Here is a 57,671-nt window from a genome sequence, read left to right as displayed (position 1 = left end):
GTTCCAGTCTTCGCTGTACAAGAATGAAATCGAGCCAAACATCAAAAAAGGCGCCACCCTGGCCTTCTCCCACGGCTTCGCGATTCACTACAACCAGGTTGTGCCGCGCGCCGACCTCGACGTGATCATGATCGCGCCGAAAGCACCGGGCCACACCGTGCGTTCCGAGTTCGTCAAAGGTGGCGGTATCCCTGACCTGATCGCGATCTACCAGGACGCATCGGGCAACGCCAAGAACGTAGCATTGTCCTACGCCGCAGGCGTTGGTGGCGGTCGTACCGGCATCATCGAAACCACCTTCAAGGACGAGACTGAAACCGACCTGTTCGGCGAACAAGCCGTTCTGTGCGGCGGTACCGTTGAGTTGGTAAAAGCCGGTTTCGAAACCCTGGTTGAAGCTGGCTACGCGCCGGAAATGGCCTACTTCGAATGCCTGCACGAACTGAAGCTGATCGTTGACCTCATGTACGAAGGCGGTATCGCCAACATGAACTACTCGATCTCCAACAACGCCGAGTACGGCGAGTACGTGACTGGCCCGGAAGTCATCAACGCCGAGTCCCGTCAGGCCATGCGCAACGCCCTGAAACGTATTCAGGACGGCGAATACGCCAAAATGTTCATCAGCGAAGGCGCTACCGGCTACCCTTCGATGACCGCCAAGCGTCGTAACAACGCCGCTCACGGTATCGAAGTCATCGGCGAGCAACTGCGCTCCATGATGCCGTGGATCGGTGCCAACAAGATCGTCGACAAAGCCAAGAACTAAGTCGTACGCATCAAGGGAAAACGCGGCTTAGGCCGCGTTTTTTCGTTTGGGGGGCGTGTTCTGGTATAAAGCTGCATCGTTTGCTGGCGAACACTCGCCGCAAGTATCTGTCGAATTTTTTCACACAGTTGCAAGGTAAAGTCCATGAGCGAACGTCCCGAAGAGCCAAGCCCGGCTCCTGACGCCGAAAGCCTGCTGCCGATCGATGAACATGTCGAAGAAGGGCATGACGCGGAAGGCCGCAAGGTCCGGCATCGTGGCATCTATCTTTTGCCCAACCTTTTCACCACGGCGAACCTGTTTGCCGGGTTCTACTCCATCATCAACTCCATGAGCGCCCAAAGCGCGTTGGCAGCAGGTGATGCGGCGAATGCCAGCAAGTATTTCGGTTTTGCTGCTATCGCCATCTTTGTCGCCATGGTGCTCGATGGCCTGGATGGTCGCGTCGCGCGCATGACCAATACGCAAAGTGCCTTTGGTGCCGAGTACGACTCATTGTCGGACATGGTTGCGTTCGGTGTGGCGCCTGCATTACTGGCCTTCGCCTGGGCGTTGGGTGACATGGGCAAGGTCGGTTGGATGGTTGCCTTCATCTATGTCGCAGGTGCAGCTTTGCGTCTGGCGCGCTTCAATACCCAGGTGGGGACCGCCGACAAGCGCTACTTCATCGGTCTGGCCAGCCCTGCGGCGGCAGGTGTGGTGGCAGGTATTGTCTGGGCATTCAGCGATTACGGCATTCAGGGGTCGAAGATGTCGTTCCTGGTGGCCTTGATGGTGGCAGCGGCCGGCATGCTGATGGTCAGCAACATCAAGTACAACAGCTTCAAGGAGCTGGACCTGAAGGGGCGTGTACCTTTTGTGGCTATCCTGGCAGTGGTTCTGGTGTTCGCCGTAGTGTTCAGCGATCCGCCTCGCATTCTGTTGCTGGCGTTCTTGGTTTACGCTGCTTCGGGGCCGGTTCAATACTTGTTGCATCTGCGCCGCGACAAAACATTGCCTTAATGTAATTTCCCCCATACTCCGCAGTCTATTGGTGCATCAGTTCTCCAATGCTGCGGAGTTGCCATGTTAATCAAATTGCCTAAAGCGTCCGATTGCCACGAATCGGATGTCACCCCTGAATCCTTCTATCTCTCTCGCCGTAGCTTGCTCGGTGGTGCGCTTGCCGGTATTGCAGCCAGCAGCTTGCCGCGTTGGGCGAGTGCTGACGAAGCCTCGCGTTATGCCGATGTCGAAGCGGGCAGGGCGCCGGGCTGGTTTACCGAGAAGCTGTCAGGCACCAAATGGCAGGCGGTCACGGTGAAGGACGAAGCGATCACGCCGTTCAAGGATGCGACCCACTACAACAACTTCTATGAGTTCGGTACAGGCAAGGGCGACCCGGCGACGAATGCGGGCTCCCTCAAAACCGAGCCTTGGAGCGTTGTGATTGATGGCGAGGTCGCCAAGCCAGGCCGTTATGCCCTGGAAGACTTCATGAAGCCTTATCAATTGGAAGAGCGGATCTACCGTCTGCGCTGTGTCGAGGCGTGGTCGATGGTTATTCCGTGGATCGGTTTTCCGATCTCGGCGTTGCTCAAACAGGTTGAGCCGACTTCCAAGGCCAAATACATCCGTTTTGAAACGCTTCAGGATCCAAAGAGCATGCCGGGGCAGCGTTCAAGTTTTGGCTTGATCGATTGGCCTTATGTAGAGGGGCTGCGTCTGGATGAAGCGATGAACCCTTTGGCGATCCTGGCGGTGGGGATGTACGGGCGCGAATTGCCTAACCAGAATGGTGCGCCGCTGCGGTTGGTCGTGCCGTGGAAGTATGGCTTCAAGAGTGTGAAGTCCATTGTCCGTATCAGCCTTGTAAGCGAGCAGCCGAAAACCACCTGGCAGAGCATTGCAGCGGACGAGTATGGTTTTTACGCGAATGTGAACCCTACGGTCGACCACCCGCGTTGGACTCAGGCGCGGGAGCGTCGTCTACCGAGTGGGCTGTTCAGTCCCAATGTGCGTGAGACGCAGATGTTCAATGGCTATTCGGATGAGGTGGCGTCTCTTTATACCGATCTCGATCTGCGGAAGAACTACTGATGCGCTTCCCGATCTGGCGCATTGGCGTCTTTATAGCGGCGGCGGTATGGCCGTTGTTCTGGCTATATGAAGCTTGGAGTTCTGTCCTGGGGCCGGATCCGGGCAAGGTGTTGGTTGATCGACTGGGTCTTGGCACGCTGATTCTATTGTTGATCACCCTGACAATGACGCCGTTGCAGAAGCTCAGTGGCTGGGCGGGGTGGATAGCGGTACGCCGTCAACTCGGGTTGTGGTGCTTTGCTTATGTTGTGCTGCATCTGGCTGCTTATTGTGTGTTTGTGCTGGGGCTGGATTGGTCGCAGTTGGGTGTTGAGTTGCGCAAGCGGCCTTACATTATTGTCGGGGCGTTGGGTTTCCTGTCGCTGTTGGTGCTGGCGGTGACGTCGAATCGTTACAGTCAGCGCCGGTTGGGCAGCCGTTGGAAGAAACTGCACCGGCTGGTGTATGGGGTTCTGGGGCTTGGGTTGCTGCATATGCTGTGGATCGTGCGGGCGGATCTGAAGGAGTGGGCTATCTATGCTTTTATAGGTGCGTTTCTCTTGGTGCTGCGGATACCGCCGGTCATGCGGCGAATCCCTCGTCTTATTGCGAAAAAACCAGTTTCTGCAACAAAAGCGTAATTAAGGGTTGACGACGGATCCCAGACGTCTATAATTCGCCCCACTTCCGGCGCAGTCGAAACGGAAAACTCCTTGGTAAACAATGAGTTATGTAAGTTTCGGCAGCAGGTTGCTTCAGTTTATCGAAGCCAAAAGGGAGTTGAAAAAGAGGTGTTGACAGCAGCGTGTAACGCTGTAGAATTCGCCTCCCGCTAACGAGAGATCGAAGGCGCAAGTGGTTGAAGTTGTTGAAGAATTCTTCGAAAACTTCTGAAAATAATCACTTGACAGCAAATGAGGCTGCTGTAGAATGCGCGCCTCGGTTGAGACGAAAGATCTTAACCAACCGCTCTTTAACAACTGAATCAAGCAATTCGTGTGGGTGCTTGTGGAGTCAGACTGATAGTCAACAAGATTATCAGCATCACAAGTTACTCCGCGAGAAATCAAAGATGTAACCAACGATTGCTGAGCCAAGTTTAGGGTTTCTTAAAAACCCAAAGATGTTTGAACTGAAGAGTTTGATCATGGCTCAGATTGAACGCTGGCGGCAGGCCTAACACATGCAAGTCGAGCGGTAGAGAGAAGCTTGCTTCTCTTGAGAGCGGCGGACGGGTGAGTAATGCCTAGGAATCTGCCTGGTAGTGGGGGATAACGTTCGGAAACGAACGCTAATACCGCATACGTCCTACGGGAGAAAGCAGGGGACCTTCGGGCCTTGCGCTATCAGATGAGCCTAGGTCGGATTAGCTAGTTGGTGAGGTAATGGCTCACCAAGGCGACGATCCGTAACTGGTCTGAGAGGATGATCAGTCACACTGGAACTGAGACACGGTCCAGACTCCTACGGGAGGCAGCAGTGGGGAATATTGGACAATGGGCGAAAGCCTGATCCAGCCATGCCGCGTGTGTGAAGAAGGTCTTCGGATTGTAAAGCACTTTAAGTTGGGAGGAAGGGCAGTTACCTAATACGTGATTGTTTTGACGTTACCGACAGAATAAGCACCGGCTAACTCTGTGCCAGCAGCCGCGGTAATACAGAGGGTGCAAGCGTTAATCGGAATTACTGGGCGTAAAGCGCGCGTAGGTGGTTTGTTAAGTTGGATGTGAAATCCCCGGGCTCAACCTGGGAACTGCATTCAAAACTGACTGACTAGAGTATGGTAGAGGGTGGTGGAATTTCCTGTGTAGCGGTGAAATGCGTAGATATAGGAAGGAACACCAGTGGCGAAGGCGACCACCTGGACTAATACTGACACTGAGGTGCGAAAGCGTGGGGAGCAAACAGGATTAGATACCCTGGTAGTCCACGCCGTAAACGATGTCAACTAGCCGTTGGAAGCCTTGAGCTTTTAGTGGCGCAGCTAACGCATTAAGTTGACCGCCTGGGGAGTACGGCCGCAAGGTTAAAACTCAAATGAATTGACGGGGGCCCGCACAAGCGGTGGAGCATGTGGTTTAATTCGAAGCAACGCGAAGAACCTTACCAGGCCTTGACATCCAATGAACTTTCCAGAGATGGATTGGTGCCTTCGGGAACATTGAGACAGGTGCTGCATGGCTGTCGTCAGCTCGTGTCGTGAGATGTTGGGTTAAGTCCCGTAACGAGCGCAACCCTTGTCCTTAGTTACCAGCACGTAATGGTGGGCACTCTAAGGAGACTGCCGGTGACAAACCGGAGGAAGGTGGGGATGACGTCAAGTCATCATGGCCCTTACGGCCTGGGCTACACACGTGCTACAATGGTCGGTACAGAGGGTTGCCAAGCCGCGAGGTGGAGCTAATCCCATAAAACCGATCGTAGTCCGGATCGCAGTCTGCAACTCGACTGCGTGAAGTCGGAATCGCTAGTAATCGCGAATCAGAATGTCGCGGTGAATACGTTCCCGGGCCTTGTACACACCGCCCGTCACACCATGGGAGTGGGTTGCACCAGAAGTAGCTAGTCTAACCTTCGGGAGGACGGTTACCACGGTGTGATTCATGACTGGGGTGAAGTCGTAACAAGGTAGCCGTAGGGGAACCTGCGGCTGGATCACCTCCTTAATCGACGACATCAGCTGCTCCATAAGTTCCCACACGAATTGCTTGATTCATTGAAGAAGACGATAAGAAGCAGCCCGAAATTGGGTCTGTAGCTCAGTTGGTTAGAGCGCACCCCTGATAAGGGTGAGGTCGGCAGTTCGAATCTGCCCAGACCCACCAATTTTGTGTGGGAAACGCCTGTAGAAATACGGGGCCATAGCTCAGCTGGGAGAGCGCCTGCCTTGCACGCAGGAGGTCAACGGTTCGATCCCGTTTGGCTCCACCACTACTGCTTCTGACAGTTTTGAAAGCTTAGAAATGAGCATTCCATCAGGTTGATGATGAATGTTGATTTCTAGTCTTTGATTAGATCGTTCTTTAAAAATTTGGGTATGTGATAGAAAGATAGACTGAACGTTACTTTCACTGGTAACGGATCAGGCTAAGGTAAAATTTGTGAGTTCTCTTAGTTGAGAAATTCGAATTTTCGGCGAATGTTGTCTTCACAGTATAACCAGATTGCTTGGGGTTATATGGTCAAGTGAAGAAGCGCATACGGTGGATGCCTTGGCAGTCAGAGGCGATGAAAGACGTGGTAGCCTGCGAAAAGCTTCGGGGAGTCGGCAAACAGACTTTGATCCGGAGATGTCTGAATGGGGGAACCCAGCCATCATAAGATGGTTATCTTGTACTGAATACATAGGTGCAAGAGGCGAACCAGGGGAACTGAAACATCTAAGTACCCTGAGGAAAAGAAATCAACCGAGATTCCCTTAGTAGTGGCGAGCGAACGGGGACTAGCCCTTAAGTGGCTTTGAGATTAGCGGAACGCTCTGGAAAGTGCGGCCATAGTGGGTGATAGCCCTGTACGCGAAAATCTCTTAGTCATGAAATCGAGTAGGACGGAGCACGAGAAACTTTGTCTGAATATGGGGGGACCATCCTCCAAGGCTAAATACTACTGACTGACCGATAGTGAACTAGTACCGTGAGGGAAAGGCGAAAAGAACCCCGGAGAGGGGAGTGAAATAGATCCTGAAACCGTATGCGTACAAGCAGTGGGAGCCTACTTTGTTAGGTGACTGCGTACCTTTTGTATAATGGGTCAGCGACTTATTTTCAGTGGCGAGCTTAACCGAATAGGGGAGGCGTAGCGAAAGCGAGTCTTAATAGGGCGTCTAGTCGCTGGGAATAGACCCGAAACCGGGCGATCTATCCATGGGCAGGTTGAAGGTTGGGTAACACTAACTGGAGGACCGAACCGACTACCGTTGAAAAGTTAGCGGATGACCTGTGGATCGGAGTGAAAGGCTAATCAAGCTCGGAGATAGCTGGTTCTCCTCGAAAGCTATTTAGGTAGCGCCTCATGTATCACTGTAGGGGGTAGAGCACTGTTTCGGCTAGGGGGTCATCCCGACTTACCAAACCGATGCAAACTCCGAATACCTACAAGTGCCGAGCATGGGAGACACACGGCGGGTGCTAACGTCCGTCGTGAAAAGGGAAACAACCCAGACCGTCAGCTAAGGTCCCAAAGTTATGGTTAAGTGGGAAACGATGTGGGAAGGCTTAGACAGCTAGGAGGTTGGCTTAGAAGCAGCCACCCTTTAAAGAAAGCGTAATAGCTCACTAGTCGAGTCGGCCTGCGCGGAAGATGTAACGGGGCTCAAACCATACACCGAAGCTACGGGTATCACGTAAGTGATGCGGTAGAGGAGCGTTCTGTAAGCCTGTGAAGGTGAGTTGAGAAGCTTGCTGGAGGTATCAGAAGTGCGAATGCTGACATGAGTAACGACAATGGGTGTGAAAAACACCCACGCCGAAAGACCAAGGTTTCCTGCGCAACGTTAATCGACGCAGGGTTAGTCGGTCCCTAAGGCGAGGCTGAAAAGCGTAGTCGATGGAAAACAGGTTAATATTCCTGTACTTCTGGTTATTGCGATGGAGGGACGGAGAAGGCTAGGCCAGCTTGGCGTTGGTTGTCCAAGTTTAAGGTGGTAGGCTGAGATCTTAGGTAAATCCGGGATCTTAAGGCCGAGAGCTGATGACGAGCTAACTTTTAGTTAGCGAAGTGGTTGATGCCATGCTTCCAAGAAAAGCTTCTAAGCTTCAGGTAACCAGGAACCGTACCCCAAACCGACACAGGTGGTTGGGTAGAGAATACCAAGGCGCTTGAGAGAACTCGGGTGAAGGAACTAGGCAAAATGGCACCGTAACTTCGGGAGAAGGTGCGCCGGTGAGGGTGAAGGACTTGCTCCGTAAGCTCATGCCGGTCGAAGATACCAGGCCGCTGCGACTGTTTATTAAAAACACAGCACTCTGCAAACACGAAAGTGGACGTATAGGGTGTGACGCCTGCCCGGTGCCGGAAGGTTAATTGATGGGGTTAGCTAACGCGAAGCTCTTGATCGAAGCCCCGGTAAACGGCGGCCGTAACTATAACGGTCCTAAGGTAGCGAAATTCCTTGTCGGGTAAGTTCCGACCTGCACGAATGGCGTAACGATGGCGGCGCTGTCTCCACCCGAGACTCAGTGAAATTGAAATCGCTGTGAAGATGCAGTGTATCCGCGGCTAGACGGAAAGACCCCGTGAACCTTTACTATAGCTTTGCACTGGACTTTGAATTTGCTTGTGTAGGATAGGTGGGAGGCTTTGAAGCGTGGACGCCAGTTCGCGTGGAGCCATCCTTGAAATACCACCCTGGCAACTTTGAGGTTCTAACTCAGGTCCGTTATCCGGATCGAGGACAGTGTATGGTGGGTAGTTTGACTGGGGCGGTCTCCTCCTAAAGAGTAACGGAGGAGTACGAAGGTGCGCTCAGACCGGTCGGAAATCGGTCGTAGAGTATAAAGGCAAAAGCGCGCTTGACTGCGAGACAGACACGTCGAGCAGGTACGAAAGTAGGTCTTAGTGATCCGGTGGTTCTGTATGGAAGGGCCATCGCTCAACGGATAAAAGGTACTCCGGGGATAACAGGCTGATACCGCCCAAGAGTTCATATCGACGGCGGTGTTTGGCACCTCGATGTCGGCTCATCACATCCTGGGGCTGAAGCCGGTCCCAAGGGTATGGCTGTTCGCCATTTAAAGTGGTACGCGAGCTGGGTTTAGAACGTCGTGAGACAGTTCGGTCCCTATCTGCCGTGGACGTTTGAGATTTGAGAGGGGCTGCTCCTAGTACGAGAGGACCGGAGTGGACGAACCTCTGGTGTTCCGGTTGTCACGCCAGTGGCATTGCCGGGTAGCTATGTTCGGAATAGATAACCGCTGAAAGCATCTAAGCGGGAAACTAGCCTCAAGATGAGATCTCACTGGAACCTTGAGTTCCCTGAAGGGCCGTCGAAGACTACGACGTTGATAGGTTGGGTGTGTAAGCGCTGTGAGGCGTTGAGCTAACCAATACTAATTGCCCGTGAGGCTTGACCATATAACACCCAAGCAATTTGACTACTCTAACGAGCATCAGATTGCGGTGTGTGAAGATGATACGAACCGAAAGTTCGATATCTCACAAAACACCGATCTGTCACATACCCAATTTGCTGAAGCGAGGCCACCAGGTCACGACTCAGTACCCGAATTTCTTGACGACCATAGAGCATTGGAACCACCTGATCCCATCCCGAACTCAGCAGTGAAACGATGCATCGCCGATGGTAGTGTGGGGTTTCCCCATGTGAGAGTAGGTCATCGTCAAGATTAAATTCCGAAACCCCATCTGCGAAAGCAGATGGGGTTTTGTTTTGGGCGGTCGAAAAGACAGCTCACATCGCAATTCCGCCAACAACTGCCCACAGTGCTAAAGTCGCACCCTCGATTTTCGCTTTTCCCAAGGAAGCCGTTATGCCGGATGCGACGTCCCTCAGCGCTGGATTCATGGTGGTTCACGGCAATCGCCTGGACGAACTGCGCAGCCTGGTGGTCAGCTGGATGCGCCGCTACCCCCTGGCTCCCCTGGAAAACGAAATCGCCCTGGTCCAAAGCAACGGTATCGCCCAGTGGCTCAAGCTGGCCCTGGCGGAAGATCCGGAAGACGACGACATGGGGGGTTGCGGCATCGCCGCCGCCATCGATGTTCAACTACCCGGCAGCTTTATGTGGCAGCTCTACCGTATGGTCTTGGGAAAAGATGAAATTCCGCCCAAATCCCTGCTCGATAAAGCCCCGCTGACCTGGCGCCTCATGCGCCTGCTTCCGGAGCTTATCGATCAACCGCACTTCGAACCACTCCAGCGCTTTCTCACCCACGACACCGATTTACGCAAACGCTACCAACTCGCCGAGCGTCTGGCTGACCTGTTCGACCAATATCAGGTCTACCGTGCCGATTGGCTCGAAGACTGGGCTGCCGGCCGCCACCAGCTGCGCAACGGTCGAGGCGAATCCAAGCCACTCAACCCTGCCAACTGCTGGCAAGCCGAACTATGGCGAGCACTGCTGCTGGATGTTGGTGAAGAAGGCATGGCCGAAAGCCGCGCCGGCGTTCATCAGCGCTTTATCGAGCGCATCAATACACTGGAAAAAGCGCCCGGGGGCCTGCCATCCCGAGTCATCGTTTTCGGCATTTCCTCGTTGCCCGCCCAGGCACTGGAAGCCCTCGCCGGCCTCGCGCGATTCAGCCAAGTTCTGCTCTGCGTGCACAACCCTTGCCGCCACCATTGGTCCGACATCGTCGCCGACAAAGACCTCCTGCGTAACGAATACAAACGCCAGGCGCGCAAAGCCGGCATGCCGGTCACCATCGACCCACAAACCCTGCACCAGCACGCCCACCCGCTACTGGCCGCCTGGGGCAAACAAGGCCGTGACTACATCAGCCTGCTGGACAGCTACGACGACCCCAATAGCTACCGCGCTGCATTCCGCGATGGCCGCATCGACCTGTTCAGCGACAGCGAGCCCACCACACTGCTCAATCAACTCCAGGACGACATCCTGGAATTGCGTCCACTCAATGAAACACGCGAGCTATGGCCTGCTGTCGACCTGCAACGTGATACCTCGATTCGCTTCCACATCGCCCACAGCGCGCAGCGCGAAGTGGAAATTCTCCACGACCAACTGCTCCAACGCTTCAGTGCCGACCCCTCGCTGCGCCCGCGGGATGTCATCGTCATGGTCCCGGATGTCGACAGCTATGCGCCGCACATCCGCGCCGTGTTCGGCCAACTCGAACGCAATGACCCACGCTTCATCCCGTTCACCCTGACCGACCAAGGCCAACGCGGCCGTGACCCGCTGCTCATCGCCGTCGAACACCTGCTGAAACTGCCCGACAGCCGCTTCCCGGTCAGCGAGATCCTCGATCTGCTCGACGTGCCGGCCCTGCGCGAACGCTTCGCCATCAAGGAGCGCGACCTGCCCACGCTGCATCGCTGGATCGAAGGCGCCGGCATCCGCTGGGGGCTCAACGCCGAACAACGTGCCGGTCTGGGCCTGCCAAAAGAACTGGAACAAAACAGCTGGCGTTTCGGCCTGCGCCGCATGTTGCTCGGTTACGCCGTCGGCACCGGCGCCGCGTGTGATGGTATCGAGCCCTACGACGAAATCGGTGGCCTTGATGCGGCGCTCATCGGCCCTTTGGTCGCTTTGCTCGACGCACTCAGCGATGCGCATCAAGCGTTATCACTGCCGGCTTCACCGACGCAATGGGGCGAGCGCTTGCAACGCCTGATACAACTGTTCTTCCTACCCAGCAGCGAGCACGATGACTACCTGCTGGGCCAACTCGAACAACTCAGGGAAACCTGGCTGGAGACCTGCGAATCCGTCGGCCTGCAAGACGAATTACCTCTCACAGTGGTCCGCGAGGCCTGGCTTGCGGGGCTGGACCAAGGTCGCCTGTCCCAACGCTTCCTCGCCGGGGCTGTCAATTTCTGCACTCTGATGCCCATGCGTGCGATCCCGTTCAAGCTCGTTTGCCTGCTCGGCATGAACGACGGTGATTACCCGCGCGCGCAACCACCGCTGGACTTCGACCTGATGGGCAGCGACTACCGCCCAGGCGACCGTTCACGCCGTGAAGACGACCGCTACCTGCTGCTCGAAGCCCTGCTTTCAGCACGTGACCAGCTCTACGTCAGTTGGGTCGGCCGCAGCATCCGCGACAACAGTGACCGCCCAGCGTCGGTACTCATCGGCCAACTGCGTGACCATCTCGCCAGTGGCTGGCACCTGGCAAACAGTGACATACCGCTGATCGAAGCCATGACCCAAGAGCATCCGCTGCAACCGTTCAGCGCCCGCTACTTCCATGAAGGCGATGCGCTGTTCAGCTACGCGCGCGAATGGCAGTTGCTTCATGAAGCCTCCGATGCCCTCCCGACAGAACACGACCTGGCTCCCCACCAACAGGAAGAACCCCTGAGTCTCGGCCAGCTCCAAGACTTCCTGCGCAACCCGGTCAAACACTTCTTCAGCCAGCGCCTGAAAGTATTCTTCGAAGCCGCCGAAGTGCCGCTGGCCGACGAAGAGCCTTTTGTTCTCGACGCACTGCAACGCTACAGCCTGAGTGACAGCCTGCTGAACGCCGCGCTCACCCGACCCGATCAGCTCGACCAGACCCTGAACGCCCAGGCCCTGCGCCTGCAAGGCAGTGGCCTGTTGCCGATGGTTGGTTTCGGCGAATGCCTGCGCAACGAACTGATCGAGCCTTTACCCGATCTGTTGCGACGCTATCAGCAATTGCTCGCCCTCTGGCCTACCCCGCACACCGGTGCCGAACCGGTCAGTTTTGAGCATCACGGCGTGCAGTTGGAAGGCTGGATCAGCGGTCTGCATCGACGCAGTGATGGCGGGTTGCTAAGCGTTACCACCATTCCCAACAGCATCGGCTCGATCAAGACCCGCAAGTGGCATCGCTTGATTCGCCCTTGGGTCAATCACGTGGTTGCCTGTGCGTGCGGTCTACCGCTGAGCACCGGCTTGGTGGCCAGCGATGACACCCTGCTGCTGCCGCCTCTGGATAAAGCCAATGCCCAGGAAGTCCTCGGCCACTTGCTGCTGGCCTGGCATGCCGGAATGAGCAAACCGTTGCCCGTCGCCGTCAAAACCGCTTTCGCGTGGCTCAGCCAGACCGACCCCGTCAAGGCCGAAGCAGCCGCAGTTAAAACCTACGAAGGTGATGGGCTCAACAACGAAGGCGAACGCCGCGAAACGCCGGCGCTCACCCGGCAATTCCCCGATTACGCCACACTCATCGCCAGTGAAGAATTCGAAGGTTGGTGCGAAACCCTGTATCGCCCGCTGCTCAACGCCCCGTGGCGATCACTCACCGGCGAGGAGGCCAGCGCATGACCAGCAAACCCTTGGCCCTGGCCTTTCCGCTCAAAGGCAGCCAGCTGATTGAAGCCAGCGCCGGTACCGGAAAGACCTTCACCATCTCCGCCCTCTACCTGCGCCTGGTCCTCGGCCACGGTGGCGATGAATCAAGCTTTGGCCGCGAACTGCTGCCGCCGCAGATCCTGGTGGTGACCTTCACCGATGCCGCCACCAAAGAACTGCGCGAACGCATCCGCATCCGCCTGGCCGAAGCCGCTCGTTTTTTTCGCGAAGAGATTGAACAGCCAGACGCCCTGATCGCCGATCTGCGCGCGGATTACCTACCCGAACAATGGCCTGCCTGCGCCAACCGCCTGGACATCGCCGCCCAGTGGATGGACGAAGCCGCCGTCTCGACCATCCACAGTTGGTGTCAGCGCATGCTGCGCGAACATGCGTTCGACAGCGGCAGCCTGTTCACCCAGACCCTGGAAACCGACCACAGCGACTTGCTCGGCGAAGTGTTGCGCGATTACTGGCGGCTGTTCTGCTACCCGATGCATGACGACGCACTCAACTGGGTGCGCAGTCACTGGGGTGGACCTGCTGCGTTGATGCCACGGGTACGCGCGTTGTTCGGCAGCGAGCGGCCGACGGATGAAACCCGCGAGCCCGCAGAACTGATCACGGCTTGCCTGCAAGAGCGCCGCGAAGCGCTGACAACCCTCAAGGCGCCTTGGCAACAATGGGCCACTGAGCTGCGCGACATCTGCCTGCAAGCCGTGGCCGCCAAAGCCGTCGACGGGCGCAAGATGCAGGCGCGCTACTTCGAACCCTGGTTCGAAAAAATCAGTGCCTGGGCTGCTGACGAAACCCTCGAACAACTCGACATCGGCACCGGCTTCACGCGCCTGACGCCTGACGGCATGGCCGAAGCCTGGAAAGGCGAGCCACCGCAGCATCCTGGCATCGACGCCATGGCCGGTCTCAAGGCGGCTCTCGATGCGCTGCCGACCCCCGACGCTGCCGTGTTGCAACACGCCGCCGGCTGGGTGGGCAAACGCTTTGAAGAAGAAAAACGCCGTCGCGCCGAAATGGGGTTCGACGACATGCTCATCCGCCTCAACGCCGCGCTGCAAGCCGACGGCGGCGAACGCCTGGCCAGTGTGGTCCGCGAGCAATTCCCGGTGGCCCTGATCGACGAGTTCCAGGACACCGACCCGGTGCAATACAGCATCTTCGACAGCATCTACCGCATTGAAGAAAACCACCTCGACAGTGGCCTGTTCCTGATCGGCGACCCCAAGCAAGCGATCTACGCCTTCCGTGGCGCCGATATCTACACCTACCTGCGCGCCCGTCAGTCCACCACCGGCCGCCACCACACGTTGGGCACCAACTTCCGCTCCAGCCACGCGATGGTCGAGGCAGTGAACCATGTGTTTCAGCGTGCGGAAACGGGCCGTGGTGCATTCCTGTTCCGCGAGCCCGATGGTGTAAACCCGGTGCCGTTCCACTCGGTACTGTCCCAGGGGCGCAAGGAACAATTGCAGGTCGGTGGGCAAACGCTGCCCGCGATGAACCTCTGGCATTTACCCACCGACCAGCCGGTTTCCAACGTAATTTATCGTCAGCAGCTGGCGGCCGCCTGTGCCACGCACATTGTTGAGTTGCTCAACGGCGGGCAGCAAGGCAGCGCAGGTTTCCTACAACCGGACGGCAGCTTCAAAGGTGTACGCCCGTCAGACATCGCGATCCTTGTGCGCGACGGCAAGGAAGCCCAAGCCGTACGCGGCGAATTGGCCGCCCGTGGAGTGCGCAGCGTCTACCTGTCCGACAAGGACTCCGTCTTCGCCGCACAGGAGGCCCACGACCTGCTGGCTTGGCTCAAGGCTTGCGCCGAGCCGGATGTCGAACGCCCGCTGCGCGCCGCTCTGGCCTGCGTCACGCTCAACCTGTCACTGGCAGAACTGGAGCGCCTGAACCAGGACGAGCTGGCGTGGGAAAGCCGCGTCATGCAGTTCCGTGGCTACCGCACGATCTGGCGCACCCAAGGCGTGCTGCCGATGCTGCGTCGCCTGCTGCACGACTTCAAGCTGCCGCAAACCCTGATCGCACGCAGTGACGGTGAGCGTGTGCTGACCAACCTGCTGCACCTCAGTGAACTGCTGCAACAGGCAGCTTCTGAACTTGATGGCGAGCAGGCACTGATCCGCCATTTGGCCGAGCACCTGGCACTTTCTGGCCAGGCGGGCGAAGAACAAATCCTGCGCCTGGAAAGTGATGAACAACTGGTCAAGGTCGTGACCATCCACAAATCCAAGGGCCTGGAATACGATCTGGTTTTCCTGCCCTTCATCTGCTCAGCCAAACCCGTGGACGGCAGCCGATTGCCCCTCCATTACCATGATGAAAACGGCAAATCCCACGTCAGCCTGCGCCCTACGCCTGAGCTGATCGCCCAGGCGGACAACGAACGGCTGGCCGAAGACCTGCGCCTGTTCTACGTAGCCCTGACCCGCGCCAAGCATGCGTGCTGGCTGGGTATCGCCGACCTCAAGCGCGGCAACAGCAACAGCTCCGTACTGCACCTGTCGGCGCTGGGCTATTTGCTTGGCGCAGGAGCATCACTGGGTGAGTCCGCCGGCTTGGCGCGCTGGCTCTTGGACCTTCAAGAAGGGTGCACGGCAATCCACTATGGCCAGGTGCCCGAAGCGCAAGACAACCTCTTCCACCCACCCCGCAACGAAGCCACGCTGCGAGCGCCCCTCCTGCCCAAACGCAAGGCTGCAGAAAACTGGTGGATTGCTTCCTACAGCGCCTTGCGCATCGGCGACAGCATGAGCGCCGCCACCCTCGAAGCACCGGAAAGCCCGCAGGCCCAAAAGCTGTTTGATGACGAACGCCTCGATCCCGACGCACCGCGCGAAGTGGCGGCATCCGGCGGCGACATTCACCGTTTCCCACGCGGCCCTAACCCAGGGACCTTCCTGCACGGCCTGCTGGAATGGGCAGGGGAGGACGGATTCAACGTCACGCCCGAGGCGATCGAAAAGGCCGTGGGCGCCCGCTGCAACCGGCGCAACTGGGAAGGCTGGATCATTACCCTCAGCAGCTGGCTCGGCCACCTGCTGCAAACGCCATTGCCTGTGAATGACAGCCACGTCTCCCTCAGTGGTTTGCAGCAGTACCAGATCGAGATGGAATTCTGGTTCGCCAGCCACAAGGTCGACGTACTCGCCCTCGACAAGCTGGTCTGCCAATACACCCACAACGGTGTATCCCGCGTCGCCGCAGAGCCGGTGCTGCTCAACGGTATGTTCAAGGGCTTCATCGATTTGACCTTCGAACATGATGGTCGCTATTACGTGGCCGACTACAAGTCCAACTGGTTGGGCCCCGACGATTCGGCCTACACCTTTGATGCCATGGAACAGTCGATCCTTGATCATCGGTACGACCTGCAATACGTGCTTTACCTGTTGGCCCTGCACCGGCAACTCAAGGCGCGCCTGCCGGACTACGACTACGACCGCCATGTCGGCGGTGCGTTGTACATTTTCCTGCGGGGTACGCAGTCCGCGAGCCAGGGGGCGTATTTCACCCGACCGCCGCGGGAATTGATTGAAGGCCTGGACCTGCTGTTCCAGGGCAAGCCCATCCCGCCCAAGGTTGAGCCCGCCTGGGAACAAGGAGTGTTGTTATGAGCCTGTTGCCGTTACCGCTGGAGGAACTGACGCCCCTCAGCCGCGCCGCCGACCTGGTGCAATTACTGGAACGTTGGGTCGACCGTGGCTGGTTGCGTGCCTTGGACAAAGCCTTTGTCGGTTTCCTGCACGAGCTTGATCCACAGGCGGACCCGCTGGTGCTACTGGCCGCCGCGCTGACCAGCCATCAATTGGGCCACGGCCATGTCTGCCTTGACCTGTTCGAAACCCTCAAGGCGCCGGATTTCGCCCTGTCGTTGCCGCCTGAAGGCGACCTGCAAACCGGCGCCATGCTGCTGCCGTCGCAGTTGCTCGACGGCCTGGACGGCGCCCACTGGTGCCACGCGCTGGCCGCCAGTCACTTGGTGGCGTTGGCAGTCGATGGCCGCGAATCCGCCCAAAGTCGCCCTTTGGTACTCTCCGGCAAGCGCCTGTACCTGCGCCGCTACTGGACCTACGAACGGCGCATCGACACCGCCCTGCGCCTGCGTCTCGCTACTCAGGAGAGTGTCACCGCTGATTTGCCGCAGCGCCTCAACAGCCTGTTCGACCAACCACCGCCCGACGGCGTGATCGACTGGCAAAAACTCGCCTGCGCGTTGGCCACTCGCGGAGCATTCAGCATCGTCACCGGCGGCCCCGGCACTGGCAAGACCACCACCGTGGTGCGCTTGCTCGCGCTGTTGCAGGCGCCGGCTGTGGACGTCGGCAGCCCACTGCGCATTCGCCTGGCCGCGCCCACCGGTAAGGCCGCCGCACGCCTCACCGAGTCCATCAGCCAACAAGTGCTGTCGCTGAAAGTGCCTGACAGCGTGAAGGAAAAAATCCCAACCCAGGTCACCACCGTCCACCGCCTGCTGGGCAGTCGTCCGGGCACGCGGCATTTTCGTCATCACATCGGCAACCCATTGCCGCTGGATGTGCTGGTGGTGGACGAAGCCTCAATGATCGACCTGGAAATGATGGCCAACCTGCTCGACGCCTTGCCGCCCCATGCACGCCTGGTGCTGTTGGGCGACAAGGACCAACTGGCGTCGGTAGAAGCGGGCGCCGTGCTCGGTGATTTGTGCCGCGACGCCGAAGCCGGTTTCTACAGCGCCGAGACGCGCCAATGGCTGCAGGCCGTCAGCGGTGAAGACCTCAGCGCCAGCGGCCTGCAGGAAGACTTCGACGGCAGCCATCCCCTGGCCCAGCAAGTGGTGATGCTGCGTTACTCGCGACGTTTCGGCGAAGGCAGTGGCATCGGCCAACTGGCGCGCTGGGTCAACCAGCAAAACCCTGAAGAAGCCCGCAAACTGCTTGCCGCGCGCAGTCACGATGATCTGTTTTGCGTCAGTCTCAAGGGCGAACACGATCACGCCCTGGAACGCCTGGTGCTGGACGGGCAGGGCGAGGGTGCCGAGGGCTATCGCTATTACCTCAACCTGTTGCAAAGCGCGCGTCCGTCGCCGGAAACACCGCGTGAAAGCGACGCCTGGACCCACTGGGCGCAACAACTGCTGCAAGCTTTCGACGCGTTCCAACTGCTCTGCGCGGTACGCAAAGGCCCCTGGGGCGTGGAAGGCCTGAACCTGCGCATCACCGCCGCCCTGCGCAAGGTACGGCTGATCGACGGCGACGAACAATGGTACGAGGGGCGCCCGGTGCTGATGACCCGTAACGATTACGGCCTGGGCTTGATGAACGGTGACATCGGCATCGCCCTCAAATTGCCCGAAAGCGACGGCGGTCCCCAGGTGCTGCGCGTGGCTTTCCCGCGTAACGACGGCCAGGGCGGCGTGCGTTTTGTGTTGCCCAGCCGTTTGAACGATGTGGAAACCGTGTACGCCATGACCGTGCATAAATCCCAGGGCTCGGAATTCACGCATACCGCGCTGATCCTGCCGGATGCGTTGAGCCCGGTGCTCACTAAAGAGCTGATCTACACCGGCATCACTCGGGCCAAGCGTTGGTTCAGCCTGATCGAGCCCCGAGGCGGCGTGTTTGAAGAAGCCGTCAGGCGTAAGGTCAAGCGTTTGAGTGGGTTGATGCTGGAGTTGGGTCACGAATCAGAAAAAACTGACTGACAGCTCATGCAATATTTCTTATTCAGGCGTCTGATTTTTCTGAAAAAATAGCGAGCCCCGCCAACGCCCGTCTTCGTGGGGTTTTCCGCCGCTGTGCTATCGTTGCGGCATCATTTATAAAAACACCTGAGAGAATCGCTGCATGAACGTGGCTGTCGCGTCCACAGAGCGCAGTTTGAGCTGGAGACGCCTGCTACTGGTGGCGGTCCTGTGTGTGCTCGCGCCACACGCCTGCGCCCAGGCATCCGACCCTGCAGGCCTTGCCGCACACCGCGCCCAGGCGGTCACCCAAGTGGTACTGGGTATCCTCAGTTATGCGCGCTGGCCGGTAGAGCCTGCGCAATTGCGCCTGTGTATTGTTGGCCCGACCCAGTACACCGACGATTTGATCAAAGGCACCACCCAGGCCACCGGCCGTCCCGTCGTGGTTCAGCGCCTGCTGGCCAACCATCCGGATATCGTCAATGCCTGTGACGCGGTGTACATCGGCAAACTCAGTGCCGATGAGCGCAGCCAGCTGTTCACGTCGTTGATCGGCCATCCGGTACTGAGCATCAGCGAAGGTGGCGACCAATGCACGGTGGGCAGTCTGTTCTGTCTGCGGGTGAGCGATGAGCAGGTTTCGTTCGAGGTCAACCTCGACTCCGTCGCCCGCAGCGGTGTACGCATTCACCCGAGCGTGCTGCAGTTGTCCCGTCGCCGAGCGCCTGCGTCATGACCGTTGTCAAAGTGCGGCCGACCCTGGGTTCCGTCATCGGCCGAGGGCACCTGATCCTGGCGCTGGTGGCCGTGACCCTGGCGAGTGTCTCTCTGACCTTGCTCGGGGTGCTGGCGTTGCGGGTCTATGCCGAGCACAACCTGCACCTGATCGCACGTTCCATCAATTACACCGTGGAAGCGGCGGTGGTGTTCAACGACAGCGCGGCGGCCACCGAAGCCCTCAGCCTGATCGCCTCCACCGAAGAAGTGGCCGAGGCCGAAGTCTTCGATGTCAACGGCACGTTGTTGGCGAAGTGGATACGCCCGGAAACCGGCATGCTTTCTCGGGTCGAGCTGGAGCTGGCGCATACCCTGCTCGAACAACCCATCAGCCAGCCGATCCTGCATCAAGGCCAAGTCATCGGCAGCACCCACCTCACCGGTCACGGCGGCAGCTTGCTGCGCTTCCTGCTCAGCGGCCTGGCCGGGATCCTCATCTGCACTGCGCTCAGCGCGTGGATCGCCCTGCACCTGGCGCGGCGCCTGTTGCGCGGCATCACCGGCCCGCTGCAAAGCCTCGCCGCCGTGGCCCACGCCGCGCGCAGTGAACGCGACTTCGACCGCCGCGTACCCCCGGCAAAAATCGCCGAACTCGACAGCCTGGGCAGTGACTTCAACGCCTTGCTCGGCGAGATGGAAGCCTGGCAAAGCCATCTGCAAAGCGAAAACGAATCCCTCGCCCATCAGGCCAACCACGACAGCCTCACCGGCCTGCCCAACCGTGCTTTTTTCGAAGGCCGTTTGATTCGGGCGCTGCGCAGTGCGGCCAAGGCCAAAGAACAGGTGGCGGTGCTTTACCTCGACAGCGACCGCTTCAAAGAGATCAATGACAGCTTTGGCCACGCCGCCGGCGATGCAGTCCTCGTCGCCGTCGCGGAGCGCGTGCGTGCGCAATTGCGTGAAGACGACCTGGTGGCGCGCTTGGGCGGCGATGAGTTCGCCATCCTGCTGGCGCCGTTGCACAAGGCGCAAGACGCCGAGCGTATTGCCGACAAGATCATCGCCAGCATGGACCTGCCGATCCCCGTGCCTGGCAACACCCAGGTACTGACGTCCCTTAGCATCGGCATCGCCATCTACCCCGATCATGGTGCCACCCCAGGTGCCTTGCTCAATGCCGCCGACGCGGCGATGTACCAGGCCAAACGTTTGTCTTCGGGCGGCCAGCAAACGGCGGAGTCGGAGCACTCGGCCGCCAACGTTCAACACAGGAGCTGACACCTTGTTCTCGACCGCGCGTTTCATGTTTATCACCCTGCTCGTGGCACTGCTCGCCCTTGGCGGCTGCCAGACGCCGCCGCCCAAAGGCCTGACCCCAGCGCAAGTGGCCGTCCTCAAGCAGCAGGGCTTCGAGCTGACCGATGACGGCTGGGCATTCGGCCTGTCCGGCAAAGTGCTGTTCGGCAGTGACGTCGAGACGCTCAACCAACCCAGTACCGAGATCGTCCAGCGTATCGGCAAAGCCCTGCTGGGCGTGGGTATCGAACGCGTTCGCGTCGACGGCCACACCGACGCGTCGGGCAAGGAAACCTACAACCAGCAACTGTCCCTGCGCCGTGCCAAAAGTGTGGCGACGGTGTTGACCGGCGTGGGCATGAAAGAAGAAAACATCCAGCTGCGCGGGCTGGGCAGCAGCCAGCCAGTGGCGTCCAACGACACAGTGGCGGGACGCACCGAAAATCGGCGGGTGTCGATTGTGGTGATCGCGGACTGAGCCCGTCCTACCGACCTCAATGTAAAACCCAATCAACTGTGGGAGCTGGCTTGCCGGCGATAGCGGTGTCTCAGTACGGGATGTACTGACTGACACACTGCCATCGCCGGCAAGCCAGCTCCCACAGTGGGTTTTGCGGTGCCTGGCTACAGCGTTCGCTTACCGGCCCGGTGTCATCGCCTGCGTTGACGCACCATCACCGTATCTCAGCAAAGATCGTCAAGCATGTTTCCTGTAGGAGAAGTCTGCCATGACGAATCTTGATGGCTAGGCTGACGAAGTTTCGCTTTTTCGCAAAGGGTGGGCTTAGTTAAATGGCCGCTCCAAGTAACCACCGTAAAGGACTGCGATGAGCATAAACGTCAGTAACTTCCGCCAAGAGGTTTTTAAAACTAGGCTTTCACACAGTGCTTTTAATGAGCTGTTGAGCGCAAGAGCGTTGTTCGAGTCTGACAGTCAGGGAATTCGATTCGATACCAAAGCCGCGCACATCAATCCTCTACAATCACCCGTCCTGAGCAAGGAGCTAGATAGAATCCGAACCATGATCGATCATGAAAGCCATGTTTTGATTCTTGATGGCTTTAAGGTCGACAAACTTTCGAGTTTCAAATCGCTGATATGGACATTTGGCTCTCTACTCGGTGTGCCAATGGTGCAGAACCATCTCGGTCATAAGGTGATTGAGGTTTATGACAGGGGCGGTAAGAGCATTGAAGATGGTGCGAGATACCATCAAACCCGCCAAGGTGCCTATGTGCACAACGATGGAGTGAGCGACCCGTTGCCTATCGATTACTTGATCCTGGCGTGCGGACAAAAAGCGCTTTTGGGAGGTGAGAGCATTCTGATTGATGCAAGCGCGGTATACGCGGAGCTGATGGCGTTTCCAGAAATACTGGAAGAACTTAAATGCGACTTCTTTTTTGAAAACCGCGGCATGTCAGATGAGGAGCAGTTGTTCAAAGCGCCTATCCTGAGTTTTTCCGATGAAGGTATTCCACTGGTCAGATACTTTCGCGTCTACATTGAGTCCGCTCACCTTAAGGCGGGAGTGCCATTAACCATGGCCCAATCCCAAGCGCTAGACTTTCTGGACACCGTTCTCGATCAGTCATCGGTTCAGCATCGAGTGTTACTGGAACCAGGGCAGGTACTCATTTCAGCCGATAACAAGTTTCTCCATACCCGCACGCACTTTATAGATATGAATATTCCACGTTGTGTGATTGATGATGGCGAGTCCTTGAACGATCTAAATCGCTACATGCTACGGATTTGGTTACGCAAACAATGATGCCTCGAGGCGCCTAACTTACATCCCCCCTCTATCCGCCATAAGCCGAACCCCATGGAAAACTCCGATATCGCGATCACGCTGGTCCTGATCTCTGCCTTTATGCACGCCACTTGGAACGCCGTAGTCCGTGCCGGTAGCAGTCGCTTCATGACCTTGGCCATGGTGGATGGCACCGCGCTGGTGATATGCCTGTTGGCGTTGCCGCTTGTCAGTGTACCGAGCCTGGAAGTAGGGGGTTATATCCTCGTCTCCGTGGTACTCAATACGGTCTATCGATTATTTCTGATCAAAGCGTACGAAACGGGTGACTTCGGTCAGGTTTACCCGGTGATGCGTGGGGTACCGCCGGTATTGGTCGCGCTGTTTTCCTACTTTCTGTTGCATGAACAGTTGTCAGTTCAGGCACTGGTGGGTGTGTCGCTGATATGTGTGGGAATTATCAGCCTGACCTTTGTGCGTCGGATGACGGCGCAGATGTTCAAGCCGATCCTGATGGCGGTGTGCGCTGGAGCGTTTATCGCGTCTTACACTGTAGTGGACGCCAAAGGTGTAAGAACCAGTGAGACGGTGTTGCAGTACATCGTCTACCTGACGGTGTTCCAGAGTATTCCGATCCCACTGCTGGCGTTTTCCAAAGAGCGCTCGGCTTTGGCTCAAGCGATACGTGGGCACTGGCGAGTCGGCCTATTAGGCGGCGTTTTTTACTTGGCGTCCTACGCATTGGTGTTGTTTGCATTGTCGCTGGACGCGGTGGCCAAGGTCTCAGCGCTGCGGGAAACCAGTGTTATTATCGGCGCCATTATTGCCGCGCTGTTCTTTCATGAACGGTTCGGTTGGCGACGGATGCTGTCGGCATTCGTCATTGTTAGCGGGATCATCTTGATCAAAGTGAGCACCTGATGGCTCAGCGTCCGCCTCCCACACCGATGCTTCAAGCGTTCGTCAGCGCTGCGCAAACCGGTAGTTTTGCGCGTGCGGCTTCTGACCTTAACCTCACTGCCAGCGCCATTAGTCATCAAATTGCAGGCTTGGAGGAATGGTGGGGCGTGCAGTTGTTTGAGCGGCATTCACGCGGCGTCAAGCTGACGCCAGCGGGGCAAGCCTTGTTGCCGGTTACCGATGGCTTTTTCAAGGCGCTGGATGGGGTACTGCAATCGCTCAACCCCGGTAAATCCCGACCGTTGTACCTCTCGTGCACGTCTTCTCTCTGCTCGACATGGCTAATCCCCAGGATGTATGGGTCGCACACAGAGGCCTCGTTCAACCTCGATCTGGTGTTGACTAGCGCCGATATGAACAGCACCAGCCTGGAAGCTCATCAATACGATGTCGCGGTGGTGATGGGGTACGGCGATTATCCGGATCACCATGTTGAATTGCTGATGTGCGACGCGGTATTTCCCGTTTGCTCGCCAGAATTTCTGCGGTTGAAGGGGGATATTTCACTGGAGGATGTCGCCCGGTACCCGCTGATTCATCGGGTGGACGATCAGGTGTGTCCGGGGTGGGAAAGCTGGTTTGCGTTTCAGGGGTTGGCGGCGCCGCCTTATCACCATGGGCCGCGATTTCCGGATTCGAGCCTGGCGATCAGTCTGGCGGTGAAGGGCACAGGCATTGCACTGGGCAGGACTGCGTTGGTATATGACCTATTGGCAGACGGCGCGTTGGTTGCGTTGAAAAGCCCCGTGATGATGTCGCCAGCGGCGTACTACATCATCTGTCAAAACGGCCGGCAGTTAGAGCCGGATATCGCTCGGTTGATTGAATGGCTCAAGACCAGTGCGAATAAGTTTTTGCGCGAAGTTCGGGCTCGGTATCCGCAAATTGCCGGGGCTGGTGCGATTTAAATGTAGGAAGGAGCAAGGCTCCTCCCGCATTCGAACGGTATTCGCTTACCGGCCCGGTGTCATCGCCTGCGTCAGGTCATCTACCACGGCCTTGCCCATTTCACACAGGTAATGCGCAGCCCATGCGTATTGCTCGCCACGGACATCCATGGCGGCTTCCATCGCGAGTTTCTTGGAGTAAAAAAGTAGGGTGGAGGCGTGTTCCAAAGCTTCCTCAATCGGCATGCCGGCGTTGACGCGGAACAGGGGTTTTTGGTTTTCGCCGTAGTCTCCGAAGGTGACGACGCCGAGGGTGGAGATGGAGGAGATCGGTGGGTCGGGGACGATTTTAGTCATGACGATTGCTCTCTGCTGAAGTAGAGCCGCCACATCACATCGCTAAACATGAAGAGGGTGGCAGCTGTGTGCAGGTTAGCGATCCGGGCCAGGAGCACCCCGGGTAGACTCGAAGGTCTCCAGCACACAGCCACCATAAAACGTTAAAAGCGGGCAAACGCCGGCTGATAGTGTTGGGAGCGGTGACACGCCTGAAGCCCGGATCGCTAAACCCGATCGCTGATTTACAGCGAAGTCAGGAGGCTAGTGACCCAGACGATAGGGCGCAATAGGGTGGAGAGTCTCTAGGAAACGTCCTGCAATTTAAAGCGAATCGTCGTTGATGGCCCTTTAATCCGCAAACCGTATCTCCCGCGTCTCCCCCATCAACAACCCCTGATTCTGCTCAGTCACCTCGCGGATGTAATCCCACAACAACGTAATCCGTTTCAGCTTCCTCAAGTCCTCACGGCAGTACATCCAGAACTGCCGCGTAATCGTAATCTGCTCCCCCAGCACTGGCAGCAGCCGTGGATCCTGCGCCGCGAGAAAACACGGCAATATCGCCATCGACCGCCCTTGCTGCGCCGCCACGTACTGCGCGATCACGCTGGTACTGCGTAGGCTGGCGCTGGCGCCGGGCACCACGTTCGCCAGGTACAGCAGCTCCGAACTGAACGCCAGGTCATCCACATAGCTGATAAACGGATGTTCGGCCAAATCGGCGGGTTTGCGGATGGGCGGGTGTTGGTCCAGATAGTCCTGGGTCGCGTACAGCTGCAGTTTGTAGTCGCACAGTTTGCAGCACACATAGGGCCCGTGTTCCGGGCGCTCCAAGGCGATGACGATGTCGGCTTCGCGCTTGGACAGGCTGATGAAGTGGGGCAGGGGCAGGATGTCCACCGAGATGGCCGGGTAGGTGTCGACGAAGTGGCTCAACTGCGGAGTGACGAAGAAGCTGCCGAATCCTTCGGTGCAGCCCATGCGCACGTGGCCGGACAGCGCCACGCCGGAGCCGGAGACTTGCTCGCAGGCCATGTGCAGGGTGCTTTCGATGGACTCGGCATAGCCCAGCAAACGTTGGCCTTCGGTGGTGAGGACGAAGCCGTTGGTCCGGGATTTTTCGAACAGCAGGGTGCCGAGGGACACTTCCAGGGAACTGATACGCCGCGACACCGTGGTGTAGTCCACCGCCAGGCGCTTGGCGGCCACGCTGGCCTTGCGGGTGCGGGCCACTTCGAGGAAAAACTTTAGGTCATCCCAGTTCAGGGAGCCCAGCGACGTGATGTTTTTTTGCATATTGGTCCGGCTTTTATGTGCGTTCTTATTAGAGATTTGCACATCTATACTCCAAAAACTGTCCGAACGCCTCATTCCCAAGGCGGTTTACGCGCCTTGTCTCTGCATAACTACAAGATTCTGGAGACCACATGAACGCATCTGCCGATATTTCCGTGCAACAGGTCAAGTTGCTGATCAACGGCGAGTGGGTCGAGTCCAAGACCACCGAATGGCAAGACATCGTTAACCCGGCCACTCAAGAGGTGCTGGCCAAAGTCCCGTTCGCCACTGCCGATGAAGTCAACGCTGCCATCGACGCCGCCCATCGCGCCTTCCAGACCTGGAAGCTGACGCCGATCGGCGCGCGCATGCGCATCATGCTCAAGCTGCAAGCCTTGATCCGCGAACATTCCAAGCGCATTGCCGTGGTGCTCAGCAATGAGCAGGGCAAGACCATTGCCGATGCCGAGGGCGATATTTTCCGTGGCCTGGAAGTGGTCGAACACGCTTGTTCCATCGGCACCCTGCAAATGGGCGAGTTCGCTGAAAACGTTGCCGGTGGCGTCGATACCTACACCCTGCGCCAACCCATCGGCGTGTGCGCCGGCATCACCCCGTTCAACTTCCCGGCGATGATTCCGCTGTGGATGTTCCCAATGGCCATCGCCTGCGGTAACACCTTCGTCCTCAAACCGTCCGAACAGGACCCGCTGTCGACCATGCTGCTGGTGGAACTGGCGCTTGAAGCCGGTGTGCCGGCCGGCGTGCTCAACGTGGTGCACGGTGGCAAGGATGTGGTGGATGCGCTGTGCACCCATAAAGACATCAAGGCCGTGTCCTTTGTTGGCTCGACGGCTGTGGGCACTCACGTCTACGACCTGGCCGGCAAACACGGCAAGCGTGTGCAATCGATGATGGGCGCCAAGAACCACGCGGTGGTACTGCCCGATGCCAACCGCGAACACACCCTCAATGCTCTGGTCGGTGCTGGTTTCGGCGCAGCGGGCCAGCGTTGCATGGCCACCTCGGTGGTGGTGCTGGTGGGCGCGTCCAAGCAGTGGCTGCCGGACCTCAAGGCGCTGGCGCAGAAGCTCAAGGTCAACGCGGGCAGCGAAGCCGGTACCGATGTGGGCCCGGTGATCTCCAAGCGCGCCAAGGCACGTATCCTGGAGCTGATCGAAAGCGGCGTGAAAGAAGGCGCCAAGCTGGAGCTGGACGGCCGCGACATCAAGGTGCCGGGCTTCGAGCAAGGCAACTTTGTCGGCCCGACCCTGTTCTCGGGCGTGACCCCGTCCATGCAGATCTACACCCAGGAAATCTTCGGCCCGGTGCTGGTGGTGCTGGAAGTGGCGACCCTCGATGAAGCCATCGCACTGGTCAACGCCAACCCCTTCGGCAACGGCACCGGCCTGTTCACCCAGAGCGGTGCGGCGGCGCGCAAGTTCCAGAGCGAAATCGACGTGGGTCAGGTCGGTATCAACATCCCGATCCCGGTGCCGGTGCCGTTCTTCAGCTTCACCGGTTCGCGCGGTTCCAAGCTGGGCGACCTCGGCCCGTACGGCAAGCAAGTGGTGCAGTTCTACACCCAGACCAAAACCGTCACCAGCCGCTGGTTCGATGACGATACGGTCAACGATGGCGTCAACACCACCATCAACCTGCGCTGATACCGGGAGACGATCATGAAGATTGCATTTATCGGCTTGGGCAACATGGGCGCACCCATGGCCCGCAACCTGATCAAGGCCGGCCACGCGCTGAACCTGTTCGACTTGAACCAGACGGTACTCAAGGAGCTGGCCGAGCTTGGCGGCACTGTCAGCGACTCACCGCGTGATGCGGCGAAAGGCGCGGAGCTGGTGATTACCATGCTGCCGGCGGCGGCGCATGTGCGCAGCGTGTGGCTGAATGAAGACGGCGTTTTGGCCGGCATCGGCAAAAGCGTACCGGCGGTGGATTGCAGCACCATCGACCCGCAAACCATCCGCGACGTAGCGGCTGCTGCGGCCAAGCAAGACGTGGCCGTGGCCGACGCGCCGGTCTCCGGCGGCACCGGCGGCGCCCAGGCCGGCACGTTGACCTTCATGGTCGGCGCCAACCCGGAACTGTTCGCCACCCTGCAACCGGTGCTGGCGCAAATGGGCCGCAACATCGTGCACTGCGGTGAGGTGGGCACCGGGCAAATCGCCAAGATCTGCAACAACCTGTTGCTGGGCATCAGCATGGTCGGCGTCAGCGAAGCCATGGCCCTGGGCGATGCACTGGGTATCGACACGCAAGTGCTGGCGGGAATTATCAACAGCTCCACCGGGCGTTGCTGGAGTTCCGACACCTACAACCCATGGCCGGGCGTGATTGAAACCGCGCCGTCGTCACGTGGCTACACCGGCGGGTTCGGTGCCGACCTGATGCTCAAGGATTTGGGCCTGGCCACTGAAGCGGCGCGCCAGGTGAAGCAGCCGGTGATCCTGGGCGCCGTGGCCCAGCAGTTGTATCAATCGATGAGCCAGCGTGGGGAAGGGGGCAAGGACTTCTCGGCGATTATCAACAGCTATCGCAAGCCCAAATAGGGCGTTTTCCGGGGGCCCGCCTGTGGCGGGCTCCCGGTTTTTTGCGGCTCAAGCAAACACAAAATACTTACGCACTGTTTCGACCACTTCCCACGTCCCCTTCATCCCCGGCTCCACCACGAAGATATCCCCAGCCCGCAAGTGAATCGGCTCCAGGCCTTCCGGCGTGATGATGCAGTAGCCTTCCTGAAAGTGGCAGTATTCCCACTTCACATAGTCCACGTACCACTTGCCCGGGGTGCAGATCCAGGTGCCCATGATCTTGCTGCCGTCTTCGCTGGTGTAGGCGTTAAGGTTGACGGTGTGCGGGTCGCCTTCGAGTTTTTCCCACTTGCAGGCATCCAGGACCGGCAGGGGGTGGGTGTCGCGCAGTACGGTAATGGGCTTGGACATGATGTCTCCAGGGCAGGGAATGGAAAGATCCACCCTAAGGCCTCGGGCGTTGCGCCAGTGGTCTGAACTCGACATCGGGATGCCCAGAAGCGCAGGGGAGTGCGACTCTTTGGGCACCGTGCAGTCCATGTGGGAGCGGGCTTGCTCGCGATTGCGGTGTGTCAGCCACACATACATTGACTGACTTATCGCATTCGCGAGCAAGCCCGCTCCCACATTGGTTCTTCAGTGGCTGAGCCACCGTGCCGGAATGATATATCTAAGCGCCTACACGCCCATTCTTCGCAGTAAGTGCGAAAGATTTCCTGCTTCACGCCAGAATTCGCAAGAAAATTCGCAGCCGGCCCTCGTATCATTCACTCCAGTAACCGCCAAGAGCCTTGAAATGAACCCAATAAAAACGTGGTGGGATATCAGCCCGCCCTTGAGTACGGCGACCCCGACCTGGCCGGGGGATACGCCGTTCCAGGAAGAGCGCGTGTGGCAGTTCGGCCCGGAGTGCCCGGTGAATGTCGGGCGTATTACGCTGTCGCCACATACCGGCGCCCACTTGGATGCGCCGCTGCACTACAGTGCGGACGGCGCGCCGATTGGCGAGGTGTCGTTGGACGTGTACATGGGCCCGTGCCGGGTGTTGCATTGCCTGGACAGCGGCACGCTGGTGCAGCCGCATCAGCTGGAAGGCCGTGTGGATAAGTTGCCCGAGCGTGTGCTGCTGCGCACTTATCCACAAGCGCCACTGACTGAATGGGATTCGAACTTCACCGCCGTCGCCCCGCAAACCATTGAGCTGCTGGCGAGCCTGGGTGTGCGCTTGATTGGTATCGACACCCCATCCCTGGACCCGCAGCAGTCCAAGACCATGGATTCCCACAACGCCGTGGCGCGCCATGGCATGGCGATTCTCGAAGGCATCGTGCTCGATGATGTACCGGAAGGCGACTACGAACTGATCGCCCTGCCGCTGCGTTTTGCCAACCTCGATGCCAGCCCGGTCCGCGCAATCCTGCGCCCGCTCAAGGAGCCCACGCGATGAGCCAATGTCCTTTCTCTGCCGACTACCAGCCGCCTGAAGAGTGGCACAACGCCGAACTGAATTTTTCCGAGTCCATGAGCTACGGCGATTACCTGGACCTGGGCAAAGTCCTCAGCGCCCAGCATCCGCTGTCGCCTGACCACAACGAAATGCTCTTCATCATCCAGCACCAGACGTCCGAGCTGTGGATGAAGTTGATGCTCCACGAGCTCAAGGCCGCCCGCGAACACGTGCGCCTGGGCGAGCTGCCGCCGGCGTTCAAGATGCTGGCGCGGGTGTCGCGGATCTTCGATCAACTGGTGCACGCCTGGGCGGTGCTGGCGACGATGACGCCGTCGGAGTACAAGTCGATCCGCCCGTTCCTGGGGCAATCGTCGGGGTTTCAGTCGTTCCAGTACCGCGAGATTGAATTTATCCTCGGCAATAAGAGCGCGGCGCTGTTGCGGCCCCACGCCCATCGGCCGGAGCTGTTGAACGAGTTGAAAGTGGCGATTGCCACGCCGTCGCTGTATGACGAGGCGATCAACCTGATGATCCAGGCCGGCCTGGCGATTGATCCGAAACGCGCCGAGCGCGACCCCACGGCGGCGACGGTTCACGATGAATCGGTGGAGGCGGCGTGGCGCGAGGTGTATCGCGATCCGAGCCGGTATTGGGACCTGTATCAGTTGGCCGAGAAGTTTATCGACCTGGAGGACTCGTTCCGTCAGTGGCGCTTCCGCCATGTGACGACGGTGGAGCGGATCATCGGCTTCCAGCCCGGCACTGGCGGCACGGAAGGTGTGGGGTATTTGCGCAAGATGCTCGATACCGTGCTGTTCCCCGAACTCTGGCGAGTCCGCTCCACGCTCTAAGCAAAAAGCCCCGGATTACCGGGGCTTGTTGTTTTGACATGCAATCAACTGTGGGCGCTGGCTTGCCTGCGATGGCATCACCTGGGTCTTACTGTGAACCGAGTCGCCTGTATCGCGGGCAAGCCCGGCTCCCACAGAAGCCCGGCTCCCACACAAGCCGGGCTCCCACAGGTATCACTGTGCGTTGACGACCGCGTGACTTCTGCGGACCCGCAACCGATACGCCACGTAGATAATCCCCACCCACACCGGCATCGCATACACCGACTCGCTGATGCCTGGAATCGCCAGCATCACGCTGATGATCATCACCATGAACGCCAGGCACAGGTAGTTGCTGAACGGGAACCAGAAGGTTTTGAACGACGGCGTCACGCCTTGTTCACCCATGGCTTTGCGGAACTTGATGTGGGTGATGCTGATCAGCGCCCAGTTGATCATCAGCGAGGCAACCACCAGCGCAAACAGCAACTCCAGGGCACTCTGCGGCGCCACGTAGTTGACCACCACGCACAGCATCGTCACCAACGCCGAAATCGCCAGGGCGCGGATTGGCACGCCTTGCTTGTTGAGCTTCATCAGCGATTTGGGGGCGTCGCCTTGCTCGGCCAGGCCGAACAACATGCGGCTGTTGCAGTACACGCCGCTGTTGTACACCGACAGCGCCGCGGTCAGCACCACGAAGTTGAGGATGTGTGCGGCGGTGTCGTTACCGATCAGCGAGAAGATCTGCACGAACGGGCTACCGCTGTAGGCATCGCCCGACGCGCCGAGGGTTTGCAGCAGTTGGTCCCACGGGTACAGCGACAGCAGCACGGTCAGGGCGCCGACGTAGAAAATCAGGATCCGGTAGACCACTTGGTTGATCGCTTTCGGGATCACTTTACGCGGCTCGCTGGCTTCGGCGGCAGTGATGCCCACCAGCTCCAGGCCACCGAACGAGAACATGATGAACGCCATGGACATCAACAGCCCCATGCCGCCATTCGGGAAGAACCCGCCGTGGCTCCACAGGTTGCTCACCGAGGCTTGCGGGCCGCCGGTGCCGCTGAACAGCAGGTAGCAGCCGAGCACGATCATGCCGACAATCGCTACCACTTTGATGATCGCAAACCAGAACTCGGTTTCACCGAAGAACTTCACGTTCAGGGTGTTGATCAAGTTCACTGCGACAAAGAACACCAGCGCACTGACCCAGGTTGGAATGTCCGGCCACCAGAACTGGATGTACTTGCCCACGGCCGTCAGTTCAGCCATGCCCACCAGGACGTAAAGGACCCAGTAGTTCCAGCCCGCCAGGAAGCCTGCGTAGCCGCCCCAGTATTTGTGGGCGAAGTGGCTGAACGAGCCGGCCACCGGCTCTTCGACGATCATCTCACCGAGCTGGCGCATGATCAGGAACGCAATGAAACCGGCAATCGCGTAACCCAGGATCATCGACGGCCCCGCCGACTTGAGCACCCCGGCCGAGCCGAGGAACAACCCCGTGCCAATCGCCCCTCCCAAGGCGATCAGCTGAATGTGCCGGTTCTTCAGGCCACGCTTGAGGCCTACCGGGTTAACCATGTCATCCGCCATTAACATTCCCTTCTACTTGTTTTTCTCAGGGTTGAGTGCACGCCGCATCAGCCCCTCAGAAGTGCTGAGGGGTCAGATATTACTCTGCGTAAACTTTTCGTAATACAACTGAACGCCATCAAGTGCCTGATCCGCCAGCCATTGCTGGATGGATTCGACCATTGGCGGGGGGCCGCACAGGTACATATCCGCCGAACCGTCCCGCAATTCGGCCAGGTCGAAATGCTCGGTGAGGTAGCCGCGTTTACCAGACCACTCTTCTGAAGGTGCGCTGAGCACTTCGGTGTAGCGCAAGTTTGGGATTTTCGCGGCATAGGCCCGTATGCGCGCTGCTTCGCATAAGTCCTCGGCACCGCGCACGCCGTAGTAGAGGTGCACCGGTTGCTCGCAACCAATGGCGGCCAGTTGGTCGAGCATACCCAGCAAGGCCGATAACCCGGTGCCGCCCGCCACCAGCACCAATGGCTGCGTGACGTGGCGCAGGTAGAAGGCGCCGAGTGGCGCTTCCATCAACAGCTCGTCACCCACCTGGCAGCGCTCGCGCAGGTAATTGCTCATCACCCCGTCGGGCAGCAGACGCACCAGAAATTGCAGGTGATTGCCTGGCAGGTTGGCGAAGGAATAGGACCGCCAACTGTCCGTGCCAGGCACTGACAGGCGCGCGTATTGGCCGGGCAGAAAATCCAGCGCCTGATCCAACTGCACCTGCAGGATCGCCGTGCTGGCTGACACCTGCTCCACTGCGCTCACGGTGCCCTTTACCTGAACCGGGCCGGGCGCATTGCACAGGCTCGAATCAAAGTCGAAGTAAAACGTAGCGTCGGACTTCACCCGCGTCTGGCAACTGAGCATCTTGCGCTGTTGCAGGTCGAGGCTGGACAGGGCTTCTTCGTCCACATAGTCCTGGCTGTAATCGCCAGACTCGCAACGACCCTGGCAAGTACCGCAGACGCCTTCGCGGCAATCCAGGGGGATCTTGATGCCGTTGCGCAGCGCGGCATCCAGCAGGATTTCGTTGGCACCCACCGGAAAGAACAGGGTCTTGCCGTCGGCAAAACTGAAGGCCACTTTGTGATTCATGTGTTGCTCTCCGCGTATGTATGACGCGCGCACCCTGTGGCGAGCGGACTGGCCAAAAAGGCGCGTTTAAAGATGATAAAAATCCAGCACCGAGTTGATGGTGTCGTTGAGCAGCAGCGCATGCTTGCGGGTGATCAACCAACTGTCGCCATCGGGTTTCAGGCGATAGGTGGCGTGGCCATAGAACTGCTCCGACGTGGCCAGGCGATAGAACAGCGTGTGCCAGTTCAGTCGCACCTCCAGCGTGCCATCCGCCTGCTCGGCGATGCGCACGTTGTTGATCAGGTGCAAGGTGCGTGGCATTGGCGTAGCCGACGCGGCTTTGCCGGTGCGCAAGCGGAACACGCGGTCTTCCAGGCCCGAGCGGTTGGCGTAATAGATCAACGACATCTCGCGCTTGGGGTCGCGGGTGTAGACGTGCTCCGAGTCCCACTGCGGCAGGTGGAACTCGCTCTGCGGGTCGAACAACTGCACATAGGCGCCCCAGTCCTGGGCGTCGCACAGCTCGGATTTGCGGTAGAAGAACTGCTCGATCTGATACTGCAATTGCGCATTCATCACTTCACCTCCCGCAGTGTCAGCGCTTGCCTGTCCAGGCCATTGAGCAGGAACTGCTGCCAGTTGCGATGCTGGTTCACGTAGAGGCCTTCATGGGTGAATTCGGTGCCGGTCATGGCCGGCTGGATGCCGATGGCTTCGCTGTTCGGCGTGGGTCCGGTTTCCCAGCGGTGGCTGCCGCGTGAGATGTCGCTCCAGCGCTCCAGGCGGCCCTGGAACCCGCGCTGGGCTTCGCGAAACTCCACCAGGTCGTCCGGCGTGCCCATGCCCGATACGTTGAAGAAGTCCTCGAACTGGCGAATACGGTTTTCGCGGTCCGCGTCGGATTCGCCCTTCACCCCCAGGCATTGGCTGATGATCTCGGTCTTGTTCCACGCCACCGGGCGGATGATGCGCAGTTGCGAGCTGATCTGGTCGAGGAAGAACAGGCTCGGGTAGATATTCAAGTTGCGCAGGCGGTGCATCATCCACTCGGCTTTTTGTTGGCCGTGTTCTTCCACCAGGCGCGGCATGATGGTCGCGTAGCCGGAACGCACGCTGGGGTTGGGCATGTCACTGAACAACACACTGTGGCCATTGTTGAAGGCGAACCAACCGTCGTCGGTGTTTGCATCACCCGCGCCGAGTTTGCTGTAGTCCAGGGTGCTGCCTGCGCCCGCGCCATTCTCGGTGTTCACCTGCTGGCGATGCTGCACCGTGGCCACGTAGTTGTAGTGCACAGTGCTGACGTGATAACCGTCCAGGCCGTTTTCGTTCTGTAGCTTCCAGTTGCCGTCGTAGGTGTAGGCGGATTTGCCCGGCAGCACTTCCAGCTCGCCGGTGGCGGACTGGGCGACCATCATGTCGAAGAACACTTTGGCGTCGCCCAGGAAGTCTTCCAGGCTGTCGGTGCCAGCCACATCCAGGCTGATGAACACGAAGCCTTTGTAGCTCTCGATACGCGCCTTCTTCAGCCCGCGCGTGGCCTTGTCGAAACCATCCGGGTATTCCCCCGGCGCCTTGACCTTTACCAGCCGGCCGTCGCTCTTGTAACACCAGGCATGGAACGGGCAGGTGAAGGTGGACTGGTTACCCTTGCCGACCCGCGTCAGGGTGGTGCCGCGATGCTGGCAGGCGTTGATCAGCGCATTGAGTTGGCCTTCGCCGTCGCGGGTGATGATCATCGGCTGGCGCCCGGCGCGCATCGTGACGAAGTCGTGGTTATTCGCCAGTTCGCTTTCGTGGCAGGCGTAGATCCAGTTCTTTTCGAAGATCAGTTCCATCTCCAGATCGAACAGCTGCGGCTCGGTGAACATGTCGCGGGCGATACGGAACACTTCATCCGCCGGGCGAAAATCCAGACAACCTTCGATAAATGTTTTCCACTGCTCGACGCTTCTTGCACCACTCATGGGAGGCACCTTTTTGATAGGGGCTAATCGGTGGTCCATTAGAGGCAGCGGGGCGGGGTGCGGGCTATCCGCTTAGTGGGGGAACCTACGCCGGATAATTGGGCAGCAAATACCCAACCCGGTGCAGTGTGGTGATGGGATGCGCTACTGTCTTGTCGGGCAATGGCCGGAAAAACCGCTTTCTTATCCATTTAGTCGACCAATGCTATCCACCCGCTGGCCATTGCGCTGGCGTGGCGCATTATTTGCTGTCGAACAACAACGACGCGCCGCCAGAGCGCGCAACAGCCTAACCGCCGTGGGTGCATCCTGATGAGCAGCCAAACGATTCAACGCTTCGACCTTGAAGGCGCCCGCAGCTGGATGTCCGGGATCTGCGGGCCCCATCGCCTCGCCACCGCCACGCCCGAGCGCCTGCGCTTTCACCACAGCGCCAATGTGTTCAAGTCCCGCGCCACCACCCTGGGCGTGATCGAATACGGCACCGATGTGACCATCGACATCGAAGACGCCGAGCACTTCAGCAGCTACAGCCTGAGCCTGCCCCTGGTGGGCGAGCAGGAGTTGAGCAAGAACGGCGAGCGCCTGAGTTCCAACCGCGACCAAGGCGTGATCATTTCACCCAATGAACATCAGGTGCTGGCGATTTCCGGCGACTGCCGCAAGTTGCAGGTGGTGATCACGCGGGCGGCGATGGGGGAGTCACTGGAAGGTTTGCTGCAACGGCCGATTGATGCGCCGTTGCGCTTCGAGTCGGTGATGGACGCGGTGGACGGCGCCTCGGCGGCGTGGTGGCGCATGGCGCGCTACTTCATTGCGGAGCTGGAACACGGCAGCGAGTTGTATGAACAGCCGGCGTTTACCCGCGACCTGGAAAGCTCGCTGATCAAGGGCCTGATCCTGGCCCAGCCGAACAATTACTCCGAAGAACTGCGCGATATGCTCGGTGTGAAACTGCCGCATTACCTGATCCGTGCGCGCCAGTACATCCATGACAACGCTCGGGAAGCCGTGCACCTGGAAGATCTGGAAGCGGCTGCGGGGGTGTCGCGGTTCAAGTTGTTCGATGCCTTTCGCAAGTACTTTGCCCTGTCGCCGATGGCCTATTTGAAGAAGCATCGGCTTTCTGCGGTGCGCCAGGAAATCCTCGAGCACGGCTCTACCCGCACCATTTCCGAAATTGCCCTGGGCTGGGGCTTTACCCACCTGGGGCGATTTTCGGCCGAATACCGAAAACTGTTCGACGAATCCCCCAGCCAGACCCAGCAGCGCAAACGCATGCGCAGTATCTGAAAACAATGAAGGTCAAACTGTGGGAGCGGGCTTGCTCGCGAATGCGGTGTCTCAGTCAACCTATTCGGCGACTGATACACCGCTTTCGCGAGCAAGCCCGCTCCCACATTGGATGTGCGGTGTTTCGGAGAAATCAGATCAGTTCTTCCACCAGTTGCAGGCAATGACTGAGCCCCGGCGATTGATCATTTACTCGCCGGCTGAGAATGATCGGCGAGGTCGCGGTGGCCTCCACCACCGGCGTGTAGCCGATGTCCGCCCGGTGCAACACCTGCACCGAGGCAGGCACCAGCGTCACGCCGATCCCGGCGCCGACCAGGCCGATGGCGGTTTGCAACTCGTTGGTCCACTGCGCCACCTTGAGGCTCAAACCGTGGGCATCGAACAGCGCAATTACATGGTCGGCATAGCTGGGCCGTGGGTTACCGGGGTAGAGCACAAAGGGCTCGGCGGCCAGTTGAGCGAGGGTGGCGGGCGCGTCCAGCAAGGGGTGTCCGGCGGGCAACACAGCCACCAGCCGATCCTCCACCAGCACCCTCTGGACGATGGCCGGGTCGTCGATGCGTATCCGCCCGAAACCCACATCAATCCGCCCGGCCTTGAGCGCTTCGACCTGTTGCAAGGTGGTCATTTCCGACAGCCCCAACTCCAGCTCCAGTGCCTCATGCGTGCGCAGCCGCCGAATCAGTTCCGGCAACACGCCGTACAGCGTCGACGGTGCAAAACCGATGCCCAGCCAGGTCTTTTCACCCTGGCCGATGCGTCGCGTGTTGTCGCAGACCTTGTTCAGTTGTTCCAGCAGCACAGTGGCGTGTTCATAGAAAAACCGACCGGCCTCGGTCAGCCGCAGCGGTCTGCTACGTTCAAGCAGGATCACGCCCAACTCGTCCTCCAACTGCTGGATCTGCCGGCTCAATGGCGGCTGGGCGATGTGCAGGCGTTCGGCGGCGCGGGTGAAGTTGAGGGTTTCCCCCAGCACCTGGAAATAGCGCAGGTGACGCAGTTCCATAACGGTTCCTTTCATACCTTGAGGGTATTGCTTGAGACCCATTCTATATTGGAAGCCTTTAAAAATAGGGCACAAAATCGGCTCAAATCTATAAAGAACCCAACGGGTATTGCCATGCCGATTTGCGCCATCGAGTCGATCGACACGATCATCGTCGACCTCCCCACCCTGCGCCCGCACAAGTTGGCGATGCACACCATGCAAAACCAGACCCTGGTGATCATCCGCCTGCGCTGCGCCGACGGTATCGAAGGCATCGGCGAAGCCACCACCATTGGTGGCCTCAGTTACGGCAACGAAAGTCCTGACAGTATCAAGGTCAACATTGACCGTCACTTCGCGCCCCTGTTGATCGGCCAGGACGCCAGCAATATCAACGCGGCCATGTTGCGCCTGGAGCGCAGTATTCGCGGCAACACCTTTGCCAAGTCCGGTATCGAAAGCGCCTTGCTCGATGCCCTGGGTAAACGCCTGAACCTGCCGGTCAGCGAACTGCTCGGCGGCCGTGTGCGCGATGCCTTGCCGGTGGCCTGGACCCTGGCCAGCGGCAACACTGAAAAGGATATTGCCGAAGCGGAAAAGATGCTCGACCTGCGCCGCCACCGCCTCTTCAAGTTGAAGATTGGCGCGGGTGAGGTCAGCCACGACCTGGCTCACGTGATCGCGATCAAAAAGGCCCTGGGCGACCGCGCCAGTGTGCGCGTCGATGTCAACCAGGCCTGGGATGAAGCGGTGGCACTGCGTGCATGCAAAGTGCTCGGTGACAACGGAATCGACCTGATCGAACAGCCTATCTCACGCAACAACCGCGGCGGCATGGCGCGGCTCAACCTGTCGAGCCCGGCGCCGATCATGGCAGATGAGTCCATCGAGTGTGTCGAGGATGCCTTTAACCTGGCCCGCGAAGGCGCGGCCTCGGTGTTCGCCCTCAAGATCGCCAAGAACGGCGGCCCGCGTGCCGTGTTGCGTACCGCCGCGATTGCCGAAGCGGCCGGCATCGGCCTGTACGGCGGCACCATGCTTGAAGGCGGCATTGGCACCTTGGCCTCGGCGCATGCCTTCCTCACGCTGAACAAGCTGGCGTGGGACACCGAACTGTTCGGCCCGTTGCTGCTCACCGAAGACATCCTCACCGAGCCGCCGGTGTACCGCGATTTCCAGCTGCATGTCTCCACCGCACCGGGCCTGGGCCTGGCCATCGATGAAGAGCGCCTGGCGTTCTTCCGTCGTGACAAACACTAAGAGGCGCCTGCCATGTTGTTCCACGTAAAAATGACCGTGAACCTGCCCCTCGACATGAACCCCGAGCGTGCAGCGGGCCTCAAGGCTGAAGAAAAAGCGTTGGCGCAGCGCCTGCAACAGGAAGGCAAATGGCGCCACCTGTGGCGCATCGCCGGGCACTACGCCAACTACAGCGTGTTCGATGTCGACAGCGTGCAGGAACTGCATGACCTGCTGATGCAACTGCCGCTTTACCCCTACATGGCCATCGAGGTGAACGCCCTGTGCCGTCACCCTTCGTCGATCCATGAGGATGACCGCTAGGCCGGTATTCACCTTAATAACTACAAGATGAGGAATGCACCATGTCCATCCGCCTGTCCCAGACTGCCCATGCCCAACAGTTTCTTGAAGAAGCCAGCGGCAACCTCAACGACGGTGGCAATCCGCGTACCAAAGCGCTGGTCTACCGGATCCTGCGTGACACCGTGAACATCATCGAAGACCTGGAGGTGACCCCGGAAGAATTCTGGAAGGCGGTCAACTATTTGAACGAGTTAGGCAAGCACCAGGAGGCCGGACTGCTCGCCGCCGGGCTGGGCCTGGAACATTACTTGGACTTGTTGATGGACGCTGCCGATGAGGAAGCCGGCAAATCCGGTGGCACTCCGCGCACCATCGAAGGCCCGTTGTATGTGGCCGGTGCGCCGCTGTCGAAGTACGAGGCACGGTTGGATGATGGCAAGGATGACGCGGCGCCGCTGTTCATGCGCGGGCAGGTGCGTGACACCGAGGGCAAACCATTGGCGGGGGCGATTGTGGACGTGTGGCAGGCCAACACGGCGGGTACTTACTCGTGGTTTGATCCGACGCAGTCCGAGTTCAACCTGCGCCGACGCATCGAGACCGACGCACAGGGCAACTACCGATTCCGCAGTATCGTGCCGTCCGGCTACGGCTGCCCGCCAAGCGGGCCGACCCAGCAACTGTTGGATCAACTGGGGCGTCACGGGCAACGGCCAGCGCATATCCACTTCTTCATTTCGGCGCCGGGGCATCGACACCTGACCACGCAGATCAACCTGTCGGATGACCCGTACCTGCATGATGATTTTGCCTATGCGACGCGGGATGAGTTGATCGCGCAGATCCGTTTCAGTGACGATCCACAGCTGGCGCGGGAGTTCGGTGTGGAAGGGCGGTTTGCACAGATTGATTTTGACTTTGAATTGCAGGTGGCGGATGCGCCGGTAGAGCAGAAGCGCATGCAACGAGTGCGCGCCCTCGAAGACTAAACGCGGTTAAAAATATGGGAGCTGGCTTGCCTGCGATGACGAGGGTGAATGCACCCTAGCTATCGCAGGCAAGCCAGCTCCCACAGGGGGTTGTGGTGTTGGCGCTATTTGCGGACGACCAGGTCCAGCACCTCATCCCGATCCTTGATCTTCTGCAACACAATCTCCGAGCGTATATCCATCACGCCCGCCGTGCGGTTCAGGTGGTTCACGATAAAGTCCGAGAAGTGCTTGAGGTTGCGTGCCTGCACCCGCAGCACATAGTTGCTGGCGCCGGTGATCACGTAGGCGCTGGCCACTTCCGGCCAGCCCTGCACCTTCTTGATGAATGTCTCGTGCCAATCCTCCACATCCTGGCGCAAGGACAGGTGGACGATGGCCTCCAGCTCAATCCCCAATTGCTCCGCATTCAGCACCGCGCGGTAACCGCTGATGATCCCCTCGCTTTCCAGCAGGCGCAGACGGCGCAGGCAGGCGGACGGCGAAAGCGCGACCTTTTCCGCCAGTTCCTGGTTGCTGATGCGGCCATCCTGTTGCAGGAAATGCAGGAGGCGCAGGTCGGTGGCGTCGAGAATCATGGTTAGAATAAATCCGCGTGTTTGGGGGTTAAATTCGAATTTCCTACAGCTTAATTAGCCTGTTGCTACTCACTTTGCACGAAAATTCTCTAAAACTTCGTTCATTATTTGGTCCATTCTTACTTATAAAAACCAGGACAACCCATGACCACTCGAAGCCATTGCCAAGCCCTCGACGCCCAGGACCCGCTGGCACCTTTGCGCAGCCAGTTCGCCTTGCCGGAGGGTGTGATCTACCTCGACGGTAACTCCCTGGGTGCACGGCCGGTGGCGGCGTTGGCGCGGGCGCAAGCGGTGATTGCCGAGGAGTGGGGCAACGGTTTGATCCGTAGTTGGAACAACGCCGGCTGGGCGGATTTGTCCCTGCGCCTGGGTAACCGCCTGGCACCGTTGATCGGCGCGCGTGACAACGAAGTGGCGATCACCGATACCACCTCTATCAACCTGTTCAAGGTGCTGAGCGCCGCGTTGACCGTGCAGCGCCAACGCCAGCCTGGGCGCAAGGTGATCGTCAGTGAGGCGAGTAACTTCCCCACCGACCTGTACATCGCCGAGGGACTGGCCGAGTTGCTGCAGCAAGGCTATTCCCTGCGCCTGGTGAACAGCCCGGACGAACTGCCCCAGGCCATCGATCAGGACGTGGCGGTGGTGATGCTGACCCACGTCAACTACAAGACCGGCTACATGTACGACATGCAGGCGCTGACCGCCCTGAGCCACGAGTGCGGTGCGCTGAGCATCTGGGACCTGGCGCACTCGGCGGGCGCGGTGCCCATCGACCTGCATCAGGCCGGTGCCGACTATGCGATCGGCTGCACCTACAAGTACCTCAACGGTGGCCCGGGTTCCCAGGCGTTTGTGTGGGTCAATCCAGCGCTGGTGGATGTGGTGCGCCAGCCATTGTCGGGCTGGTTCGGGCACACCCGGCAGTTCGCTATGGAGTCGACGTACGCGCCGAGTGCCGGCATTGCTCGTTATTTGTGCGGTACCCAGCCGATTACTTCACTGGCAATGGTTGAATGTGGCCTGGAGATTTTTGCCCAGACCGATATGGCGAGTTTGCGCAGCAAGTCCCTGGCGTTGACCGATCTGTTTATCGCGTTGGTCGAAGCCCGTTGCGCTGCCCACGACTTGAAGTTGATCACCCCGCGTGAACACGCCAAGCGCGGTAGCCATGTGAGCTTCGAACACCCTGAAGGCTACGCGGTGATCCAGGCCTTGATCGCCCGTGGTGTGATCGGTGACTACCGCGAACCACGCATCATGCGTTTCGGTTTTACCCCGTTGTACACGCGCTTTACCGAAGTATGGGAAGCCGTGGAAATCCTCGGCGACATTCTCGACAACCACACCTGGAACCAACCGCAATTCAAAGTCCGCAACAGCGTCACCTGATCCACCGCCGATCAAAGGTGGGAGCTGGCTTGCCTGCGATGACGGTGGTGAATGCACCGACGCGATCGCAGGCAAGCCAGCTCCCACAGGGTTCCGCGTCAGCAACAACCATCACAATAATAAAGGGGCACGCCACGTGACCACGCCAGACAACGGCTTTGCAGAGATCACCCACCGCGAACTGGGCCTGCGGCGCCAGCTCACTTCCGGCCAGATGAGCATGATCGCCATCGGCGGCGCCATTGGCACCGGGCTGTTCATGGGCAGCGCCTACGCCATTGGTTATGCAGGGCCCAGCGTATTGGTGAGCTACGCCATCGGCGCGTTGATCACCTTGCTGTTGATGGGCTGCCTGGCGGAGATGACGGTGGCCCATTCCACCTCGGGGTCGTTTGGCGCCTACGCCGAGTTTTACATCAGCCCGCTCGCCGGGTTCCTGGTGCGCTATGCCTACTGGGCGGCGATCGTGCTGGCGGTGGGCGCCGAGGTCACGGCGGTGGCGATGTACATGAAGTACTGGTTCGCCAACGTGCCGGAGTGGGTGTGGATCGTGTCGTTTTCCAGTGTGCTGATCCTGCTCAATGCCATCAGCGTGAAGACCTTTGGCAACTTCGAGTACTGGTTCTCGACGATCAAGATCAGCGCCATCGTCGGCTTCATTATACTCGCCGTGTACGTGGTGTTCGGCTCCGGCAACCCGCAGTACGGTGTGCAGAATTACACCGCCCACGACGGCTTTTTCCCCCATGGCCTGAGCGGCATGTGGATCGCGGTGATCGTGTCGATCTTCAGCTATTTGAGTGTGGAGATGATCGCTGTGGCTGCCGGTGAAGCCGCCGACCCGGAACAGGCGGTGAAGAAAGCCTTCCGCGCCACCATCGTGCGCCTGGTGGTGTTTTACTTGCTGACCCTGGCGCTGATGCTGGCCATCGTGCCGTGGAACCAGGCCGGGCAGGCCCAGAGTCCGTTTGTCACGGTGATGCAGACCATCGGCATACCCGGCGCCACCGGGGTGATGAATTTCGTGATCCTGATTGCGGCGCTCTCGGCCATGAACAGCCAGCTCTACATCACCACCCGCATGATGTTCAGCCTGTCCCGTGCCGGCTTTGCCCCCAAGTCCATGGGCGCGTTGAGCAAGAACGGCATTCCGCTGAATGCATTGCTGCTGTCCAGCTCGGGCATTGCGCTGGCGACTTTGTTGAACGTGGTGTACCCGGAAAGCTCGTTCACGCTGATGATGGCGATCTCGATGTTTGGCGCGATCTTCACCTGGTTCATGATCTTCCTTACCCACCTGTTTTTCCGGCGTTATCGCAAGCGTCACGGTGGGCCGACATTGTCGTTCCAACTCCGGCTGTTTCCCTACAGCACGCTGCTGGGGCTGGTGCTGATGGGCGCGGTGATGGTCACCACGTATTTCACCGAGGCGTTCAAGATGACCCTGGTGTTTGGCGTGCCGTTCCTGCTGATTCTGTCGGCGGTGTATTACGGATTCTTCCGCAAGGGCAGGGCCAAGGCGTCGAACAAGGCCTTGGCATAGCCGGGCAGGTGTTCGAACGAGCGCGCGCATAACTGCAGTTTCCGGCGGGCCCACGCTTCCTGCAGGGGGTAGGCCCTGACGCTGCGCTCCAGTGGCCAGCGCTCCAGCGCGGCTTGGGGCACGATGCCCAGGCCAGCGCTGCGGGCGACCATGCGAATCACCCCATCAAAACCCTCGGCACGTATGCGCGTCTGCAAGCGAAAACCGGCGTGCAGCGCCTGTTCTTCGAGGTAAACCGTCAATGCGCTGTGGGGGGCGAGGCCGACAAAGTCGTATTGCAGGCTATCGACAAAACTCCCTGCGCTGAACGGATGATCCTGCGGTGTGATCAGCACCAACGGGTCATCGCGAAAGGGCAGAGTCTGCAGGCCGTGGGTGTCCACCGCGTCGGAGACGATCCCAAGATCTGCCGTGCCCTGGCGTAAGGCCTGGGTGATACGCAGGCTCGGCAACTCCTGCAGATCGATATCGAGATTGGGGTGCTCGCATAGAAAGTCCGCCAGCAGTTCCGGCAGGTATTCGCTGAGGGCGGTGGTGTTGCACAACAGGCGCACCTGGCCTTTGACGCCGTTGGCGTATTCCGCCAGGTCCAGTTGCAGATGTTCGGCCTGTTGCAGCAGCAAGCGGGCATGGCGGGCCAGGGCTTTGCCTGCGGGAGTGGGTGTGACGCCTCGGCGACCGCGTTCCAGGCACTCAATGCCCAGCGAAGCTTCCATCGCCCGGATACGCGCACTCGCCGCGGCCAGGGATAAGTGGCTGCGCCCGGCGCCGGCAGTAATGTTGCCGGTATCGAGGATGTGCAGATAGAGGCGCAGGTCAATCAAATCAAAATGCATGGGTGGGGGGCCAGTGATTGGACGGGCTTGCTCGCGAAGAGTCTATCAGCCTCTCACAAAACAAGAGGCTGCCTCAGTATATGGCGAATTTCCCGCGTCATCGGAAACCCTCACACTGCGCCCATGAATACCTACCTGACGTTCTACCAAAATATCGGCCCCGCCCTGACCCTGCTGGTGATCGGCACCTTCATCCTGGCCGGCACCGTCAAGGGCGTGATCGGCCTGGGCTTGCCCACAGTCTCCATGGGCTTGCTCGGCCTGGCTATGTTACCGGCGCAGGCTGCGGCCTTGCTGATCATCCCTTCGACGATCACCAACCTGTGGCAACTGGCGTTCGGCGGCCATCTGAGCGCATTGGTCAAACGCCTGTGGCCGATGTTGCTGCTGATCTTCCTCGGCACCGGGCTTGGCACGCTGTGGCTGGGTATGAGCGGGGGAAGCTGGGTGGGCCATGCGTTGGGTGGGGCATTGCTGGTGTATGCACTGAGCGGATTGTTCCTACCGACGTTCAAGGTAAAGCCTGAGACCGAGCGTTGGCTGGGCCCTGTGTGCGGCGTGATCACCGGCATCATCACCTCGGCGACCGGCGTGTTCGTGATTCCCTCCGTGCCCTATCTGCAAGCCCTGGGATTGAACCGTGATCAGTTGGTGCAGGCGCTGGGGTTGTCGTTCACTGTTTCCACCTTGGCATTGGCCGCCGGGCTGGTGTGGCGTGGCGAGCTCGGTGGCGGGGAGGTCAATGCGTCGCTGCTGGCGCTGGTGCCGGCACTGCTGGGCATGTGGCTGGGCCAGGCGCTACGCCAGCGCATCAGTGCCGTGTTGTTCAAGCGCGTATTTTTCGTTGGCATGGCCTTGCTGGGCGTGCATCTGCTGATCAGCGGTTAACAATGAAGGGTTTATTCGTGCTTTCCGATCAAATGTATTTTGCCGTGCCGCCGCTTATTCCAAGGGGACAATGTCGATAGCCTGCCGGCCGACAGTGTTAACCCCTCAGGATGCCTTCCCATGAAAAAAATCCTCCTGCTCAACGGCGGCAAGAAATTCGCTCACTCCGATGGTCGCTACAACGCCACCCTGCATGACGCCGCCGTGGCGGTGTTGGACCGCGCCGGCATCGACGTCAACGTCACGCACATCGACGCAGGCTACGACGTGGCAGAAGAAGTGGCGAAATTCCTCTGGGCTGACGTGATCATCTACCAGATGCCCGGCTGGTGGATGGGCGCACCGTGGATCGTCAAGAAATACATCGACGAAGTCTTCACCGAAGGCCACGGCAGGCTCTACGCCAGCGACGGCCGCACGCGCTCCGATGCCTCGCAGAAATACGGCAGCGGCGGCCTGATCCAGGGCAAGCAGTACATGCTCTCGCTGACTTGGAACGCACCCCAGCAAGCCTTTGACGACCCGACCGACTTCTTCGAAGCCAAGGGCGTGGATGCGGTGTACTTCCCGTTTCACAAGGCCAACGAGTTCCTTGGCATGACCGGCCTGCCGACCTTCCTGTGCGTGGACGTGATGAAGCGCCCGGCGATCGAGGCTGACGTAGCGCGCTACGAACAGCATCTGGCGCAGGTCTTCAATTTCTCGGTGTAAGCTGCTGGGAACCGATAACGAGGAGCGCCTGTGAAAGCCCGATCCGATGAGCTACAGATCTTCGTCAGCGTCATTGAATGCGGTTCGATTTCCGCTGCCGCCGAACAGGTCGGGCAGACGCCCTCGGCGGTCAGCCGCACCTTGTCACGCCTGGAAGCCAAGCTCGACACCACGCTGATCAACCGCACCACACGGCGGATGGACTTGACCGAGGAGGGCAAATACTTCTTCGAGCAGGCCAAGGTGATCCTGGCGCAGATGGATGAGCTGGAAGAACGCCTGTCGTCGCGTCAGAAAAAGCCGGCGGGGCGCCTGCGCATCAACGCTGCGGTGCCGTTCATGCTGCATGGAATCGTGCCGTATATCGCGGAGTTTCGCAGCCTCTACCCGGACATCCAACTGGAGCTGAACAGCGATGACTTGATCATCGACCTGCTGGAACAGAGCACTGACATCGCCATTCGCATCGGTGCGTTGGCCGACTCCACCCTGCATGCACGCTCGCTGGGGTGTACGCCACTGCATATCCTCGCCAGCCCCGACTACCTCAAGCAGTACGGCACGCCGACCACGGTTGCCGCATTGGCGGACCACACCCTGCTGGGGTTTACCCAGACCGAAACCCTCAACCACTGGCCGTTGCGCCATGTGGAAGGTGACCGTTGGCTGATCCAGCCCGGCGTGGCAGCGTCCAGTGGTGAAACCGTGCGTCAGTTGGCGTTGGCGGGGCAGGGTATTTGCTGCCTGTCTAATTTCATGACCATCGACGACATCGAGGCCGGGCGTCTGGTGCCGGTGCTTGAGGCGTTCAACAGCGGTTATCGCCAGCCGATCCACGCGGTGTTCTACCGGAACTCGCAGCTGGCGTTGCGTATCCAGTGTTTCCTGGACTTTATCCAGGTCAAGCTGGCGCGGTATGCCTGCTGATTCGTGACCTTCGCGCAAGAGTGAATTGGGCAACAGGGGCTTATTCGTCAGGGATCGGCCCTTGATACTGGCCCCATCACTGACTCACTCAGGAGCACTCTCCATGAAGGTATTTGTAACCGGCGCCGCAGGTTTTATCGGCGGATCCATCGCAACTGGCCTGGTCAAGGCTGGCCACAGCGTTACCGGCCTGGTGCGCAGTGTCGAACAAGCCGCTGAGATGACCGCCCTGGGCATCACTCCGGTGATCGGCAGCCTGGACGACACCGCCGTACTGACCGAACAAGCGCAGAAGGCCGATGCGGTGATCAATGCCGCAAGCAGCGACCATCGCGCCGCCGTGGAAACGCTGTTGGCAGCGTTGAAGGGCTCGAACAAGCCGTTCCTGCACACGAGCGGTTCAAGCATTGTGGGTGATGCGTCGGGCGGCAAGTCCAGCGAGGTCATCTACTTCGAGGACAACCTGCCTGAGCCGACCGTCGACAAGGCCGCCCGCGTGGCCATCGACAACCTGATCCTGGCCGCAGCCAAAGAAGGCGTGAACTCGGCGGTGATCTGCAACACATTGATCTACGGCCACAGCCTGGGCGTGAAGCGCGACAGCGTGCAATTGCCGCGTCTGCTCAAGCAGGCGCGCAAGAGTGGGGTGGTGCGCCATGTGGGCAGCGGGCAGAACATCTGGTCCAACGTGCACATTGAAGATGTGGTGGCGTTGTATTTGCTGGCGCTGACCAAGAATGTGCCGGGCACGTTCTACTTCGTGGAAAGCAGCGAAGCGGCGTTTATCGACATGACCACCGCCATTGCCGAAGCCCTGAACCTGGGCAAACCCCAGGATTGGCCATTGGCCGACGCCGAAGCCGAGTGGGGTTATGAAATGGCCAACTATGGTTTGGGTTCCAACAGCCGAGTGCGTGGCAAGCACGCCCGTGAACGGCTGGGCTGGGCGCCGAAACGTACGTCGGTCGTGGAGTGGATTCGCAACGAGATGGTGTGATGTTCGCTTAAGACCGCGGTGCGCCTTCGCAGGCAAGCCAGCTCCCACATTGGACTGTGTTCACACATCAATTGTGGGGGCCGGGCTTGCCTGCGATGGCGGCGATTCGGTTTACCTGATGTTACACATTACTAGCCCCACCTCCCTCAATTCCGTACCATTCCCTGCCTTATCTTCCGCATTACCCTGGTACTTCATGAACCTCACCCGTCTGCGCGCCGATGCCCTGGCCGGCCTCACCACGTCTTTTGCATTGCTGCCCGAATGCATCGCCTTTGCCCTGGTGGCCCACCTCAACCCGCTGATGGGGCTCTACGGCGCCTTTATCATCTGCACACTGACCGCGTTGTTCGGCGGCCGCCCCGGCATGGTGTCCGGTGCGGCGGGCTCGATGGCAGTGGTAATCGTGGCGCTGGTGGTGCAGCACGGTGTGGAATACCTGTTGGCGACGGTGTTGCTGGGCGGTCTGATCATGGTCGCCTTCGGCCTGCTGCGCCTGGGCAAGCTGGTGCGCATGGTGCCGCATCCGGTGATGCTGGGGTTCGTCAACGGCCTGGCGATCATCATTGCCTTGGCGCAGTTGGAACATTTCAAGAGCGGTGAACAGTGGCTCAGCGGCACGCCGCTGTACGTGATGATCGGCCTGGTGCTGGTGACCATGGCCATTGTCTACCTGCTGCCGCGCATCACCCGCGCCGTGCCGCCCGCGTTGGTGGCGATCCTTGGCGTGGGCCTGGCGGTGTACCTGCTGGGCTTGCCGACCCGCACGTTGGGCGACATGGCCCACATCGCCGGCGGCCTGCCGACCTTCTCCCTGCCGCAGATTCCCTGGACCCTGGAAACCCTCGGCATCATCGCGCCCTATGCGTTCCTGATGGCCATGGTCGGCTTGCTGGAAACCCTGCTCACCCTCAACCTCACCGACGAAATCACCGAGAGCCGCGGCTACCCCGACCGCGAAAGCGTGGCCCTCGGCGCGGCGAATATGGTCTCCGGCCTGTTCGGCGGCATGGGCGGCTGCGCAATGATCGGGCAAACTGTGATCAACCTCAGCTCCGGCGGACGCGGGCGTTTGTCCGGCGTGTTTGCCGGGGTGATGATCCTGTTGTTCATTCTGTTTCTGTCGCCGTTTATCGAGCGCATTCCGTTGGCGGCGCTGGTGGGCGTGATGTTCGTGGTGTCCCAGCAGACCTTCGCCTGGGCCTCCTTGCGGGTGATCAACAAGGTGCCGGTCAATGATGTGCTGGTGATTCTCGCGGTGACGGTCATCACCGTGTTCACCGATCTGGCCACGGCGGTGTTGTGCGGGATTGTGATTGCGGCGTTGAATTTCGCCTGGCAACAAGCGCGAGAGCTGTATGCGGATGAGCACCTGGAAGCCGATGGCAGCAAGCTCTATCGCCTGCATGGCACGTTGTTCTTCGCCTCGACCACGCCGTTCCTGAACCAGTTCGACCCGGCCAACGACCCGGCCCAGGTGACGCTGGATTGCCGTCACCTGAGCTTTGTCGACTACTCAGCGATTGCCGCGTTGATGACCCTGCGTGAGCGTTACACCAAGGCCGGCAAGCATCTGCGGGTGCTGCATCTGTCGGAGCGGTGCAAGAAGCTGCTCAAGCGCGCGAAGGTTCACCACGACTGAACACCAACGTGTAGGCGCGAGCTTGCTCGCGAAAGACTTGAGTGCGCCACCTGCACTCAGGTTATCCGCGTTATCGTTGACGATTTTCGCGAGCAAACTCGCTCCTACAGGGGGGCCATTCCTTATGGCCCGACCAGGTCTTCCAGCTCTTGGGCGCGGGTCTGGGTCATGTCCAGCAGACAGGCGGAGCCGTTGACCTGGTCGATGGTGCCGCCGGTCGCGGAGCCTGCGAAGCCGCAATTGGCGTCACGGTATTTTATCCACAGGCGCTGCACGTCCTGCAGTTGCTGCTTGCGCGCGCCTTCCTGGGCGGCGAGGGCGGTTTTGTAGGCCTTGTTCAGACGCGTGTCCTGCACCTTGGCTTCCTTGGCGTTGCAATTGACCATGTCTGCGGTCGTGTTGGCGCTGTCCATGCATTTTTTCAACGCTGCGTTATCGGCCGCCGAGGCGGTGCCGCACAGGGCGAGAAACATAGCGCTGGCAGCGAGGGAGGTGCGAATCATGGTCGGTTTTCCTGGGCATGAGTGGAGGCGCATTCTATGACTCGATGGCGGCGCTTGAGTTTCCGGCATCCTCTGATCTTCATGTAAGAACACCCCCCGAATTTTCATCGGCGAACGTCGGGCATATCCCAATGCGACAGCGCTTATCCATGGGCGAAAATTACTTTCATAAAAATTGAAAATCCTCCTCGGTAATGATTTATGAGTTTCACAACCAATTCGACGTGACCCTTTCCGAGGAGTACCGCATGGCCGCATCACCGGGCTTCGGGCTGTTGGCATACGCTGCCATCGCCATCATTGCTTTGATCGTGCTGATCGCACGTTACCGACTCAACCCGTTTATCGTCATCACCCTGGTGTCCATCGGCCTGGCACTGATGGCCGGGATGCCGGCGGACACCATCATGGGCTCCTACGAAGCGGGCGTCGGCAAGACCCTGGGGCATATCGCCCTGGTGGTGGCGCTGGGCACCATGCTCGGCAAGATGATGGCCGAGTCCGGCGGTGCCGAGCAGGTGGCGCGCACGCTGATCAACCGGTTTGGCGAGCGCAACGCGCATTGGGCGATGGTCTGCATCGCGTTTCTGGTGGGGCTGCCGCTGTTTTTCGAAGTGGGCTTTGTGTTGCTGGTGCCGATCGCCTTTACCGTGGCGCGGCGGGTCGGCGTATCGATCCTGATGGTCGGTTTGCCGATGGTTGCCGGTCTGTCGGTGGTGCATGCACTGGTGCCGCCGCACCCGGCGGCGATGATGGCGGTGCTGGCCTATAACGCGTCGGTGGGGCAGACCGTGCTGTATGCGATCCTGATCGGTATCCCGACGGCAATCATTGCAGGTCCTGTCTACGCCAAATTCATCGTGCCGCGTATCCATCTGCCAGCAGAAAACCCGCTGGAACGTCAGTTCATTGACCGCGAACCGCGTACCCGCTTGCCGAGTTTTACCCTGACCATGGGCACCATCCTGTTGCCGGTGGTGCTGATGATGATCGGTGGCTGGGCCAACGTGATTTCCTCCCCGGGCAGCGCTTTCAACCAATTCCTGCTGTTCATTGGCAACTCGGTGATTGCGCTGCTGGTGGCGACATTGGTGAGTTTCTGGACCTTGGGTATTGCGCAGGGTTTCAATCGCGAGTCGATCCTCAAATTCACCAATGAATGCCTGGCTCCTACCGCGAGCATCACCTTGTTGGTGGGCGCGGGCGGCGGTTTGAATCGCATCCTGGTGGATGCGGGCGTTACCAACGAAATTCTCGGCCTGGCCCACGCTTTTCAGCTGTCGCCACTGGTGATGGGCTGGCTGTTTGCCGCGTTGATGCGAATTGCCACGGGCTCGGCCACCGTCGCCATGACCACCGCGTCCGGCGTGGTGGCGCCGGTTGCCATGGGCCTGGGTTATCCACACCCCGAATTGCTGGTGCTGGCCACTGGCGCGGGTTCGGTGATCTTTTCCCACGTGAACGACGGCGGCTTCTGGCTGATCAAGGAATACTTCAATATGACGGTGATCCAGACCTTCAAGACCTGGACCGTGCTGGAGACTTTGATTTCCGTGGTCGCCTTCGGTCTGACTTATGGCCTGTCCTGCATCTTGTAACCCGGAGCCCCCATGGACATTCTCTACCAGATCCGCGCCCGCCAGGACGCCTTCAGCGCCGGCGAAGGGCGTATCGCCAAGCTGATGCTCGATGACGTGGGCTTTGCCGCGTCGGCTAGCCTGGAAGAGTTGTCCCAGCGCGCCGAGGTCAGCACAGCCACCTTGTCGCGGTTCGCGCGCAGCGTGGGGTGTCGGGATCTGCGGGATTTGCGCCTGCAATTGGCCCAGGCCAGTGGAGTCGGCAGCCGCTTCCTCGACCCTGCGGGGTTGCCGGAGCAGTCGGCATTTCACCGGCAGATCCTGGGGGATATCGAGGCGACGTTGCGTCAGCACTTGTCGGGGTTCAACCAGGCGAGTTTCGTCGATGCGGTGAGTTTGCTGGGTAAGGCGCGGATGATCCATGCGTTCGGCATGGGCGGTCCGTCGAGCCTGTGCAGTGATGAGTTGCAGGTGCGCCTGGTGCGCCTGGGTTATCCGATTGCCGCCTGCCATGACCCGGTCATGATGCGCGTCACGGCGGCGACGCTAGGGCCCGAGCATGCGTTGATTGTGTGCTCCCTGACTGGCCTTACCCCTGAGTTGCTCGACGTGGTGACCCTGGCACGCAACTACGACGCGCGCATCGTCGCCATCACCCTGGCCGATTCCCCCTTGGCGCAGTTGGCGGATGTCTTGCTGCCGCTGCAACCGGCCGAAACCAGTTTTATCTATAAGCCCACCGCGGCGCGCTACGGACTGCTGCTGGCCATCGACCTGCTCGCCACCGAACTGGCGTTGGCCCTGCCAGACGACAACCAAGAGCGCCTGCGCCGGATCAAGCTGGCCCTGGACGATTATCGCGGCGGCCCCGACAGCCTGCCGCTTGGAGACTGATATGAAGTACGACACGTTGATCCGCCAGGCGCTGATCATTGATGGCAGCAACACCCCCGGCTATGTAGCCGATGTGGGGCTGCGCGACGGGCGCATCGAGACGATTGGCGACCTGTCGAACGCCCAGGCTGAGCATGAGATCGATGCGAGTGGCCGCGTCTTGGCACCGGGTTTCATCGACGTGCACACCCACGATGACACGGTGGTGATTCGTCATCCACAGATGCTGCCCAAGCTCAGCCAGGGGGTGACCACGGTGATTGTCGGCAACTGTGGCATCAGTGCGTCGCCAGTGACGTTGCGCAGCGATCCGCCGGACCCGATGAACCTGTTGGGCAGCGCTTCGGCGTTTGTTTATCCGCGTTTCAGCGACTATCGAGCGGCGGTCGAAAAGGCTCATCCGGCGGTCAACGTCGCGGCGCTGATCGGTCATACGGCGCTGCGCAGCAATCATATGGACGACCTGCACCGTACCGCTTCAGCGGATGAAATCGCCGCCATGCGCGTGCAGTTGCACGAGAGTCTCGAAGCCGGCGCCCTCGGTTTATCCACAGGCCTGGCCTACGCCAGTGCGTTCAATGCCGAGACCGATGAGGTGTTGCAACTGAGTGAAGAGCTCACCGCGTTCGGTGCGGTGTACACCACTCACCTGCGCAGTGAGTTCGAGCCGGTGCTGGAGGCGATGGACGAAGCCTTCCTGATCGGCCGGCATGCCAAGGTGCCGGTGATTATTTCCCACCTCAAATGTGCCGGCGCCGGCAATTGGGGACGTAGTCCGCAGTTGCTGGCCTCGCTGGAACTGGCGGCGAAAACCCATCCGGTGGGCTGTGATTGCTACCCCTATGCGGCGAGTTCCTCGACCCTGGACCTCAAGCAGGTGACCGACGCGTTTCGTATTACCATCACCTGGTCGACGCCGCATCCGGAAGTGAGCGGGCGTGACTTGCAGGATATTGCCGCAGAGTGGGACGTTTCATTGATGGACGCAGCACGTCGGCTACAACCGGCAGGCGCGGTGTATTACGGGATGGATGAAGCGGATGTGCGGCGCATCCTGGCGCACCCGCTGTCCATGGTCGGGTCGGATGGGTTGCCCGAGGATCCGTTCCCGCATCCGCGTTTGTGGGGCGCGTTTCCACGGGTATTGGGGCATTTCAGCCGGGATATCGGATTGTTTCCGTTGCACACCGCCGTGCACAAAATGACCGGGTTGTCGGCGGCGCGGTTTGGCTTGGCTGAGCGCGGGGAGATTCGTGAAGGGCACTGGGCTGACCTGGTGCTGTTCGACCCGTTGCGTGTGCGCGACGTGGCAGATTTCAAGGCGCCGCAGCAGGCGGCGGAAGGTATTGATGGGGTGTGGATCAACGGCGTGCTGAGCTACAGCGAGGGGCAGGCGAACGGTCAGCGGCCGGGTCGCTTCCTGGCACGCAGCGGGGATTTGCGTCGGGGTTTTTCGTCTCTATAGTGGGGGCTCTTTTAAACGGAGCGGTCGCCATGCACTTAGGAAAAGTCACCCCCATCCTGCGGATTTTCGACGAGGCCAAGGCGTTGGAATTCTACGTCGATTTCCTGGGGTTCAAGGTGGATTGGCAGCATCGTTTCGAGGCGAATTTCCCGCTGTATTTGCAGGTGTCGTTGGGTGAATGTGTGCTGCATTTGACTGAGCATCATGGCGATGCCTCGCCGGGTGCTGCGGTGCGGATCCAGGCGCAAGGGGTGGACGCCTATCAGCAGCAGTTGGCGGGCAAGGATTATCGGTATGCCAAGCCTGGGGTTGAGGAAACACCTTGGGGATCGCGGGAGATGAGCATCAAGGACCCGTTCGGGAATCGCGTGGTGTTTGTCGAGGAAGGCGAGGGCTGAAGGGCAAATCGCAGGCAATAAAAAACCGCCTTGGTAGGGCGGTTTTTTTTGCAATCCCAGTTAGTGGCTGGGGTTGCTGTCTCAAAGATGCGATGACCCGCGGGAGGATACTACCGCCGGTCATTTTATCGCGCAAGGTTAGGCGATGGTCGGCACCGATAATCTTGAGCGTTTCATTATGTCGATTTCCGCTGCACTAGCTTGCAGTAAATCTTCGAAACAAATACTGGATATTTAACCACTTTCTGTCACACCTTCATGGCGGGTTTTGGTTAGGCTTCACCCCGTTCTGCGTTGGTTGCTATTAGGTGAGCCGGGTACGCGCGCGAATTTTGGACTGATCGCCACGGGCTAGTAATCCGTGCCGGATTCATGCGGGAAGCCCATTAGCCCGGCCGCCTCAAAGATGCGATGACCCGCGTCCAAAGGCTCACGTGTTCCGGTAAGTGCGCTGGAGGTAAGGCCTAACTCACGGAGGGCCGAGTATGTCTAAGTTTGCACGACGTACGTGGAACCTCGTCGTGAACTGCCTGCGTGCTTATCACGTCTGGAAGTTCCTGCGAGACAGCTTCGATGATCGCTAAGGTCTGAGAAGTGGAGCCGCCTGGGTTTAGGCCGAGGCGGCTTTTTGGTTGCTTACACCCGGAAATGACTGACCATCTGTTGCAACTGGCTGCCCAGCCGCGCCAGTTCCACACTCGACTTGGCCGTCTCGTCACTCGCCGTAGCGGTCTGTTCCGATACATCACGCACATTCACAATGCTGCGGCTGATCTCTTCAGCCACGGCGCTTTGCTGCTCGGCGGCGGCGGCGATCTGCTGGTTCATCGACTGGATGTTCGACACCGTACGCGTGATGTTCTCCAGCGACACGCCGGCCTTGCGGGTCAGCTCGACACTGCTGTCGGTGAGGCTGCGGCTGTTGTTCATCACATTGGCCACTTGCTGGGTGCCATTCTGCAACCCGGCGACCAGGCCTTCGATTTCCTCGGTGGACTTCTGCGTGCGCTGGGCCAGGCCGCGCACTTCATCAGCCACCACGGCAAACCCACGCCCGGCTTCACCCGCCCGCGCTGCTTCGATCGCCGCGTTGAGGGCCAGCAGGTTGGTCTGTTCGGCGACGGCCTTGATCACGTCCATCACGCTGCCGATCTTGTTGCTCTCTTGTTGCAGGTGGGTCATGGCGTCGGTGGAACGCGCCACTTCAGCGGCCAGGCGCTCGATCTGGGCGATGGCCTCGGCCACCACCTTGTCGCCTGCGCGGGCTTGGCCATCGGCATCGGCGGCGGCCAGGGAAGCTTGCTCCGCGTTGCGCGCCACTTCCTGCACGGTGGCGGTCATTTCGTGCATCGCCGTGGCGACCTGATCGGTCTCGATCTTCTGGCTGTTCACGCCGGCGCTGGTCTGCTCGGTGACGGCCGACAGTTCTTCGGCAGCGCTGGCGATCTGAGTCACGCCGTCGCGAATACCGCTGATCAATTCACGCAAGGTGGTGCCCATGCGCTGGATGCCTTGTTGCAGCACGCCCAGTTCGTCCCGGCGAGTGACCTGGATGTTGTGGCTCAAGTCGCCGGAGGCAATGCGTTCCACCACCGCCAGGGTTTCCTGGATCGGGCGGGTGATCTGACGGGTGATGACCAGTGCGGCGATCACGCCAACCAGCAAGGCCAGCAAGGTGCTGATCAACTGTAGACTGCGAGCCTGGGCGCTTTCTGCGTCGCGGCGAGTGAGCTGGATTTCGTACAGTTTGTCGCTGATTGTGACGATATCAGCGCCTTGGGTGGTCATTTCGGCACGGGCAGTCACGATGTTGGCGTTGGCTGCCTTGTAGTTCTGCACCGCGCTGCGGTAGGCACCCAGGGCGGTTTCCAATGCGGTCAGCGCGCTTTGCTGGCTGGCGCCAAAGGTGGCGTTGAGGTCTTTCAAGCCGGCGATGGCTTTTTCAATCTGTGCAGCTGCGCGCGCTTCGGTCTCCGGGCTGACGTTACCGGTGTAGCCGCGTACTTCGTAGCGAGCCAACTGGAATTGCATCTTGGCGTCGGCCACCGCCTGGAACTGCGCCAGGTGTTCCGAACTGTCAGGCATTTGCTTCACGCTGGTTTCCAATGCGTTGATCTGTGCATTGGCAATATCCGCCTTGTCGCCCATCACTTGGCGTGAGGCGTTGCCGTTGCGGTAGGCCTCGCGCATTTTGTTCAGCGACTGCTGATAAGCGGTGATGATGGCTTTCTGCTCGTTGAGCAGCTTGAGGTTTTCCGGGCTCTTGAAGCTGTCGATCAGCTTCTGCTGCTGGGCAGTGAAAGCGTCCAGGTTGGTCTGTACGTTCTGGGCCACCGCTTCGTCGCCGTTGGCGAGCATGTATTGCAGGCGCACGATACGCAGCTTGGTCAACGACGCGTTGAGCTGGGTGATATCGCTCATCCAGTTACTGCGGTCGATCAGGCCGCCCAGGCTGGTCCAGCCGGTCAATGCCAGAATCGACGTGAGGACAAGCACCAGGCCGAAGCCCAGGCCCAGTTTGAGGTTGACGCTGATGTTGCCGAACCAGCTATTCATCGAATGCTCCGCAAGAATGATGGGGTGTGCTGGACGGTTATTGATTTTGGAGCCAGCTGCTGTGTAGGGCTGTATCGGCGGCGGGCGTTGAATCTGAAATGCTAATTTGCCGGGTGCGACGAAGAGGCGCACTGCAGTCGTGGCGCGGGGAGGGGGGCTGATCATGGGGCGATCTTGTGTGCTAGTCTGCGGGCCCTTTTAGTTCTGGGTAGCCTGGGAAAACCAGTGTTGTCCTACAGCGGAGCCTCTTCATGTCCGAAGTTAATCTGTCCACCGACGAAACCCGCGTCAGCTACGGTATCGGCCGTCAGTTGGGCGACCAACTGCGTGACAACCCGCCACCAGGTGTGAGCCTGGACGCCATCCTGGCTGGCCTGACCGACGCCTTCGGCGGCAAGCCAAGCCGTGTGGACCAAGAGCAAATGGCCGCCAGCTTCAAAGTGATCCGTGAAGTCATGCAAGCCGAAGCGGCCGCCAAGGCTGAAGCTGCAGCGGGCGCTGGCCTGGCGTTCCTGGCTGAAAATGCCAAGCGTGATGGCATCACCACCCTGGCTTCCGGCCTGCAATTCGAAGTGTTGACCGCAGGTGACGGCGCCAAGCCGACCCGTGAAGACCAAGTGCGCACTCATTACCACGGCACCTTGATCGACGGCACTGTGTTCGACAGCTCCTACGAGCGCGGCCAGCCTGCAGAATTCCCGGTGGGCGGCGTGATCGCCGGCTGGACCGAAGCCCTGCAACTGATGAATGCCGGCAGCAAAT

General features: G+C 59.4%; 45 protein-coding genes, 2 tRNA genes, 3 rRNA genes and 1 pseudogene (2 of these 51 cut by a window edge). 38 read left to right on the top strand and 13 right to left on the bottom strand.

What is annotated here, in order from left to right:
- From ilvC to AB4N92_RS07610, 18 genes are all read left to right on the top strand, one after another.
- Positions 1–769, top strand: the 3' portion of a protein-coding gene (gene ilvC, locus AB4N92_RS07695) for a ketol-acid reductoisomerase (protein ID WP_003194132.1). It extends 248 nt beyond the left edge of the window; 769 of the gene's 1,017 nt are visible here — the last part of the coding sequence; its start codon lies off the left edge, out of view; it ends in the stop codon at positions 767–769.
- A 144-nt stretch (positions 770–913) separates the two neighbouring features.
- Complete coding sequence (pssA, locus tag AB4N92_RS07690; RefSeq protein ID WP_042570830.1) at positions 914–1,771, top strand: CDP-diacylglycerol--serine O-phosphatidyltransferase; 858 nt, start codon at positions 914–916, stop codon at positions 1,769–1,771.
- A gap of 63 nt (positions 1,772–1,834) precedes the next feature.
- A complete protein-coding gene (gene msrP, locus AB4N92_RS07685; RefSeq protein WP_010206553.1) occupies positions 1,835–2,848 on the top strand; it encodes a protein-methionine-sulfoxide reductase catalytic subunit MsrP in 1,014 nt (337 codons plus the stop codon).
- Positions 2,848–3,468, top strand: coding sequence for a protein-methionine-sulfoxide reductase heme-binding subunit MsrQ (gene msrQ, locus AB4N92_RS07680; protein ID WP_021492876.1), 621 nt, complete (start codon positions 2,848–2,850; stop codon positions 3,466–3,468). The genes msrP and msrQ overlap by 1 nt, the downstream gene beginning before the upstream one ends.
- A gap of 488 nt (positions 3,469–3,956) precedes the next feature.
- Positions 3,957–5,493, top strand: a 16S ribosomal RNA gene (locus AB4N92_RS07675).
- Positions 5,494–5,575: 82 nt separating this feature from the next.
- Positions 5,576–5,652: transfer RNA gene (locus AB4N92_RS07670), tRNA-Ile, on the top strand.
- A 30-nt stretch (positions 5,653–5,682) separates the two neighbouring features.
- A tRNA-Ala gene (locus AB4N92_RS07665) sits at positions 5,683–5,758 on the top strand.
- Positions 5,759–6,007: 249 nt separating this feature from the next.
- Positions 6,008–8,899 (top strand): 23S ribosomal RNA (locus tag AB4N92_RS07660).
- Between the two features lie 156 nt (positions 8,900–9,055).
- Positions 9,056–9,171, top strand: a 5S ribosomal RNA gene (gene rrf, locus AB4N92_RS07655).
- Together the 16S, 23S and 5S rRNA genes with 2 tRNA genes alongside form the textbook arrangement of a ribosomal RNA operon.
- Positions 9,172–9,315: 144 nt before the next feature.
- Complete coding sequence (gene recC / locus AB4N92_RS07650) at positions 9,316–12,768, top strand: exodeoxyribonuclease V subunit gamma (RefSeq protein ID WP_021492170.1); 3,453 nt, start codon at positions 9,316–9,318, stop codon at positions 12,766–12,768.
- Positions 12,765–16,439: an exodeoxyribonuclease V subunit beta gene (gene recB, locus AB4N92_RS07645; RefSeq protein ID WP_236267037.1), complete on the top strand. Its 3,675-nt coding sequence runs from the start codon at positions 12,765–12,767 to the stop codon at positions 16,437–16,439. The genes recC and recB overlap by 4 nt, the downstream gene beginning before the upstream one ends.
- The gene (recD, locus tag AB4N92_RS07640) at positions 16,436–18,505 is read left to right on the top strand and encodes an exodeoxyribonuclease V subunit alpha (protein ID WP_236267038.1); all 2,070 of its coding nucleotides are present in this window, start codon (positions 16,436–16,438) and stop codon (positions 18,503–18,505) included. The genes recB and recD overlap by 4 nt, the downstream gene beginning before the upstream one ends.
- Before the next feature lie 142 nt (positions 18,506–18,647).
- Positions 18,648–19,223, top strand: a complete 576-nt coding sequence (locus AB4N92_RS07635; protein WP_010206546.1) for a YfiR family protein — start codon at positions 18,648–18,650, stop codon at positions 19,221–19,223.
- A complete protein-coding gene (locus AB4N92_RS07630; protein WP_010206545.1) occupies positions 19,220–20,482 on the top strand; it encodes a diguanylate cyclase domain-containing protein in 1,263 nt (420 codons plus the stop codon). Before AB4N92_RS07635 ends, AB4N92_RS07630 begins: the two co-directional genes overlap by 4 nt.
- Positions 20,483–20,486: 4 nt before the next feature.
- Positions 20,487–20,978: an OmpA family protein gene (locus tag AB4N92_RS07625; RefSeq protein ID WP_010206544.1), complete on the top strand. Its 492-nt coding sequence runs from the start codon at positions 20,487–20,489 to the stop codon at positions 20,976–20,978.
- A 544-nt stretch (positions 20,979–21,522) separates the two neighbouring features.
- Entirely contained in the window at positions 21,523–22,275 is a 753-nt protein-coding gene (locus AB4N92_RS07620) for a TauD/TfdA family dioxygenase (protein WP_236298242.1), read from the top strand.
- A 54-nt stretch (positions 22,276–22,329) separates the two neighbouring features.
- A complete protein-coding gene (locus AB4N92_RS07615; protein WP_010206542.1) occupies positions 22,330–23,178 on the top strand; it encodes an EamA family transporter in 849 nt (282 codons plus the stop codon).
- The gene (locus tag AB4N92_RS07610) at positions 23,178–24,125 is read left to right on the top strand and encodes a LysR substrate-binding domain-containing protein (protein ID WP_236267041.1); all 948 of its coding nucleotides are present in this window, start codon (positions 23,178–23,180) and stop codon (positions 24,123–24,125) included. Before AB4N92_RS07615 ends, AB4N92_RS07610 begins: the two co-directional genes overlap by 1 nt.
- A gap of 45 nt (positions 24,126–24,170) precedes the next feature.
- Here AB4N92_RS07610 and AB4N92_RS07605 read toward each other — a convergent pair whose 3' ends face one another.
- Complete coding sequence (locus AB4N92_RS07605) at positions 24,171–24,461, bottom strand: DUF3077 domain-containing protein (RefSeq protein WP_010206539.1); 291 nt, start codon at positions 24,459–24,461, stop codon at positions 24,171–24,173.
- Between the two features lie 330 nt (positions 24,462–24,791).
- Positions 24,792–25,739 carry a LysR family transcriptional regulator gene (locus AB4N92_RS07600; protein WP_010206538.1) on the bottom strand — a complete coding sequence of 316 codons (948 nt, stop codon included), beginning with the start codon at positions 25,737–25,739 and terminating at the stop codon, positions 24,792–24,794.
- 131 nt (positions 25,740–25,870) lie between these two features.
- Between AB4N92_RS07600 and AB4N92_RS07595 the strand changes: the two genes are divergently transcribed.
- Positions 25,871–27,388, top strand: a complete 1,518-nt coding sequence (locus tag AB4N92_RS07595) for a CoA-acylating methylmalonate-semialdehyde dehydrogenase (RefSeq protein ID WP_015885874.1) — start codon at positions 25,871–25,873, stop codon at positions 27,386–27,388.
- Positions 27,389–27,403: 15 nt separating this feature from the next.
- Positions 27,404–28,291, top strand: a complete 888-nt coding sequence (mmsB, locus tag AB4N92_RS07590; RefSeq protein WP_042571639.1) for a 3-hydroxyisobutyrate dehydrogenase — start codon at positions 27,404–27,406, stop codon at positions 28,289–28,291.
- Between the two features lie 48 nt (positions 28,292–28,339).
- Here mmsB and AB4N92_RS07585 read toward each other — a convergent pair whose 3' ends face one another.
- Positions 28,340–28,684, bottom strand: a complete 345-nt coding sequence (locus AB4N92_RS07585; protein WP_010206533.1) for a cupin domain-containing protein — start codon at positions 28,682–28,684, stop codon at positions 28,340–28,342.
- A 385-nt stretch (positions 28,685–29,069) separates the two neighbouring features.
- Here AB4N92_RS07585 and kynB point away from each other — a divergent pair, with 385 nt between their 5' ends.
- Positions 29,070–29,720, top strand: coding sequence for an arylformamidase (gene kynB / locus AB4N92_RS07580; protein ID WP_460129710.1), 651 nt, complete (start codon positions 29,070–29,072; stop codon positions 29,718–29,720).
- Positions 29,717–30,574 (top strand): tryptophan 2,3-dioxygenase, encoded by an 858-nt coding sequence (kynA, locus tag AB4N92_RS07575; protein ID WP_010206531.1) that lies wholly within the window; start codon positions 29,717–29,719, stop codon positions 30,572–30,574. The genes kynB and kynA overlap by 4 nt, the downstream gene beginning before the upstream one ends.
- 174 nt (positions 30,575–30,748) lie before the next feature.
- On the opposite strand, the gene AB4N92_RS07570 is transcribed toward kynA, so the two are convergent.
- The 4 genes from AB4N92_RS07570 to antA form a co-directional block, all read right to left on the bottom strand.
- Positions 30,749–32,152 carry an amino acid permease gene (locus AB4N92_RS07570; protein WP_010206530.1) on the bottom strand — a complete coding sequence of 468 codons (1,404 nt, stop codon included), beginning with the start codon at positions 32,150–32,152 and terminating at the stop codon, positions 30,749–30,751.
- 72 nt (positions 32,153–32,224) lie between these two features.
- Positions 32,225–33,232 (bottom strand): anthranilate 1,2-dioxygenase electron transfer component AntC, encoded by a 1,008-nt coding sequence (gene antC / locus AB4N92_RS07565; RefSeq protein ID WP_042571638.1) that lies wholly within the window; start codon positions 33,230–33,232, stop codon positions 32,225–32,227.
- A gap of 66 nt (positions 33,233–33,298) precedes the next feature.
- The gene (gene antB, locus AB4N92_RS07560) at positions 33,299–33,790 is read right to left on the bottom strand and encodes an anthranilate 1,2-dioxygenase small subunit (protein ID WP_198581155.1); all 492 of its coding nucleotides are present in this window, start codon (positions 33,788–33,790) and stop codon (positions 33,299–33,301) included.
- Entirely contained in the window at positions 33,790–35,181 is a 1,392-nt protein-coding gene (antA, locus tag AB4N92_RS07555; protein WP_010206526.1) for an anthranilate 1,2-dioxygenase large subunit, read from the bottom strand. The genes antB and antA overlap by 1 nt, the downstream gene beginning before the upstream one ends.
- A 312-nt stretch (positions 35,182–35,493) precedes the next feature.
- Between antA and AB4N92_RS07550 the strand changes: the two genes are divergently transcribed.
- On the top strand, positions 35,494–36,474 hold the full coding sequence (locus AB4N92_RS07550) for an AraC family transcriptional regulator (protein ID WP_010206525.1): 981 nt from the start codon (positions 35,494–35,496) through the stop codon (positions 36,472–36,474).
- Between the two features lie 133 nt (positions 36,475–36,607).
- On the opposite strand, the gene AB4N92_RS07545 is transcribed toward AB4N92_RS07550, so the two are convergent.
- Positions 36,608–37,483, bottom strand: coding sequence for a LysR family transcriptional regulator (locus AB4N92_RS07545; RefSeq protein WP_010206524.1), 876 nt, complete (start codon positions 37,481–37,483; stop codon positions 36,608–36,610).
- A 114-nt stretch (positions 37,484–37,597) separates the two neighbouring features.
- Between AB4N92_RS07545 and AB4N92_RS07540 the strand changes: the two genes are divergently transcribed.
- Genes AB4N92_RS07540 through catA form a run of 3 tightly spaced genes read left to right on the top strand, consistent with a single transcriptional unit; the run spans position 37,598 to position 39,999 of the window.
- Positions 37,598–38,725 carry a muconate cycloisomerase family protein gene (locus AB4N92_RS07540; protein WP_010206523.1) on the top strand — a complete coding sequence of 376 codons (1,128 nt, stop codon included), beginning with the start codon at positions 37,598–37,600 and terminating at the stop codon, positions 38,723–38,725.
- A gap of 12 nt (positions 38,726–38,737) precedes the next feature.
- The gene (gene catC / locus AB4N92_RS07535) at positions 38,738–39,028 is read left to right on the top strand and encodes a muconolactone Delta-isomerase (protein ID WP_010206522.1); all 291 of its coding nucleotides are present in this window, start codon (positions 38,738–38,740) and stop codon (positions 39,026–39,028) included.
- Between the two features lie 41 nt (positions 39,029–39,069).
- Positions 39,070–39,999: a catechol 1,2-dioxygenase gene (catA, locus tag AB4N92_RS07530; RefSeq protein WP_154847706.1), complete on the top strand. Its 930-nt coding sequence runs from the start codon at positions 39,070–39,072 to the stop codon at positions 39,997–39,999.
- A gap of 104 nt (positions 40,000–40,103) precedes the next feature.
- On the opposite strand, the gene AB4N92_RS07525 is transcribed toward catA, so the two are convergent.
- Entirely contained in the window at positions 40,104–40,577 is a 474-nt protein-coding gene (locus tag AB4N92_RS07525; RefSeq protein ID WP_003176072.1) for an Lrp/AsnC family transcriptional regulator, read from the bottom strand.
- Positions 40,578–40,721: 144 nt separating this feature from the next.
- Here AB4N92_RS07525 and kynU point away from each other — a divergent pair, with 144 nt between their 5' ends.
- Together kynU and AB4N92_RS07515 are read left to right on the top strand one after the other, a co-directional pair.
- A complete protein-coding gene (gene kynU / locus AB4N92_RS07520; protein ID WP_010206520.1) occupies positions 40,722–41,972 on the top strand; it encodes a kynureninase in 1,251 nt (416 codons plus the stop codon).
- 136 nt (positions 41,973–42,108) lie between these two features.
- Positions 42,109–43,515: an amino acid permease gene (locus AB4N92_RS07515; protein WP_010206519.1), complete on the top strand. Its 1,407-nt coding sequence runs from the start codon at positions 42,109–42,111 to the stop codon at positions 43,513–43,515.
- Here the strand turns inward: AB4N92_RS07515 and AB4N92_RS07510 are convergent.
- Complete coding sequence (locus tag AB4N92_RS07510; protein WP_236267043.1) at positions 43,461–44,351, bottom strand: LysR family transcriptional regulator; 891 nt, start codon at positions 44,349–44,351, stop codon at positions 43,461–43,463. The genes AB4N92_RS07515 and AB4N92_RS07510 overlap by 55 nt on opposite strands.
- Positions 44,352–44,474: 123 nt before the next feature.
- Between AB4N92_RS07510 and AB4N92_RS07505 the strand changes: the two genes are divergently transcribed.
- From AB4N92_RS07505 to AB4N92_RS07485, 5 genes are all read left to right on the top strand, one after another.
- Positions 44,475–45,239 carry a sulfite exporter TauE/SafE family protein gene (locus AB4N92_RS07505; protein ID WP_236267044.1) on the top strand — a complete coding sequence of 255 codons (765 nt, stop codon included), beginning with the start codon at positions 44,475–44,477 and terminating at the stop codon, positions 45,237–45,239.
- Between the two features lie 120 nt (positions 45,240–45,359).
- Positions 45,360–45,950 (top strand): NADPH:quinone oxidoreductase MdaB, encoded by a 591-nt coding sequence (locus AB4N92_RS07500; RefSeq protein ID WP_236267045.1) that lies wholly within the window; start codon positions 45,360–45,362, stop codon positions 45,948–45,950.
- Positions 45,951–45,980: 30 nt separating this feature from the next.
- On the top strand, positions 45,981–46,877 hold the full coding sequence (locus tag AB4N92_RS07495) for a LysR family transcriptional regulator (protein WP_236267046.1): 897 nt from the start codon (positions 45,981–45,983) through the stop codon (positions 46,875–46,877).
- 103 nt (positions 46,878–46,980) lie between these two features.
- Positions 46,981–47,874 (top strand): NAD-dependent epimerase/dehydratase family protein, encoded by an 894-nt coding sequence (locus AB4N92_RS07490; RefSeq protein WP_021492160.1) that lies wholly within the window; start codon positions 46,981–46,983, stop codon positions 47,872–47,874.
- Between the two features lie 196 nt (positions 47,875–48,070).
- On the top strand, positions 48,071–49,516 hold the full coding sequence (locus tag AB4N92_RS07485) for a SulP family inorganic anion transporter (protein WP_042571634.1): 1,446 nt from the start codon (positions 48,071–48,073) through the stop codon (positions 49,514–49,516).
- A gap of 122 nt (positions 49,517–49,638) precedes the next feature.
- Here the strand turns inward: AB4N92_RS07485 and AB4N92_RS07480 are convergent, their stop codons facing one another.
- Positions 49,639–50,019 (bottom strand): lysozyme inhibitor LprI family protein, encoded by a 381-nt coding sequence (locus AB4N92_RS07480; RefSeq protein WP_010206504.1) that lies wholly within the window; start codon positions 50,017–50,019, stop codon positions 49,639–49,641.
- Between the two features lie 248 nt (positions 50,020–50,267).
- Here AB4N92_RS07480 and AB4N92_RS07475 point away from each other — a divergent pair, with 248 nt between their 5' ends.
- From AB4N92_RS07475 to AB4N92_RS07460, 4 genes are read left to right on the top strand one after another with little or no spacing between them, the layout of a single operon-like run.
- Positions 50,268–51,617 (top strand): GntT/GntP/DsdX family permease, encoded by a 1,350-nt coding sequence (locus AB4N92_RS07475; protein ID WP_010206503.1) that lies wholly within the window; start codon positions 50,268–50,270, stop codon positions 51,615–51,617.
- A gap of 12 nt (positions 51,618–51,629) precedes the next feature.
- Complete coding sequence (locus AB4N92_RS07470; protein ID WP_183704098.1) at positions 51,630–52,490, top strand: MurR/RpiR family transcriptional regulator; 861 nt, start codon at positions 51,630–51,632, stop codon at positions 52,488–52,490.
- A 1-nt stretch (position 52,491) separates the two neighbouring features.
- Positions 52,492–53,955: an N-acyl-D-amino-acid deacylase family protein gene (locus AB4N92_RS07465; protein WP_137206598.1), complete on the top strand. Its 1,464-nt coding sequence runs from the start codon at positions 52,492–52,494 to the stop codon at positions 53,953–53,955.
- Positions 53,956–53,984: 29 nt separating this feature from the next.
- On the top strand, positions 53,985–54,353 hold the full coding sequence (locus tag AB4N92_RS07460; RefSeq protein WP_010206499.1) for a glyoxalase superfamily protein: 369 nt from the start codon (positions 53,985–53,987) through the stop codon (positions 54,351–54,353).
- Between the two features lie 636 nt (positions 54,354–54,989).
- Here the strand turns inward: AB4N92_RS07460 and AB4N92_RS07455 are convergent.
- Together AB4N92_RS07455 and AB4N92_RS07450 are read right to left on the bottom strand one after the other, a co-directional pair.
- Entirely contained in the window at positions 54,990–55,694 is a 705-nt protein-coding gene (locus AB4N92_RS07455; protein ID WP_371318427.1) for a methyl-accepting chemotaxis protein, read from the bottom strand.
- A gap of 198 nt (positions 55,695–55,892) precedes the next feature.
- Positions 55,893–56,774 (bottom strand): annotated as a pseudogene (locus AB4N92_RS07450) (methyl-accepting chemotaxis protein); the annotation flags it as partial.
- Between the two features lie 386 nt (positions 56,775–57,160).
- Here AB4N92_RS07450 and AB4N92_RS07445 point away from each other — a divergent pair.
- On the top strand, positions 57,161–57,671 hold the 5' portion of the coding sequence (locus AB4N92_RS07445; protein ID WP_010206497.1) for an FKBP-type peptidyl-prolyl cis-trans isomerase. The gene runs 107 nt beyond the window's last position; 511 of the gene's 618 nt are visible here — the first part of the coding sequence; the start codon lies at positions 57,161–57,163; the stop codon falls past the right edge of the window.

This window comes from Pseudomonas sp. S3_A09 (assembly GCF_054668065.1).
This window is presented reverse-complemented; position numbering and strand designations above follow the sequence as displayed.

Coding starts and splice junctions, on each gene's coding strand:
- pssA (WP_042570830.1), top strand. CDS start 914: ATGAGCGAACGTCCCGAAGAGCCAAGCCCGGCTCCTGACGCCGAAAGC.
- msrP (WP_010206553.1), top strand. CDS start 1,835: ATGTTAATCAAATTGCCTAAAGCGTCCGATTGCCACGAATCGGATGTC.
- msrQ (WP_021492876.1), top strand. CDS start 2,848: ATGCGCTTCCCGATCTGGCGCATTGGCGTCTTTATAGCGGCGGCGGTA.
- recC (WP_021492170.1), top strand. CDS start 9,316: ATGCCGGATGCGACGTCCCTCAGCGCTGGATTCATGGTGGTTCACGGC.
- recB (WP_236267037.1), top strand. CDS start 12,765: ATGACCAGCAAACCCTTGGCCCTGGCCTTTCCGCTCAAAGGCAGCCAG.
- recD (WP_236267038.1), top strand. CDS start 16,436: ATGAGCCTGTTGCCGTTACCGCTGGAGGAACTGACGCCCCTCAGCCGC.
- AB4N92_RS07635 (WP_010206546.1), top strand. CDS start 18,648: ATGAACGTGGCTGTCGCGTCCACAGAGCGCAGTTTGAGCTGGAGACGC.
- AB4N92_RS07630 (WP_010206545.1), top strand. CDS start 19,220: ATGACCGTTGTCAAAGTGCGGCCGACCCTGGGTTCCGTCATCGGCCGA.
- AB4N92_RS07620 (WP_236298242.1), top strand. CDS start 21,523: ATGATCGATCATGAAAGCCATGTTTTGATTCTTGATGGCTTTAAGGTC.
- AB4N92_RS07615 (WP_010206542.1), top strand. CDS start 22,330: ATGGAAAACTCCGATATCGCGATCACGCTGGTCCTGATCTCTGCCTTT.
- AB4N92_RS07610 (WP_236267041.1), top strand. CDS start 23,178: ATGGCTCAGCGTCCGCCTCCCACACCGATGCTTCAAGCGTTCGTCAGC.
- AB4N92_RS07605 (WP_010206539.1), bottom strand. CDS start 24,461: ATGACTAAAATCGTCCCCGACCCACCGATCTCCTCCATCTCCACCCTC.
- AB4N92_RS07600 (WP_010206538.1), bottom strand. CDS start 25,739: ATGCAAAAAAACATCACGTCGCTGGGCTCCCTGAACTGGGATGACCTA.
- AB4N92_RS07595 (WP_015885874.1), top strand. CDS start 25,871: ATGAACGCATCTGCCGATATTTCCGTGCAACAGGTCAAGTTGCTGATC.
- mmsB (WP_042571639.1), top strand. CDS start 27,404: ATGAAGATTGCATTTATCGGCTTGGGCAACATGGGCGCACCCATGGCC.
- AB4N92_RS07585 (WP_010206533.1), bottom strand. CDS start 28,684: ATGTCCAAGCCCATTACCGTACTGCGCGACACCCACCCCCTGCCGGTC.
- kynB (WP_460129710.1), top strand. CDS start 29,070: ATGAACCCAATAAAAACGTGGTGGGATATCAGCCCGCCCTTGAGTACG.
- kynA (WP_010206531.1), top strand. CDS start 29,717: ATGAGCCAATGTCCTTTCTCTGCCGACTACCAGCCGCCTGAAGAGTGG.
- AB4N92_RS07570 (WP_010206530.1), bottom strand. CDS start 32,152: ATGGCGGATGACATGGTTAACCCGGTAGGCCTCAAGCGTGGCCTGAAG.
- antC (WP_042571638.1), bottom strand. CDS start 33,232: ATGAATCACAAAGTGGCCTTCAGTTTTGCCGACGGCAAGACCCTGTTC.
- antB (WP_198581155.1), bottom strand. CDS start 33,790: ATGAATGCGCAATTGCAGTATCAGATCGAGCAGTTCTTCTACCGCAAA.
- antA (WP_010206526.1), bottom strand. CDS start 35,181: ATGAGTGGTGCAAGAAGCGTCGAGCAGTGGAAAACATTTATCGAAGGT.
- AB4N92_RS07550 (WP_010206525.1), top strand. CDS start 35,494: ATGAGCAGCCAAACGATTCAACGCTTCGACCTTGAAGGCGCCCGCAGC.
- AB4N92_RS07545 (WP_010206524.1), bottom strand. CDS start 37,483: ATGGAACTGCGTCACCTGCGCTATTTCCAGGTGCTGGGGGAAACCCTC.
- AB4N92_RS07540 (WP_010206523.1), top strand. CDS start 37,598: ATGCCGATTTGCGCCATCGAGTCGATCGACACGATCATCGTCGACCTC.
- catC (WP_010206522.1), top strand. CDS start 38,738: ATGTTGTTCCACGTAAAAATGACCGTGAACCTGCCCCTCGACATGAAC.
- catA (WP_154847706.1), top strand. CDS start 39,070: ATGTCCATCCGCCTGTCCCAGACTGCCCATGCCCAACAGTTTCTTGAA.
- AB4N92_RS07525 (WP_003176072.1), bottom strand. CDS start 40,577: ATGATTCTCGACGCCACCGACCTGCGCCTCCTGCATTTCCTGCAACAG.
- kynU (WP_010206520.1), top strand. CDS start 40,722: ATGACCACTCGAAGCCATTGCCAAGCCCTCGACGCCCAGGACCCGCTG.
- AB4N92_RS07510 (WP_236267043.1), bottom strand. CDS start 44,351: ATGCATTTTGATTTGATTGACCTGCGCCTCTATCTGCACATCCTCGAT.
- AB4N92_RS07505 (WP_236267044.1), top strand. CDS start 44,475: ATGAATACCTACCTGACGTTCTACCAAAATATCGGCCCCGCCCTGACC.
- AB4N92_RS07500 (WP_236267045.1), top strand. CDS start 45,360: ATGAAAAAAATCCTCCTGCTCAACGGCGGCAAGAAATTCGCTCACTCC.
- AB4N92_RS07490 (WP_021492160.1), top strand. CDS start 46,981: ATGAAGGTATTTGTAACCGGCGCCGCAGGTTTTATCGGCGGATCCATC.
- AB4N92_RS07485 (WP_042571634.1), top strand. CDS start 48,071: ATGAACCTCACCCGTCTGCGCGCCGATGCCCTGGCCGGCCTCACCACG.
- AB4N92_RS07480 (WP_010206504.1), bottom strand. CDS start 50,019: ATGATTCGCACCTCCCTCGCTGCCAGCGCTATGTTTCTCGCCCTGTGC.
- AB4N92_RS07475 (WP_010206503.1), top strand. CDS start 50,268: ATGGCCGCATCACCGGGCTTCGGGCTGTTGGCATACGCTGCCATCGCC.
- AB4N92_RS07470 (WP_183704098.1), top strand. CDS start 51,630: ATGGACATTCTCTACCAGATCCGCGCCCGCCAGGACGCCTTCAGCGCC.
- AB4N92_RS07465 (WP_137206598.1), top strand. CDS start 52,492: ATGAAGTACGACACGTTGATCCGCCAGGCGCTGATCATTGATGGCAGC.
- AB4N92_RS07460 (WP_010206499.1), top strand. CDS start 53,985: ATGCACTTAGGAAAAGTCACCCCCATCCTGCGGATTTTCGACGAGGCC.
- AB4N92_RS07455 (WP_371318427.1), bottom strand. CDS start 55,694: ATGACCGCCACCGTGCAGGAAGTGGCGCGCAACGCGGAGCAAGCTTCC.